This window comes from Leptolyngbya sp. AN10 (genome assembly GCF_050565645.1).
Taxonomy (GTDB): Bacteria; Cyanobacteriota; Cyanobacteriia; order Leptolyngbyales; family Leptolyngbyaceae; genus Leptolyngbya.
The window spans coordinates 57672-113899 of record NZ_JBNXVP010000017.1 but is presented as its reverse complement, the minus strand read 5'-3'; the positions used below and the strand labels follow the sequence as shown (position 1 = coordinate 113899).

General features: G+C 46.8%; 57 protein-coding genes and 1 tRNA gene (2 of these 58 cut by a window edge). 27 read left to right on the top strand and 31 right to left on the bottom strand.

The window, feature by feature from the left end:
- The 5 genes from ACQ4M5_RS23180 to ACQ4M5_RS23160 form a co-directional block, all read left to right on the top strand.
- Positions 1–194, top strand: the end of a protein-coding gene (locus ACQ4M5_RS23180) for a hypothetical protein (protein ID WP_430678051.1). 250 nt of this gene lie to the left of the window's left edge; only the last 194 of its 444 coding nucleotides appear in the window; its start codon lies beyond the left edge, outside the window; its stop codon occupies positions 192–194.
- A gap of 110 nt (positions 195–304) precedes the next feature.
- Positions 305–1636 carry a protein kinase domain-containing protein gene (locus ACQ4M5_RS23175; protein WP_430678050.1) on the top strand — a complete coding sequence of 444 codons (1332 nt, stop codon included), beginning with the start codon at positions 305–307 and terminating at the stop codon, positions 1634–1636.
- 27 nt (positions 1637–1663) lie between these two features.
- Positions 1664–3328: a phosphate/phosphite/phosphonate ABC transporter substrate-binding protein gene (locus ACQ4M5_RS23170; RefSeq protein WP_430678049.1), complete on the top strand. Its 1665-nt coding sequence runs from the start codon at positions 1664–1666 to the stop codon at positions 3326–3328.
- 77 nt (positions 3329–3405) lie between these two features.
- Entirely contained in the window at positions 3406–4983 is a 1578-nt protein-coding gene (locus ACQ4M5_RS23165) for a protein kinase domain-containing protein (protein WP_430678048.1), read from the top strand.
- 8 nt (positions 4984–4991) lie between these two features.
- On the top strand, positions 4992–6140 hold the full coding sequence (locus tag ACQ4M5_RS23160) for a PP2C family serine/threonine-protein phosphatase (protein ID WP_430678047.1): 1149 nt from the start codon (positions 4992–4994) through the stop codon (positions 6138–6140).
- On the opposite strand, the gene ACQ4M5_RS23155 is transcribed toward ACQ4M5_RS23160, so the two are convergent.
- The 4 genes from ACQ4M5_RS23155 to ACQ4M5_RS23140 are packed head-to-tail and all read right to left on the bottom strand — an operon-like array spanning position 6141 to position 9692.
- Complete coding sequence (locus tag ACQ4M5_RS23155; RefSeq protein WP_430678046.1) at positions 6141–8096, bottom strand: S9 family peptidase; 1956 nt, start codon at positions 8094–8096, stop codon at positions 6141–6143.
- Positions 8093–8392: a hypothetical protein gene (locus ACQ4M5_RS23150; RefSeq protein ID WP_430678045.1), complete on the bottom strand. Its 300-nt coding sequence runs from the start codon at positions 8390–8392 to the stop codon at positions 8093–8095. Before ACQ4M5_RS23150 ends, ACQ4M5_RS23155 begins: the two co-directional genes overlap by 4 nt.
- Before the next feature lie 29 nt (positions 8393–8421).
- Positions 8422–9327, bottom strand: a complete 906-nt coding sequence (locus ACQ4M5_RS23145; protein WP_430678044.1) for an RluA family pseudouridine synthase — start codon at positions 9325–9327, stop codon at positions 8422–8424.
- Positions 9324–9692, bottom strand: a complete 369-nt coding sequence (locus tag ACQ4M5_RS23140) for a Lin0512 family protein (protein WP_430678043.1) — start codon at positions 9690–9692, stop codon at positions 9324–9326. The genes ACQ4M5_RS23145 and ACQ4M5_RS23140 overlap by 4 nt, the downstream gene beginning before the upstream one ends.
- Positions 9693–9865: 173 nt before the next feature.
- On the opposite strand from ACQ4M5_RS23140, the gene ACQ4M5_RS23135 reads away from it, so the two are divergent.
- The 3 genes from ACQ4M5_RS23135 (at position 9866) to ACQ4M5_RS23125 (ending at position 14338) form a co-directional block, all read left to right on the top strand.
- Positions 9866–11056 (top strand): RNA-guided endonuclease InsQ/TnpB family protein, encoded by a 1191-nt coding sequence (locus tag ACQ4M5_RS23135; protein WP_430678042.1) that lies wholly within the window; start codon positions 9866–9868, stop codon positions 11054–11056.
- A gap of 82 nt (positions 11057–11138) precedes the next feature.
- Positions 11139–11960, top strand: coding sequence for an alpha/beta fold hydrolase (locus tag ACQ4M5_RS23130; protein ID WP_430678041.1), 822 nt, complete (start codon positions 11139–11141; stop codon positions 11958–11960).
- A 176-nt stretch (positions 11961–12136) separates the two neighbouring features.
- Positions 12137–14338, top strand: a complete 2202-nt coding sequence (locus tag ACQ4M5_RS23125; RefSeq protein ID WP_430678040.1) for an EAL domain-containing protein — start codon at positions 12137–12139, stop codon at positions 14336–14338.
- A 240-nt stretch (positions 14339–14578) separates the two neighbouring features.
- Here the strand turns inward: ACQ4M5_RS23125 and ACQ4M5_RS23120 are convergent, their stop codons facing one another.
- Positions 14579–15859 (bottom strand): dihydrolipoamide acetyltransferase family protein, encoded by a 1281-nt coding sequence (locus tag ACQ4M5_RS23120; protein WP_430678039.1) that lies wholly within the window; start codon positions 15857–15859, stop codon positions 14579–14581.
- A 181-nt stretch (positions 15860–16040) separates the two neighbouring features.
- On the opposite strand from ACQ4M5_RS23120, the gene ACQ4M5_RS23115 reads away from it, so the two are divergent.
- Together ACQ4M5_RS23115 and ACQ4M5_RS23110 are read left to right on the top strand one after the other, a co-directional pair.
- The gene (locus ACQ4M5_RS23115) at positions 16041–16286 is read left to right on the top strand and encodes a hypothetical protein (protein ID WP_430678038.1); all 246 of its coding nucleotides are present in this window, start codon (positions 16041–16043) and stop codon (positions 16284–16286) included.
- Positions 16283–16681 carry a type II toxin-antitoxin system VapC family toxin gene (locus tag ACQ4M5_RS23110; protein ID WP_430678104.1) on the top strand — a complete coding sequence of 133 codons (399 nt, stop codon included), beginning with the start codon at positions 16283–16285 and terminating at the stop codon, positions 16679–16681. Before ACQ4M5_RS23115 ends, ACQ4M5_RS23110 begins: the two co-directional genes overlap by 4 nt.
- A gap of 5 nt (positions 16682–16686) precedes the next feature.
- Here the strand turns inward: ACQ4M5_RS23110 and ACQ4M5_RS23105 are convergent, their stop codons facing one another.
- A complete protein-coding gene (locus tag ACQ4M5_RS23105; protein WP_430678037.1) occupies positions 16687–18747 on the bottom strand; it encodes a hybrid sensor histidine kinase/response regulator in 2061 nt (686 codons plus the stop codon).
- Between the two features lie 71 nt (positions 18748–18818).
- The gene (locus ACQ4M5_RS23100) at positions 18819–20081 is read right to left on the bottom strand and encodes a bifunctional folylpolyglutamate synthase/dihydrofolate synthase (protein WP_430678036.1); all 1263 of its coding nucleotides are present in this window, start codon (positions 20079–20081) and stop codon (positions 18819–18821) included.
- Positions 20082–20353: 272 nt separating this feature from the next.
- Between ACQ4M5_RS23100 and thrB the strand changes: the two genes are divergently transcribed.
- Positions 20354–21262, top strand: a complete 909-nt coding sequence (gene thrB / locus ACQ4M5_RS23095) for a homoserine kinase (protein ID WP_430678035.1) — start codon at positions 20354–20356, stop codon at positions 21260–21262.
- Here thrB and ACQ4M5_RS23090 read toward each other — a convergent pair.
- Entirely contained in the window at positions 21256–21903 is a 648-nt protein-coding gene (locus ACQ4M5_RS23090) for a Uma2 family endonuclease (RefSeq protein ID WP_430678033.1), read from the bottom strand. The two genes, thrB and ACQ4M5_RS23090, sit on opposite strands and share 7 nt — an antisense overlap.
- Before the next feature lie 81 nt (positions 21904–21984).
- On the opposite strand from ACQ4M5_RS23090, the gene ACQ4M5_RS23085 reads away from it, so the two are divergent.
- Positions 21985–22512, top strand: coding sequence for a DUF1499 domain-containing protein (locus ACQ4M5_RS23085; protein WP_430678032.1), 528 nt, complete (start codon positions 21985–21987; stop codon positions 22510–22512).
- Here ACQ4M5_RS23085 and leuC read toward each other — a convergent pair.
- Together leuC and ACQ4M5_RS23075 are read right to left on the bottom strand one after the other, a co-directional pair.
- Entirely contained in the window at positions 22475–23878 is a 1404-nt protein-coding gene (gene leuC, locus ACQ4M5_RS23080) for a 3-isopropylmalate dehydratase large subunit (protein ID WP_430678031.1), read from the bottom strand. The genes ACQ4M5_RS23085 and leuC overlap by 38 nt on opposite strands.
- 40 nt (positions 23879–23918) lie before the next feature.
- Complete coding sequence (locus ACQ4M5_RS23075; RefSeq protein WP_430678030.1) at positions 23919–25115, bottom strand: glycosyltransferase family 4 protein; 1197 nt, start codon at positions 25113–25115, stop codon at positions 23919–23921.
- A 44-nt stretch (positions 25116–25159) separates the two neighbouring features.
- Between ACQ4M5_RS23075 and ACQ4M5_RS23070 the strand changes: the two genes are divergently transcribed.
- From ACQ4M5_RS23070 to ACQ4M5_RS23045, 6 genes are all read left to right on the top strand, one after another.
- Positions 25160–26104 carry a glycosyltransferase family 2 protein gene (locus tag ACQ4M5_RS23070; RefSeq protein ID WP_430678029.1) on the top strand — a complete coding sequence of 315 codons (945 nt, stop codon included), beginning with the start codon at positions 25160–25162 and terminating at the stop codon, positions 26102–26104.
- Between the two features lie 51 nt (positions 26105–26155).
- Positions 26156–26497, top strand: a complete 342-nt coding sequence (locus ACQ4M5_RS23065; protein WP_430678028.1) for a type II toxin-antitoxin system HicB family antitoxin — start codon at positions 26156–26158, stop codon at positions 26495–26497.
- A gap of 10 nt (positions 26498–26507) precedes the next feature.
- The gene (locus ACQ4M5_RS23060; RefSeq protein WP_430678027.1) at positions 26508–26930 is read left to right on the top strand and encodes a type II toxin-antitoxin system VapC family toxin; all 423 of its coding nucleotides are present in this window, start codon (positions 26508–26510) and stop codon (positions 26928–26930) included.
- A gap of 132 nt (positions 26931–27062) precedes the next feature.
- Positions 27063–28382, top strand: coding sequence for an APC family permease (locus ACQ4M5_RS23055; RefSeq protein WP_430678026.1), 1320 nt, complete (start codon positions 27063–27065; stop codon positions 28380–28382).
- 79 nt (positions 28383–28461) lie between these two features.
- Positions 28462–28851: a 6-pyruvoyl trahydropterin synthase family protein gene (locus ACQ4M5_RS23050; protein ID WP_430678025.1), complete on the top strand. Its 390-nt coding sequence runs from the start codon at positions 28462–28464 to the stop codon at positions 28849–28851.
- Complete coding sequence (locus tag ACQ4M5_RS23045; RefSeq protein ID WP_430678024.1) at positions 28844–29446, top strand: 7-carboxy-7-deazaguanine synthase QueE; 603 nt, start codon at positions 28844–28846, stop codon at positions 29444–29446. Before ACQ4M5_RS23050 ends, ACQ4M5_RS23045 begins: the two co-directional genes overlap by 8 nt.
- A gap of 329 nt (positions 29447–29775) precedes the next feature.
- On the opposite strand, the gene ACQ4M5_RS23040 is transcribed toward ACQ4M5_RS23045, so the two are convergent.
- The 3 genes from ACQ4M5_RS23040 to ACQ4M5_RS23030 all read right to left on the bottom strand — a co-directional run bounded on the left by ACQ4M5_RS23040 (position 29776) and on the right by ACQ4M5_RS23030 (position 32374).
- On the bottom strand, positions 29776–30099 hold the full coding sequence (locus ACQ4M5_RS23040) for a hypothetical protein (protein ID WP_430678023.1): 324 nt from the start codon (positions 30097–30099) through the stop codon (positions 29776–29778).
- Between the two features lie 218 nt (positions 30100–30317).
- Entirely contained in the window at positions 30318–30524 is a 207-nt protein-coding gene (locus ACQ4M5_RS23035; RefSeq protein ID WP_059000457.1) for a chlorophyll a/b-binding protein, read from the bottom strand.
- Positions 30525–30676: 152 nt separating this feature from the next.
- Positions 30677–32374, bottom strand: a complete 1698-nt coding sequence (locus ACQ4M5_RS23030) for a peptidoglycan DD-metalloendopeptidase family protein (RefSeq protein WP_430678022.1) — start codon at positions 32372–32374, stop codon at positions 30677–30679.
- 361 nt (positions 32375–32735) lie between these two features.
- Here ACQ4M5_RS23030 and ACQ4M5_RS23025 point away from each other — a divergent pair, with 361 nt between their 5' ends.
- On the top strand, positions 32736–33131 hold the full coding sequence (locus ACQ4M5_RS23025; protein WP_430678021.1) for a response regulator: 396 nt from the start codon (positions 32736–32738) through the stop codon (positions 33129–33131).
- Between the two features lie 191 nt (positions 33132–33322).
- Here ACQ4M5_RS23025 and ACQ4M5_RS23020 read toward each other — a convergent pair whose 3' ends face one another.
- Positions 33323–34024, bottom strand: a complete 702-nt coding sequence (locus tag ACQ4M5_RS23020; protein ID WP_430678020.1) for an HAD family hydrolase — start codon at positions 34022–34024, stop codon at positions 33323–33325.
- 238 nt (positions 34025–34262) lie between these two features.
- Positions 34263–35315, bottom strand: a complete 1053-nt coding sequence (locus tag ACQ4M5_RS23015) for a 30S ribosomal protein S1 (RefSeq protein WP_430678019.1) — start codon at positions 35313–35315, stop codon at positions 34263–34265.
- Between the two features lie 242 nt (positions 35316–35557).
- On the opposite strand from ACQ4M5_RS23015, the gene ACQ4M5_RS23010 reads away from it, so the two are divergent.
- Both ACQ4M5_RS23010 and ACQ4M5_RS23005 read left to right on the top strand, forming a co-directional pair.
- Positions 35558–36358: a DUF6671 family protein gene (locus ACQ4M5_RS23010; protein WP_430678018.1), complete on the top strand. Its 801-nt coding sequence runs from the start codon at positions 35558–35560 to the stop codon at positions 36356–36358.
- A gap of 119 nt (positions 36359–36477) precedes the next feature.
- Positions 36478–36879: a ChaB family protein gene (locus ACQ4M5_RS23005; protein WP_430678017.1), complete on the top strand. Its 402-nt coding sequence runs from the start codon at positions 36478–36480 to the stop codon at positions 36877–36879.
- 249 nt (positions 36880–37128) lie between these two features.
- On the opposite strand, the gene ACQ4M5_RS23000 is transcribed toward ACQ4M5_RS23005, so the two are convergent.
- The 5 genes from ACQ4M5_RS23000 to ACQ4M5_RS22980 all read right to left on the bottom strand — a co-directional run bounded on the left by ACQ4M5_RS23000 (position 37129) and on the right by ACQ4M5_RS22980 (position 39531).
- Positions 37129–37554, bottom strand: coding sequence for a hypothetical protein (locus tag ACQ4M5_RS23000; RefSeq protein ID WP_430678016.1), 426 nt, complete (start codon positions 37552–37554; stop codon positions 37129–37131).
- Between the two features lie 128 nt (positions 37555–37682).
- Positions 37683–38003: a hypothetical protein gene (locus ACQ4M5_RS22995; protein ID WP_430678015.1), complete on the bottom strand. Its 321-nt coding sequence runs from the start codon at positions 38001–38003 to the stop codon at positions 37683–37685.
- Entirely contained in the window at positions 37978–38181 is a 204-nt protein-coding gene (locus tag ACQ4M5_RS22990; RefSeq protein ID WP_430678014.1) for a DUF433 domain-containing protein, read from the bottom strand. The genes ACQ4M5_RS22995 and ACQ4M5_RS22990 overlap by 26 nt, the downstream gene beginning before the upstream one ends.
- Before the next feature lie 147 nt (positions 38182–38328).
- On the bottom strand, positions 38329–39282 hold the full coding sequence (locus ACQ4M5_RS22985; protein ID WP_430678013.1) for a hypothetical protein: 954 nt from the start codon (positions 39280–39282) through the stop codon (positions 38329–38331).
- A 27-nt stretch (positions 39283–39309) separates the two neighbouring features.
- A complete protein-coding gene (locus tag ACQ4M5_RS22980) occupies positions 39310–39531 on the bottom strand; it encodes a hypothetical protein (protein WP_430678012.1) in 222 nt (73 codons plus the stop codon).
- 147 nt (positions 39532–39678) lie between these two features.
- On the opposite strand from ACQ4M5_RS22980, the gene fabI reads away from it, so the two are divergent.
- A complete protein-coding gene (gene fabI, locus ACQ4M5_RS22975) occupies positions 39679–40476 on the top strand; it encodes an enoyl-ACP reductase FabI (RefSeq protein ID WP_430678011.1) in 798 nt (265 codons plus the stop codon).
- A 201-nt stretch (positions 40477–40677) separates the two neighbouring features.
- On the opposite strand, the gene ACQ4M5_RS22970 is transcribed toward fabI, so the two are convergent.
- From ACQ4M5_RS22970 to ACQ4M5_RS22940, 7 genes are all read right to left on the bottom strand, one after another.
- Positions 40678–41319: an HAD-IA family hydrolase gene (locus tag ACQ4M5_RS22970; protein WP_430678010.1), complete on the bottom strand. Its 642-nt coding sequence runs from the start codon at positions 41317–41319 to the stop codon at positions 40678–40680.
- 44 nt (positions 41320–41363) lie between these two features.
- On the bottom strand, positions 41364–42566 hold the full coding sequence (locus tag ACQ4M5_RS22965) for an NAD(P)/FAD-dependent oxidoreductase (RefSeq protein WP_430678009.1): 1203 nt from the start codon (positions 42564–42566) through the stop codon (positions 41364–41366).
- Positions 42567–42599: 33 nt separating this feature from the next.
- Positions 42600–43058 (bottom strand): tRNA (adenosine(37)-N6)-threonylcarbamoyltransferase complex ATPase subunit type 1 TsaE, encoded by a 459-nt coding sequence (tsaE, locus tag ACQ4M5_RS22960; RefSeq protein WP_430678008.1) that lies wholly within the window; start codon positions 43056–43058, stop codon positions 42600–42602.
- Positions 43055–44443: a gluconeogenesis factor YvcK family protein gene (locus ACQ4M5_RS22955; protein ID WP_430678007.1), complete on the bottom strand. Its 1389-nt coding sequence runs from the start codon at positions 44441–44443 to the stop codon at positions 43055–43057. The genes tsaE and ACQ4M5_RS22955 overlap by 4 nt, the downstream gene beginning before the upstream one ends.
- A 194-nt stretch (positions 44444–44637) precedes the next feature.
- Positions 44638–45156 carry a signal peptidase II gene (gene lspA / locus ACQ4M5_RS22950; protein WP_430678006.1) on the bottom strand — a complete coding sequence of 173 codons (519 nt, stop codon included), beginning with the start codon at positions 45154–45156 and terminating at the stop codon, positions 44638–44640.
- A gap of 141 nt (positions 45157–45297) precedes the next feature.
- Positions 45298–46029: an SDR family oxidoreductase gene (locus tag ACQ4M5_RS22945; protein ID WP_430678005.1), complete on the bottom strand. Its 732-nt coding sequence runs from the start codon at positions 46027–46029 to the stop codon at positions 45298–45300.
- Positions 46030–46069: 40 nt separating this feature from the next.
- Complete coding sequence (locus tag ACQ4M5_RS22940) at positions 46070–47104, bottom strand: NmrA/HSCARG family protein (protein WP_430678004.1); 1035 nt, start codon at positions 47102–47104, stop codon at positions 46070–46072.
- A 143-nt stretch (positions 47105–47247) separates the two neighbouring features.
- On the opposite strand from ACQ4M5_RS22940, the gene ACQ4M5_RS22935 reads away from it, so the two are divergent.
- Positions 47248–47607 (top strand): winged helix-turn-helix transcriptional regulator, encoded by a 360-nt coding sequence (locus tag ACQ4M5_RS22935; protein ID WP_430678003.1) that lies wholly within the window; start codon positions 47248–47250, stop codon positions 47605–47607.
- An 11-nt stretch (positions 47608–47618) separates the two neighbouring features.
- Here the strand turns inward: ACQ4M5_RS22935 and ACQ4M5_RS22930 are convergent, their stop codons facing one another.
- On the bottom strand, positions 47619–48242 hold the full coding sequence (locus ACQ4M5_RS22930; protein WP_430678002.1) for a biotin transporter BioY: 624 nt from the start codon (positions 48240–48242) through the stop codon (positions 47619–47621).
- Between the two features lie 549 nt (positions 48243–48791).
- Here ACQ4M5_RS22930 and bioB point away from each other — a divergent pair.
- Together bioB and ACQ4M5_RS22920 are read left to right on the top strand one after the other, a co-directional pair.
- Complete coding sequence (gene bioB / locus ACQ4M5_RS22925; protein WP_430678001.1) at positions 48792–49745, top strand: biotin synthase BioB; 954 nt, start codon at positions 48792–48794, stop codon at positions 49743–49745.
- A 71-nt stretch (positions 49746–49816) separates the two neighbouring features.
- Positions 49817–51565: a tetratricopeptide repeat protein gene (locus ACQ4M5_RS22920; RefSeq protein ID WP_430678000.1), complete on the top strand. Its 1749-nt coding sequence runs from the start codon at positions 49817–49819 to the stop codon at positions 51563–51565.
- On the opposite strand, the gene ACQ4M5_RS22915 is transcribed toward ACQ4M5_RS22920, so the two are convergent.
- On the bottom strand, positions 51555–52721 hold the full coding sequence (locus ACQ4M5_RS22915) for a hypothetical protein (RefSeq protein WP_430677999.1): 1167 nt from the start codon (positions 52719–52721) through the stop codon (positions 51555–51557). The two genes, ACQ4M5_RS22920 and ACQ4M5_RS22915, sit on opposite strands and share 11 nt — an antisense overlap.
- A 42-nt stretch (positions 52722–52763) precedes the next feature.
- Here ACQ4M5_RS22915 and ACQ4M5_RS22910 point away from each other — a divergent pair, with 42 nt between their 5' ends.
- On the top strand, positions 52764–53531 hold the full coding sequence (locus tag ACQ4M5_RS22910; protein WP_430677998.1) for a PFE-CTERM domain-containing protein: 768 nt from the start codon (positions 52764–52766) through the stop codon (positions 53529–53531).
- A 258-nt stretch (positions 53532–53789) separates the two neighbouring features.
- Positions 53790–55142, top strand: a complete 1353-nt coding sequence (miaB, locus tag ACQ4M5_RS22905; protein ID WP_430677997.1) for a tRNA (N6-isopentenyl adenosine(37)-C2)-methylthiotransferase MiaB — start codon at positions 53790–53792, stop codon at positions 55140–55142.
- Positions 55143–55145: 3 nt separating this feature from the next.
- Here miaB and ACQ4M5_RS22900 read toward each other — a convergent pair.
- Positions 55146–55230, bottom strand: a tRNA-Ser gene (locus tag ACQ4M5_RS22900).
- A 70-nt stretch (positions 55231–55300) separates the two neighbouring features.
- A protein-coding gene (locus ACQ4M5_RS22895; RefSeq protein ID WP_430677996.1) for a PPC domain-containing protein crosses the window boundary here: on the bottom strand, positions 55301–56228 show its 3' portion. It continues 44 nt past the right edge of the window; 928 of the gene's 972 nt are visible here — the last part of the coding sequence; its start codon lies beyond the right edge, outside the window; the stop codon is at positions 55301–55303.

The following is a 56228-nucleotide window of genomic DNA, read 5'->3' as shown; positions in this document are numbered from 1 at the left end:
TGTTTCTCGCTGGAGCAATACGTTGGATCGGATTGCCCGGAACAGAAGCAGCAGCGGCACATCTCGATCTATTTGCCTTGCACTATAGTTTGGTATGGATCGCAGATTATTTCTCCTCTTGGGTCGTGATGCGGCTTCTATTTCCGCGCTGGCGCTTTCGGGGTGGAGAATGGCTCGGTCGCTGGTCAGTGTAATTGCTTTAGTGTAGTTGCTTTTGTTTCCCGCACTGAGAACTACATAAAAGTGCAATCTACACAGATTGGATTCGATCCAGAATTGAACTGTGAGCTTGGACGAGGGAACAATGAGCCAGCTTTTATCACCACAACAGTCTATTCAAACCACAACGGGTCTACCCTGTCAGGTTGAAGAACTTCTTGGCAGTGGGTCACAGGGCGAAGTCTATCGAGCACGATTGAGCGATCGAGCAGTCGCGCTGAAATGGTTTCATTCTTACTACATTCATGAAGATGCTGGATTGTTGGAGCGGTTAACTGACCTTGTACACTTAGATGCTCCAACCGATCAGTTTCTTTGGCCCTTTGCGATCGTCACTTCTCCAGAAACTTCCGGTTTTGGCTATGTGATGCAACTTCGAGAGGCAGGGTATCTCAGTACCGTGGATTTAGTGAAGCGGAAAGTGAAACTGGGCTTTCGAGTGTTATCGACGATCGGATTAGAGTTAGCCGATAGCTTTTTACAATTGCATAGTCGGGGATTGTGTTACCGCGATATTTCGCTGAATAACGTTTACTTCCATCCTCAATCGGGTCATGTTCTGATTGGCGATAACGATAATGTGACGATCGATGGTTCTACAAGCGGTGGAGTCCTGGGAACCCCGGATTTTATGGCTCCAGAAGTTGTGCGTCGAGAAGCATTACCCAGTAAGCAAACGGATCGGTATTCGCTGGCAGTGCTACTGTTCTGCTTGCTTCACAATCATCATCCGCTTTATGGCAAAAAGGTATTAGATATTTCTTGCTTAGATTTACCTGCTCGGATGCGGTTGTGTGGAACTGATCCAGTTTTTATCTTTGATCCGCACAATCTATCGAACGTTGCATTACCAAAGTCACATCCAATCGAAGCAGGAGCGAACGCGATCGAGTTTTGGTCGATTTATCCGCAGTTCTTGAAAAATTTATTCGTACAGTCTTTTACAGATGGACTGCGTGATCCGCAACAAGGACGAGTGCTCGAAAGTGTGTGGCGATCGGAAATGGTGAAACTGCGAGATTCGATCTTTCACTGTCCGCAGTGCGAGGCTGAGAATTTTTATGATATTCAGGCGTTTAAAGCTGCGATCGACCCTGTAAAATCCTGCTGGCGTTGTGATCAACCTTTAGAAGCACCGCCTAGAATGCGATTAGATTCGGGACTGATGGTGATGTTGAACATGGATACGCTGTTGTATCCGCATCATCTCGATCGCAATTGTCCCTACGATTTTTCTCAACCTGCGGCGCGAATTATTCCCCGCTTCGATCTCAATCAACTGATTCTACAAAATCTATCTGACCAACCTTGGAAAGTGATCGGAACACTGCAAGACATTCAACCGCTTCAAATGTTGCCGCTCGAATCTGGGATGAAGATTCACTTCGGTAACATGCTAGGAGAGATTCGACTATAGCAACGCTATTCAATGAGGAACCAAACAATGAGAAGCCAAACGATGAACAGTGCAGCGCGAGATATCTTAAGAAAGCTAGTCGAAGAGCTTGGTAGTAATGTTGCAGATAATCCTCAACAATGGCGAGGTTATCTCAACGATCGACTTGCACATTATCAACTAGAGCGCAAAGCCTTGACCACAGCACTGAATGAGCGTGTTCCGGAAGAATTACTCTCTTCTCAAGTGTCGATCGCGCCTGAAGTTCAGATCGATCGATTGTCCTCGCGTTTAGTTGAACAGCTTGGATTGCAACCAGATGTCGCACGTTGGGCGGTTGAATCTTGGGCAGTGGCATTAGGCATTGCAAAAGGTAAAACTTCAAGAGGAAAAAGCACAAAAATCGATTCAGTTTTACCTGGCAATAAGAACAATCCTACTAAGCAGCGATTAGCAATGGGACTGTTAGCATTGGGCGCGATCGCTGGAATTGGATTCGCAGGTTCACAACTGTCGCAAACTATCAACATTGCTGGAGATGGCGGCGCTCCAACTGAACCAAGACCAGCGCCACTCACTCGTTTAACGGTGGGCGTGTATATTTCAGTCATTCCAAATCAGGGCGGAGGTCAGCCAAATCAACCTGCCTTTAATCCCAAAGACGGCTATCAGAAATTTGCAGACTACTTGAAAGCTGAACTCCCGAAGCGGTTTAATCGGAACATTGAAGTCAATGTCGAGTTTATTGATGCAACTGGGAGAGCAGCATTTGATCAAGTGCAATCGAAGCTCAAGAACAAAGAATGGGATTTGGCTTTCACTGCGAATCCGCTCCTTTCTGCTACTGCAATTCAAAATAACTATACGTTTGCAGCCCGAATGCAGCCCTCGAACAATGAGAGCTTTCATATTGCATTAGTGACGCGAAATGATAGTCCGATCAAGTCTCTAGAAGACCTCAATCGCAATCCTAACTATACGATCGCGCTTGGAAATTCAGATAGTCCTTTCTTTTATGTTCCCGTGTACGATTCTTATGGTCGAACCTTGCGTGTTGATCCAAACAATCCGACCCCGGTTGCTGCGGGCATCAGTGTGTTAGAAGGTCGTGCAGATGTGGGTGTGCTGCCCGCTGAATGGGTGACAGAAGAACCTTCTAGAGACTTGCCAGAGCGGTTTAGAGCAATTCGGCAACGGTTGCGGAGTGGACTGAGATTGATCAGTGCGAGTCGATCGATTCCAACCGCAGGGGTGTATTTTTCACCACAGATTAGCCAAGCAGATCAAGAAACGCTGCGGAAAGCATTGCTCGAAGCTCCAGAAGAAACGCGCAGAGCCGCACGATATCGGGAAGGAGCATCGGGAGACTATGCTGAACTGGTGAAGATTGCAGAGCGAGTCGATCAGTTTCTTGCTTGTACTGATCCGACTAAGTGGAAATCGGGCGATCGTATTCAATTTAGCTGCTCGAATGCGATTACGGGTCGGGTGAATGGATTTGGATTTGCAGATGAGAATACAGACTATTTCACGCTTCAAGTTGATGGCGGGAAACTACATCGAGTGCTTGTTCCAAAGCAGATTTTAGTAGATGCGGGAGTGCCTGATGTTAGTAAGGTGAAGCGTTTAGCAGTTACGGGGGTAACTCCGAATGAACAAGGAGAACTTCGAATTACAGCCGCAAATCAGATTAAATCGCTACCTGCACAGTAAGTTTGATTTTTGCGATCGACAGTCCACTGTTCAATCGGCATTGTTTTCCTAATTGTTTTCCTATCGGCATCACACCCATGAAATCAGAAATTCCTCCTAACACGATTATTCACAAACGCTATCAAATCTACGATGTTCTCGGACAAGGTGGATTAGGACGAACTTATCTTGCCTTTGACAAAGAACGCTTTGATGAGCGCTGTGTTCTCAAAGAATTTGTTCCAAACGGCATTAGTGAACAAAGCCTGCCTAAAGCACGAGAGTTATTTAATCGAGAAGCTAAGATTCTTCATCAGATCAAGCATCCTCAGATTCCCGAATTTTCTGCATTTTTTGAAGAAGATGAACGATTGTTCTTGGTGCAGCAATTCATTGAAGGTGAAACTTATGCAAAATTGCTCTATCGGCGGTTAGCCCACGATCAAGTGTTCTCTGAAGCAGAAGTCGTTCAATTGCTCAAGGCATTGCTTCCGGTTCTAAGCACTGTGCATGATCAAGGGATTTTGCATCGGGATCTCTCGATCGATAATATGATGCTTTCCAACGGCGTTCCTGTGTTGATTGATTTTGGAGTTGGAACTCAATTTAATCTGAATCAACCTCCCTCATCGTTTGTTGGAAAACCTGGCTATTCCCCATTTGAGCAATTGAGCGAAGGAAGATGCTTGCCGAGTAGTGATCTGTATGCGTTAGCTGTCTGTGCGATCGTGCTTTTAAGCGGACGACAACCGAACCATTTATTAGCTGCAAGGAATGGTAGTGCAGCTTGGCGATCGTGCATTACGGTGACGGATATTTTTGCTCAGATTCTCACGCGGATGTTGGCTTTTTCGCCTGAAGAGCGTTATCAATCTGCGGATGAAGTTCTCGATGCACTGCAAGCGATCAAAGTACCATCGACGAATCTTTCTGTTAGTTCTCAGTTCTCGATCGCGTCTGATGTGTTGACCTCAATGCCTGATCTTCCAGGTGGAGCAATGGCAACACGACCGCTGCATTTCATCTGGATTTGTGATTGCTCTAAGTCAATGGAGATCGATGGCAAAATTCAAGCGCTGAATACTGCGATCGAGGAAGTCATCCCGCACATGAAAGCTGCTGCTGGAGACAATCCGAATGCTCAAGTCTTACTCCGGGCAATTCGATTTTCAAAGGGTGCAGAGTGGGTCATTCCAGAGCCAACCCCGATCGAATCCTTCCGCTGGAATCCGCTCACCGCCGATGGAGATACCGATTTAGCTGCTGCTTTACACCAAGTTGCAGAACAATTAAAAGCACCTCCGATGAACACTCGTGCGCTACCTCCTGTGTTAGTTCTGATCTCAGATGGATATCCAACCGATAACTATATCGAAGGATTGAATGCTTTATTTGAGCAATTCTGGGGACGCAAAGCGATTCGAGTCGCGATCGCAATTGGTCGAGATGCGGATTACGATGTGCTTCAGCAATTTATTGGTCATTCCAGCTTGAAACCGCTTCGAGCGAACAATCCTGAAGCATTAGTCAGACAGATTAAATGGGCTTCGACTGCTGTACTTAAAGCGGCTTCTGCACCTGCGAGCTTTGCAAAAGATGGGTCGCTTAATAGTCTTCCAATTCCGTTATCTACTCCGTCTCCAGTGTCGGGTGGAACGTATGACGATCGTTGGTAATCACAGTCATGAACTATTTATCTTGGCGCTGCGATGGTCGATCGATTCAAGGAGCATCGCATCAAAGAACTGGATTGGTCAATCAAGATGCGATTCATTGTGAAACGCTAAAGATCGGACAGCAGCAAGCTTTAATCATGGTGGTTTCGGATGGACATGGGGGAGAGAGTTACTTTCGCAGTCACATTGGAGCGAACTATGCAGTTAAGGTCGCTGCAAACATAGTAAAAGGAACGATTCTAAAACAAGATAGTTCTCGATCGCTAAAACAGATACAACATCAGTTACCGCAGCAAATCGTAGAACAATGGCGAAGGAGTGTAATCACTCATGTTAAACGGTATCCGATTACTGAGGCGGAATGGGAAAAACTTCAAGTGCAGGAACCTTGGCAGGGAGATGTTTCGCGATCGCAGATTGAACAAGATTTAGCGATCGCTTATGGTGCAACTTTATTAATGGTAGTGATTACAGACAAATTTGCTATCTATTTCCAAATTGGTGATGGCGACATTCTCTGTGTTCAATCGGATGGTACGATTCAGCATCCTTTACCACCTGATCCGCGACTGGTAGCGAATCGAACGATTTCACTTTGTACACCGCAAGTTTGGCAAGAATCACGGTTTAAGATTGTCTATACTGCTTTGCCTGCGATGATACTTGCCTCAACGGATGGATATGCGAACTCTTATGCAACCGATGAGGACTTTCAGCAAATTGGTGCAGACTATTTGAGGAAGATTCGACAGGAGGGATTCGATCGAGTGATTGCAAACTTACCGATTATTCTCCAAGAAACTTCACGACGTGGGAGCGGTGATGATGTCACACTTGGCATCATGTACTTAGAAGGAGCAAATCCCGCTGTCTCTTTGATACCGGAGAATCCGCCTCTTTCAACTGTGATCGAACCCGTTAGAATTAGTGCGACTCAACCGGGAAAGCGATCGTGGTTTTGGGTCATGCCAATTCCAATTTTGGTCGCTGGAATTGGCTATTTTGTCTTTTTGCAACAGCGATCGATGACGAATACGGTTCCACCTGCGATCGTTTCGCCATCTGCGCCAGTTCAAGTTAGTCCGTCACCGAAACAATCTCCGAGACCGAAGCCAAAAAAGACTCAGGAAAAAGTAAGCGACGATCTCGGATTTTGATTATTTCAGCAGGGTTTCTCTAATGAACATAATTGTGGAATAGAATTGAAAATCCACATTTCTCTTTTTAGAGAATCCGTGTCCTTCATCTTTTGCCATCAAATACCAGACTGGAACGCCGTTGTTTCTCACTGTTTTAACAATTTGTTCTGCCTCATTTAGAGGCACACGTGGATCGTTTTGACCGTGAATCACAAATAGCGGCTTTCTGATTTTTTCAGCATTATTCAATGGCGAAATTCTTAACAGAAACTCTCGCATTTTTGGATCGCGTTCATCTCCGTATTCAACACGGCGCAAATCTCGACGATAGCTTTCAGTTCGTTCTAGAAAACTGACAAAGTTCGAGATTCCGACAATATTGATCGCGGCACGAATACGATCGCTATAATTCGTCGCGACTGCCAGAGACATATAGCCACCGTAACTGCCTCCGGTCACTAGAATTCGATCTTTATCTAAGGTTGGCTGAGTCGCAATCCAATCGAGTAATGCACCAATGTCTTTAACCGAATCTTCGCGCAGAAAGCCATTATCAAGCTGCAAAAATGTTTTTCCGTAGCCTGTGGAGCCACGTACATTCGGGAAAAGAATCGCAACACCCAATTCATTCAAGTAATAGTTATTGCGTCCCAAGAAACTCGGTCGAAATTGTGCTTCAGGTCCACCGTGGATGTTGATAATAACCGGACGTTTGCCTGTGAATTTTGCAGATGGGCGGTAGAGAAATCCTGAAATTGTTCTACCGTCAAAACTCTTCCAGCGAACTAATTCAGGTTCAGAAAAGTTCGAGGTGTTTAATCCGCCTGTTTCGCTTTCTGTCCAGCGATCGATTTTATTCGTCGTCACATTCAGCGAGTAAGCATCCGCTGTCGATCGCGCTGAAACTAAAGTGAATCCTAGATCCTGGTTGTTTCGATGCCAACTAATCCCGCTGACTTGCCCGATCGGTAATTTTGGCAGCGACTTTTCTTGATTTGTTGCAGTATCGATCAAATGCAAGACACTGATTCCATCTTCATTTGAAACATACGCCAACAATTTCCCATCTTCAGAAAGATCGAATTCTTCGACATCCCAAGGAATTTGTGTGGTCAGATAAGTATGTTTCAGAGTTGCCAGATCGATATAGGCTAATCGCTGAAATTCCGATTCCCGATCGGTCACAACATATAGCCCTTTTCCGTCTTTACTAAACACACCACCTTGATAAGAAACCTTCTCTTTTCCGCCTTTCGGAGTAATCAGTTTCTTCTCACCAGAATTCGTATCTAAAGTCCAGAGATAACTCTCATTCACTGATACAAATTCCATCATTAACAATTGTCGATCGTCAGGCGACCAATTCATGCCACCCCAACCACCACCTTCAACTTGAGCGAGTAAGCGATCGCTTTTCGGACTTGCTGGATCAATCAGATAAAAATCGTTATCTTTTCCTGTCCGACGAGTCGAATTGTAAATCATGCGATCGCCTTTATTTGACCACACTCCCCCGCTATTTCTCGACTTACCATCGGTGAGTAATGTGACATCTCCGGACGCAAAATCATAGCGGTAGAGTTGATTGAACTCATTGCCACCAGTGTCCTTACTGAAGACAAAATAATCGCCTTTTGTCGGTTGATATCCTGCCCGAAAAACTGGCTCTGCAAAGAAGGTCATTTGCTGCCGACTTCCCAACGGAGCGGAGACGCGATGAATTTGAGGTACATCTCCGAATCGTGTCGTAATCAACAATTCGCGCCGTTGAGGATGCCAACTGAGCAGTCCTGCCGATCGGAATTGTGTGTATCGATCGACCGTTTGCGCGAGCGATGCGGGAATCGGTGGAATCCCTTCAACGACAAGGTTATCGCCAGGGGTAATCGTGTCTGCTGCTTGTGCGACTGTCATAAACCCAGAAATTAGAAAAACCGCTAAAACTGCGGCGATAAAGCGAGTAAAAAATTTCATTTCGTCAGTGTAGTCCGATTCAGCGACCTCGGAACTTGATTCTCCGGGTAGCGAGTTGCTGGATCAATTTTTAGCAGATTTTCCTGCTGTCGTTGCGATCGCTGATTCAACAGTTCGATTTCTCGCTCTAATTGTGCGCGTCCTTGATTGAAGAAATCTTGCGAATTGAAAGGAGTCAGATCGCGAACGATGCGTTGTCGATCGAAGCTCGATAAATTCGGAATGGCTTGAGCAAATCCTGGAGAACTTGCAATCAGAGTGACGGCTGGAACAATCAGGAACAAAGGTTTAAACATGGTGAACCTTAGAAAGTGATGCTCTCAATCTAGCGAATCTTTGAGGGAGATAATAGTTCCGGCGGCTGGGATTGAACTGTGACCGATTTTGCTTGGGTCGGATGATTTAGATAGACTTCATAGCTATGCAGCAAATATCCACAATCGCTCGGAATTGAACTGTGATCAATCGCAGTTCCACCAATTCCATAAAGCGGATCTCCTAAGAGTGGATAGCCTGCAAATGCAAGGTGAATGCGGATTTGATGCGGTCTACCTGTGGGAATTGTGACTTCTAACAACGTTGCATTTGGAAGTCGATTTCGCTCTAGAACGATACAGTTACTAATCGCTTCTTTTCCGCTGTCTGTCGCTGCGTAGAGATAGCCTAATTGAGGATAAGCAACTTTGCCGATTCGAGTGTCGATCGTGAATTCATCTCTCTCTGGAATTCCCACTGCAAGCGCACGATAGCGTTTTTGAATTTTGCGATCGCGCAACTGTTTCGATAGGTTCGATCGTGCCTCTTCAGTCTTTGCTAAAACAATCACTCCTGATGTTCCTCGCCCCAATCGATGAATCGGAACGGGAGGCGTTTTATACTCTCGTCTGAGCCATCCCCACAAGGTATTTTCAAGAAATCCTCCGCCCGGTAATACAGGCAATCCAGAAGGCTTATCTAGAATTAATAGTTGATCATCTTCGTACAGTGTTGCAATCTCAAAAGAAACCTCTAGCTCAATCCACGGAGCGCGATGATACTTCAATACTTGTCCACGTTGCAGCAATGTATCTGGATCAGTGTTCGGAATGTTGTTGATCGAAATTGCACCAGATTGAATCCGATCGAGCCATTCTGCTCTAGTCGAGTGCTGATAGCGTTGAGCATAGTACTCTAACAGCGTCATTCCTGATTGATTAACTCGATCCTGATAAATCCAACCTTGATTGATCATTCCGGTTGTTCAACAAACACAGTAACGGATGCAACTGCGACATACATATCATCATTTTTGTCGTTGAATTCCTCGATCGCTCTTCCCTTCACAATCATTCCACCGGATTCCACCTTGAGTGTTTTTTGCCCAAAGGGTAAGACTTGCAGCACTTCTTCGGCTCGAACTTGCTCAGGATACGGAACTGCGATTTGAACTTCGATCACCATCTCATTCGGATGACCCAGCTTTGCCACTTCCCAAATTCCTGGTAAAGCATTATGAGCGATCGCATTTCTCACCGCTCTTGATGCTGCGACTGTTGGATCTTGTCCATGTTGATCCACACCCATGCCCATCTCAATCACAAACCGTTTTAATACCATTACACGTTCCAAATATTGCTTATCTCTCTTCGGGGAATATCCCATCCGCCATGCGGTGGGGATGGATAGCGACGGCGCGGTAGCGCCAATCTCTAGGATATCAATGCAGAAAGACTCTCAACGCATCTTATGATGAATATGCTATCATAAGACTATCGTGATTAGGTCGAATCATGCTTGTTTTAGAGTTCAGAAGCTACGGTAAGGCATCGCAGTTCAACGCCATTGATGAGGCGATTCGGACAACTCAGTTCATCCGAAATAAGTCGATTCGGTTGTGGATGGATGGCGGCGCTAAATCTTGCTTTGATCTCAATAAATACTGTGCTGTATTGGCAAAAGAGTTTGACTTTGCGAACAAGCTCAACTCACAAGCGCGTCAATCTGCATCAGAACGAGCATGGTCAGCCATCACGCGATTCTATGACAACTGCAAGAAGCAGATTCCCGGCAAGAAAGGCTTTCCGCAATTCCAGAAAGATTGTCGCTCGGTTGAGTACAAGACCTCTGGATGGAAATTAGCAGATGACCGGAAATCCATCACTTTTACCGACAAGTGCGGCATTGGTCGATTGAAGCTGAAAGGTACACGCGATTTGCATTTCTACCAACCTGCTCAAATCAAACGGGTGAGATTGGTGAAACGTGCAGACGGTTACTATGTTCAGTTCTGCGTTTCAGTTGACCGTACTGAATCGGTAGATCCATCGGGAAGCGCTATCGGGTTAGATGTCGGGCTAAATGATTTCTACACCGATAGCAACAATCAGACCGTTGATAATCCGCGCTTTCTCGGTGAAGGTGAAAGACGGCTGAAGAAGGCTCAACGTCGCGTTTCTAAGCGCGTCAGAAGCTCGAACAACAGACGGAAAGCAAGACAGGTTTTAGGTAAGCGCCATCTCAAGATAAGTAGGCAGCGTAAAGACCATGCGGTGAAACTCGCAAGGTGCGTCATCACATCAAACGATGTAGTCGCCTATGAAGACTTGAGAATCAAAAATATGGTGCGGAATCATTGTCTTGCCAAGTCAATCAACGACGCATCTTGGTATCAATTCCGTGTTTGGTTGGAATATTTTGGCAAAGTGTTCGGGAAGATCACGATTGCTGTCATTCCAAACGGAACGAGTCAAGAATGCTCTCAATGCGGCACTGTGGTCAAAAAAGCACTATCGACACGAACACATATCTGTCAGTGTGGATGTGTGTTAGACCGTGACCACAATGCAGCGAGAAACATCCTCAGTCGGGGATTAAGTACGGTAGGGCATACCGGAACTTCCATGCTAGACATGGGAATCGCTTGGGGAGAAGACACCTCTACTCATGTTGGCTTGCGCCTGCATGAGCAAGTGACTTCGTAGAGCCAAGAATCTCCATCCGCCTATGCGGTGGGGAGTGTCAATGATAGTACGTTAAATTAGAGGCTGAAGTGGCTCGATCGATATGAAAAAAATCATCCAAATTCAGCTTAATTTCGATAGCTTAAACACAGTTCCCGCTGCTTATCTCGAAGTCGGAGAAGGAACGCCAATCTTAATGCTGCATGGCTTTATGGGAGAAGCCTCTTGCTGGTTGCCTTTGAGCAATCACCTGAAATCGAACTTTCGCTGCATTGGATTAGACCTATTCGGATTCGGACAGTCTGCCCGCCCCATGATTCAATATGACATTGCCAAAGAAGTGGCTTTTTTACGGCAAGTCGTTGAAACATTAAACCTAAATTCGTTTTATCTATTGGGACATTCATTTGGTGGTTGGGTGTCTGCTGCCTATTCGCTTCAGTATCCCGATTCTGTAAAGGGTTTGATTCTGGCGGCTCCTGCGGGAATTCGAGATGATAGCTTTGCTGGACGGTATGATCATCTGCGCCCAATTCTGTGGGAAACTCCAGCGATCGATTGGGGCTTGGAATTGATTAAACCGATCGCAGGACTATTCGGACAAGAAAAACTAATCGGGCAAATTTCCTGGATGCGACGTGAACTGACTACACAACCTGCGGCACGATCGTTTCTCGTCGATCGACTTAGACCCGAAGATGCGATCGACACTGTAGAAAAAGAAATTCATCGCCTTACAGTGCCAACTTTAGTGATCACAGGCGATCAAGATGAAACGATTCCACTTTGGCATAGTGAAACCTACGCGAATGAAATACCGAATGCTAAATTAGTCATCTTGCCAAACGCAGATCACAGCCTACCCCAAAAATTTGCACCAGAACTTGCAACCCAAATCACACAGTGGTCTTTGACGTATCAGTAGCGTTCTTAGAAGCGCGATCGTGGGCAAACTGAAGCCAGTCACACCGCACTTCCTCGTTGTGAGAGAGTTGCGATCGTTCTTTACTGATTCCGCGTGAACTACTTCATTCACCCACCTCAGAGAGTCATCGTTTCTCAGATGTCTTTCTATTGCGTCATTTTCCCAAGGTAGCAGGCATGGCAAAGTCGATCGATCTGGAGACCTCCAATCAGCCAAACTCGGCAGTAGATCCCAATCCTGCATCCGCTCTGATGAAAGAACCCGAATGGCTACTGCAAACCGTTGTTGAAAACCTCAATGATGGTGTTGTAATCACCGATTCACAAGATCAAGTCCTATACGTCAACTCACGGCTTGCTAAATTAGTAGGCTGTTCAGTAGGCGAAATGGTTGGGAAGCCCGCGCATCACTTTTTCCACGCGATCGAAGGCTGGTTCGATTTCCAGGGCACATCCAAAGAGGCACAACCCTTTTACGGATGGAAAGAGGGACAACTCCGCCGCAAAGATGGACGAAAGTTTTGGGCAGAAGTAAACGTAACTCTGCTGTGTAATTCTGTTGGAGAAGCGACCGGAACCTTGATCACGGTTAAAGATATTACTGAGCGCAAATGGCTCGAAGAATACTTGCGCCTGCTCGAATCTGTAGTTGTGAACGCGAATGAGATTGTGATGATTTCGCAGACCGAAGAAGCGATCGACGATCCACTAAGTCTCAGAATTATTTACGTGAACGATGCGTTTTCGCGCACGACTGGGTATTCATCCGGTGAAGCGATCGGCAAATCTGCGCTCGTGTTACTCGGTGAAAAAACTTCGAGGATGGAAGTCGATCGAATTCGTGACACATTGAAAGCGTTTGAACCTGTTCGGGCGGAAGTGATTCTTTATCGCAAGAACGGGTCGCATTTCTGGGTCGATGTCAATATGGTTCCGATTCGTAATGAACAGGGACAGGTCACTCATTTTGTCTCTGTGATGCGAGAAGTCACCGAGCGAAAAATCGTTGAAGAACAACTGCGTCGGAATGCGTTCCACGATTCGCTGACGGGCTTACCAAACCGCTTACTATTCATGGAACGGCTAAGTCAAACTGTGGAACGTGCGAACGATAATCCTGCTTATCGATTTGCATTATTGTTCCTCGATCTCGATCGCTTCAAAGTGATCAACGATAGTTTGGGGCACATGATCGGGGATCAATTATTGATTGCGATCGCACGTCGATTAGAGGCGTGTCTCAGTAAAAACGACACGGTGGCAAGACTCGGTGGCGATGAATTTACGATTTTGCTCGAAAATATTCAGAGCGACAACGATGCGACAAAAATAGCAGAACGAGTTCAGCAAGCCCTTTCCACACCGTTTAATTTGAATGGGCATGAAGTGTTTACTTCTGCGAGTATCGGGATCACGCTTTCCTCAACAGATTTCGATCGACCGGAAGACTTGCTGCGGGGTGCAGATATCGCCATGTATCGCGCTAAAGCTCAAGGAAAAGCTTGCCACGAGGTGTTTGACACCGATATGCACACGCACGTAGTCGCGTTAATGCAGTTGGAAAACGACTTGCGAAAAGCAGTGGAGCGGCAAGACTTTGAACTGTACTATCAACCGATCGTCGCACTGGCAACCGGACGAATTATGGGCTTTGAAGCTTTAATTCGATGGCAGCATCCCGAACAAGGCATCATTTCACCTGGAAAATTTGTGCCGATCGCGGAAGAAACCGGATTGATTATTCCGCTCGGACAGTGGGTTTTGCGCGAAGCTTGCCGCCAGTTGAAACGTTGGCAAGATGAATTTGCGCCAGAACCGCCCTTAACAATTAGCGTTAATCTCTCCAGTCGGCAATTCTCACAGCCCAGTTTGATCAATCAAATCCGGCAAATTCTGACGGAGACTGGAGTGGATGCCCACTGTATCAAGCTCGAAATCACCGAAAGCGCGATCATGGAGAACACCGAATCCGCGATGGATATGTTGCTCCAACTCAAGGCGATGGGAATCCAGCTTTCCGTTGATGATTTTGGTACAGGCTACTCGTCGTTAGGATATCTCTACCGCTTCCCGATGGATGTGTTGAAAATCGATCGCTCTTTTGTCAGCCGCGTCGATATTGATGGCGAAAAGTTAGAACTCGTTCGCACGATCATTACGCTGGCATGGAATCTCGGCATGGATGTGGTCGCGGAAGGAGTCGAAACGAACAAGCAACTCGCACAGTTAAAAGCGCTGAAATGCGAATATGCTCAAGGCTATCTTTTCTCGAAGCCACTGACCCGAATTGATGCGGCAAAACTAATTCCGAAATCCCACCCATTTCTACATCTAACGCAGATCTCGCCGTCCAATGGCAGACTTGCAGAGGATATTTAATTCGCCGATTTTCACGGAAGAGGTTATATTGATTTGCCCACGCATTAGTACGCTGATACCAAATCAATCTATTCATGCCACAGATCCTTCGCTCCCTAAAATCCCCCAATTCTGGGGGACTTTGATTCTTATTCCCCCAAACTTGGGGGTTAGGGGGCAACGCGAATCTGTAGCACTCAAAAATCAATTTGGTATGAGAGTGTGAACTCATTGATTGAATCGTTTTAGAATTGCCGTTTTCTACAGCGTCAGAGATTGAGCATTCGTTTCAATCAGTTTCGCCAAATCTCGCAAGAACGCAGCCGCATCCGCTCCATAAATAATCCGGTGATCGCAAGTAATATTCACCTGCATTTGGCGACGAACGCCCAACATTCCGTCATCATTCGCAACGACATTGGCACGAGAAGCCCCGATCGCTAAAATCGATCCCTGTCCGGGTGGCAAAATTGCGTCAAACGTATCGACTCCGAACATTCCCAAGTTTGAAAGCGTGAAAGTTCCAGAACTATATTCGTCGGGTTGAAGTTGTTTCGATCGTGCTCGATCGACTAAATCTTTCCAATTCCGAGACAGAGAATAAAGATCCTGCTGATCTGCATTTTTCAATACAGGCGTGATCAATCCCCCATCTTCCATCGCAACCGCAACTGCAATGTTGATTCCTGCATTAAAGTGAATGCCATTCTCAACATAACTCGAATACAGCAATGGATGTTTTTGTAATGTCACTGCGACCGCTTTCGCAAGTAGCGCCGTCATTGTTACACCTTTGGATTTCACTTGCTTGTAGAGCTTATCTAGTGAATCAGTCGTGATCGTGTAGCCCACTCGGAACACAGGAACGTCCAAGCTCGCCATCATGTTCCGTACGACCGCAGTTTGAAGCGTGGTCATCGGTTGAATTTGACCGGGTTGGCTTGGAGCAGGGGCAGCAGGTCTAGGAGCAGCAGCGGCAACCGGAGCAGGAGTAGCAGGTTTGGCGGGAGCAGCGGGAGCAGTCGGTTTGGAGACTGTTTTGCCAGCAGCAGCTTCCACATCTTCCGCCACAATCCGACCGTGAGGACCACTACCCGCCAGCGTGGAGAGTTCAACTTTCAGATCCTTCGCCAGTTTACGGGCGCGAGGAGAAGCCACAATTCGACCATTCTTCGGAGCCGCACTGGTTCCATTTGCCGAAGCAGCAACGGCAACGGGTTCGGGAGCGGCAACAGGCGCAGCAGGAGTATCCGTAGGAACTGAAGTGGAAGCGGCTTGTTGTTTGGCGAGTTCGATTTCGGCTTCAGTTTCAGCTAAAAGCGCGATCGCACTTCCGACGGGAGCCGATTCGCCCGCTTGAGTGACGATCGTGGCGAGGTAGCCTTCATAGAATGATTCCACATCCATATCGGCTTTATCCGATTCCACCACCACGACGGTTTCGCCTTTTTCAACTTTGTCGCCCGGTGATTTGACCCAGGACACGATTTTTCCTTCGGTCATCGTGGAACTGAGAGCGGGCATGAAAATTTCGTGGATCATGGCGGTTATTCAGAATGGGATCTATACACAAGCAGTGCAGATCAGATTGTATCGAATATTGGTCTGAAAACCGCTACGAGTGAACTGTTGTGGCGAATGGAATTTGCGGCATCTTGAATCCGATTAAAGCTCGATCGTACTAGAATGCCTCGTACAATAGAGGCAAACGAGAATCACTCCTATGACTACTAAAGAGTTAATTATTGAAAAAATTGATCAACTTGACCCAGAGCAACAGCAGCAAGTCTGGGAATTTATCAACACGCTACCCAAACCAACAGAGAAACCTGAAATCAGTCCACTTGGCAGAAAACTCCGTGAGCTTCGTGCCCAAATTGTTGCCTCTGGGGAGCCGCTCTTGAGTCGGGAAGACCTCGATCGAGAACTTGCAGAACGACGTGGGGGTGTAAGCAATTGGAACGAGTGATCCGAACATTTGTAGATGCTGGAGTGCTAATCCTTGCAGCACGCGGAAATCCTGATGATTCAGATCTTGCAATCAATATCTTGAGCGATGCAAATCGAGAGTTTGTTTCCAGTCCTTTTATTGAGTTAGAAGTCATTCCAAAAGCGACTTTTCACAAAAAACAACAAGAACTTGAATTTTACAAGGCATTTTTTCAGACGGTTGTGGGCTGGACGATCGACCTTGAAAAATTACTTCAAGATGCCCGCCAGATTGCTTCTACTTATGGTTTAGCCAGTTTAGATGCTTTGCACATCGCCGCCGCGCTTTCTTGCGATGCGGATGAATTTGCCACAACTGAGAAACCCACAAAACCGATGTATCGAGTGCCTAATCTTAAGTTCGTTTCGATTTAATGTAGTCAATTGGATCGAACCGTCGATCGAATGGCTTTAAAGAGTTCGGTGGGTTCGATCGGTTTGGTAACGTGTGCTTTGAATCCGGCTGAAAGGGCGGCTTGTCGGTCTTCTTCACGAGCGTAGGCAGTCACTGCGATCGCTGGAATCTTCCAACCTTCTGAATGCAATTGCTGAATCAGTTGAAAACCGTCTTCTCCAGGCATTCCAAGATCGCTAATTAATAAATCATGACTGTTCGTGAGCTTCGATCGAGCATCTTTGGCAGAATGAGCGATCGTAATGGTGGCTCCTTGTTGTTCGAGGAGAAACGCTAGAAGGTCTCGCGCATCCGCCTCATCATCAACGATCAGAATGGAAAGTCCGGTCAGTTGATCGTCTGGAATGCGATCGACAGCGGTAGTTCTCGGTTGCACTGGAGTTGTGAGTAACGGTAACTCTACTGTGAATGTTGCGCCTAGATTTTCGCCAGGACTATCGACGCTGATTTTGCCGTGATGACGTTCGACAATGTGACGCACGATCGCAAGTCCGAGTCCGAGTCCTCCGAATTGTCGGGTGATGCTACTGTCGGCTTGGCGGAATTGTTCAAAGACGTGCGGTAAGAATTCGGGAGCGATGCCTTTTCCGGTATCTGTAACGGTGAGCGCAATCATTGAACCGCGATCGGAAAGTTCGATCGTGATTCTGCCGTTCTCTGGAGTGAATTTCACGGCATTCGATACCAGATTCCAGACGATTTGTTGAAGTCGGTTGAAGTCACCGGAAACACTGGTGAATGGAGAATTTAACCGGGTTTGGACTTGAATATTTTTGGCTTGGATGGAGAGGCGAACGGTTTCGATCGCAGCTTCCACAACGGTGATCATGTTCACAGGTGCAAAAACCAGTGGCAATTTACCGCGCAGAATTCTCGATACATCTAGAAGATCTTCGATGAGTTGGGATTGTAGTTTGGCGTTGCGCTCGATCGTTTCTAGTGCCTGTTCGGTTTGGGTGTCGCTCATCTTGCGAGTTCTGAGCAGTCGAATCCAGCCGAGAATTGGATTGAGCGGAGAGCGTAATTCGTGTGAGACAACTGCGAGAAATTCGTCTTTAATTCGATTCGCTTTTTCTTGTTCTAGTCGGGCTGCCCGTTCTCGGTCTAGAGCGTTTGCGCGGTCTTCGATCGACATTTTCTGATCGTGAATGTCGGTACAAGAACCATACCATCGAATAATTTCGCCGTCTGAATCGCGCAGAGGAAGGGCTTTTCCCAGATGCCAGCGATACTCTCCGGTTTTCGCATTTCGTAAGCGATATTCAACCGTGTAGGGTTCTCCAGTTTTTAGGCAATGTTGCCAAACGATCGCGGCTTTCTCGGCATCTTCACGATGGAAACAATTTTGCCAACCTTCGCCATCAGTTTGACCTGGCTTGGTTCCCGTGTAATCGTACCAGCGTTGATTAAAGTATTCATGATAGCCATCCGGTCGCGTGATCCAAAACATTTGCGGCATGGTATCTGCCAGTGTTTTATAGATCAGTTGACTTTCTTCTAACGCATCCTCTGTTCGTTTTAGTTTCGTAATATCTGTTTGTGATCCGGTCACTCGAATTGCGCGTTCACTGTCAGACCAAATGGCTTGACCTCGATCGAGCACCCAAACAATCGTTCCATCCCGACGCAAAATTCGGTATTCGTCGCTGTACTGTCCTGATCCTTGAGTGAGATAGCGCTGAAACTCGTGAAGAACTCGATCGCGATCTTCTGGATGAATCGTTTCGCACCAGACTTCTACCGAATCAGAAATTGGCTCATCGGCTGGAAGTCCGCGCAGTTCTTTCCAGCGATCGGACACGTACCACTGATCCGCAATCACGTCCCAATCCCAAAACCCGTCTTGACTGCCTTGAACAAATCGCTCCAATCGAGCTTCGGTGTTTCTAAGGGCGGCTTCTGTTTGCTGGAGTCGTTCCAAAACTTGCGAATAGGTCAACTTCGCCTCAGAGAACTCTGTGCTGGACTGCCCCTCTGAGTAAGGATGTAGATAGATTTCATACGAATCGCTTGATCGTTCTGGCATGACCCATTTCAAGAAGAACTCCCGCCCGGAGGCATTCTAACCAGACTAGCTCTATCGATAGGCAGTCACTTCTATCCAAAGGTAGAGCCGCGATCGCGCTTAAAGAAATCGCCAATCAAATACAGCGATCCACAAAAAACGGTGAGATCCGATCGCTGAGTCGAAACTTCCAAGGCAGTTGGAACATCGGAATAAATTTGACAAGATTTCAGATCTGGACAGATTCCTTTTGCAAGCGTGGCAAGTTCTAACGGATCAGCCGAACTGTGATCGGGAACGGGAACTAATAAGAGAGAATCTTGCGATCGCAAAAGTGCCTTAAAAATATCTGCATGATCTTTAGTCGATAGCATTCCCATGACCCACTGAACCGGAGTTTTTCCAATTTGATCAATGTATTGTCGTAATGCTTCTGCGCTTGCTGGATTGTGTGCGCCATCAATCAAAATTCGATTTCCTTTCCAGTCATACCACTGCATTCTTCCTGCCCAGGTTGTGTTCTGGATACCATTGATAATTGCATTATCAGAAATATTCCAGTTCTGTTGTCTGAGACATTGAATTGCAGCGATCGCTAATGCAGAATTGTGTAATTGGATTTCACCTTGCAGCGGTAATCGATATTTGAAAGAATCGTATTGCGCTAGACCGTCGATCAGTTGTGCAGATTCAGGATAAACAACGGGGCAGTTTACATCGGCAATTCGTCGATCGATAACCGCTTTCGCTTCCGGTGGCAATTGTCCAATCACTGCGGGACAGCCTGACTTTAAAATCCCAGCTTTTTCACCCGCAATACTCGACAACGTAAATCCTAATCTTTGCCAATGCTCTCGACTAATCGAAACAATCACACTCACTAACGGATGTTCGATTACATTTGTTGCATCTAATCGTCCTCCTAACCCAACCTCAATCACAGCAATATCAACCTTTTGTTCTGCGAAGTACAACCACATTGCAGCAGTTAGCACTTCAAACTGAGTCGGAGAACAAGTTGGATCAACTTTAGATTGAACTTTGAGCAGAGATTCGTAGAGTCCTTCAGGCTCGATCGAACAATTATTAATACAAATCCGCTCCGTCCAATCGATCAAATGTGGCGAAGTATAGCGTCCAGTTTTATAGCCTGCTTCAGTCAAAATCGTTGATAAATACGCGCAAACAGAACCTTTTCCATTACTGCCTGCCACATGAATCACGGGGACTTGTTCCTGCGGATTGCCCAAGTCTGCCAATAGCTTCAAACTCGCCTCTAAACCGAGATGTACTCCGAAACGCTCGTAAGAGTAAAGCAGCGCTTCTATCTTTTGAATCGTGTCCAAATTTGCCATGTCCGAAAATTGCGATCGTCTAAGAGGATGTTTGAGAAGGATAAAAAGCGGCTTTGCTTCGCTGGGAGTCCGCCCGGAAATGAATCTCCGGGCTAATGGAGGAAACCCCGCTGAAGCGGGCTAAGAGAGTCATACGGGGTTCTTAGCCCAGTTTAGTGGGCTTCCCGCGATTAGCCCGGAGATTCATTTCCGGGCGAGTGAATGCGATGAACGATTGCTTTTCAAACACCTTCTAACTCTACAATAGAGGACGATTTATTGCGATCGCTGCTATGGCTACTGTGACTGTTCGCGTTCCTGCGACTACTGCAAATCTTGGGGCGGGTTTTGACTGTGTTGGAGCCGCTCTGACCCTGTATAACGACTTTCGATTTTCGGAGATTGAGACGGGCTTAAAGATCACGGCAACTGGAACAGAAGCCGATCGCGTTTCTTTGGGAACGAGCAATTTGGTGTATCAGGCATTTGTGAAATTGTTCGATCGAATTGGTCGAGCCGTTCCTGCGATTCAACTCGACATCAAAATGGATGTTCCACTGGCACGCGGTTTAGGCAGTTCTGCAACTGCGATCGTCGGTGGATTAGTCGGCGCAAATGAACTGGCTGGATCACCGCTGTCTCAGTCTGAAATTGCAGAGTTCGCTACGGAAATTGAAGGGCATCCAGACAATGTTGTGCCTGCTTTAATCGGGGGCTGTCGATTAGCAGCATCGGGTCTCGATCGAGCTTGGGAAATCTGTAATTTACCTTGGCATTCGAGCATTGTTCCGATTGTGGCAATTCCGAATTTTGAACTCTCAACTGCTGAAGCTCGAAGTGTTCTACCTGCCACTTATAGTCGTGCAGATGCGATCTTTAATGCCTCTCATCTAGGACTATTAATTCGAGGCTTGGAAAGTGGGAATGCAGACTGGTTAGAAGCAGCTTTGCAAGATCGAATTCATCAACCGTATCGGGAGAAGTTGATCAAAGGATATGAAACCGTAAGAACTGCTGCGATCGACTCTGGTGCTTTTGGTATGGTGATTAGTGGAGCCGGATCGACTGTATTAGCGTTAGCGCATCAAGACAAAGCAGAATCCGTTAATGCAGCAATGGAGCAGGCTTGGACGGAATTGGGAATCGGAGTGCAAGTGAAAAATTTAGCGATCGACACTCAGGGTACGAGCTTGATTTATTGATTTTGAAACTGTGTCATTAACCAAATGTTCATTGCTGACTGCTCTTCTTGATCGTTTAACTGTAAAGCTTGTTCTAAAATTTCTAGCTTTAATCCAGGAAGCGCGATCGATTCACGAATTCGCCGAATTGTTCCATCGGGCGCAAGCGAGAATGCGAGAATCTGCTTTGTTCGGACATTGATATTCCAATATTCAGGAATACCTAAATCTTCATATTGCAGACGCTTTTCACCCAAGTCATCGGAGAGCGAGGTATCTGAAATCTCAACAACTAAATCCGGTAAAGGGTAAATATTCAGGTCTACGACTCGTGTTCCGCGAGGAATTGTTTTTGCACGATCGCCAATGTAATAAGACAAATCTGGCTGAAATTCAGTTACACCAGTTTTCCGATACGAACACCCATCCCGACCTTTAATTCGGATGCCTTTAAGTGCTGCATATATTCCCACGCTCATGGAGATGGCAAGGTGATCGTCAGAGTGGTCAGCGCCAGTAGACATCGGTTCAAATCTCATTCTTTTCTCATAGTAATATCCTTTGAGCTTGGTTGAAGCAGGATCATCCGCGATTTTGACAAACTCTTCCCAAGCCGCAGGAATCCAAGTATTGAGCGAGATTTGAGTTTCTAATAAAGTCATCACATTGGCTCATGAGCGATCGTTCCCCTCTATTCTACCGCCGCTCCCTTACACTAAAAGTGAACTTTAATCTCTTCCCCTATGCTGAAACGGATTGTTCTCTCATGCTTGATGGGTTGCTTGTTTTGGTTGAGTACCATTCCAAATGCCGTTGCACTTCCAATCAATCCTACGATCGCAAGTTTGTTCTCTTTCTCAGGAACTCGTCCATCGAACTTAGGATTAAACAACGATCGATTTGCAGATTGTCCTAGCACTCCGAATTGTGTCAGCAGTTTTAGCACTGATCCGACTCATAGGATCGAACCAATTCAATTCTCGACTGAGCCTGACAAGGCATTCTCTGAATTGAAACAAACGATCGAATCTTTGCCTAGAACCAAGATTATTCAGGCTTCGGATCAATATATCTATGCTGAATTCACCAGCAAAATTATGGGCTTTGTGGATGATGTTGAGTTTTATCTCGATCGAGCAGCGAATGAGATTCAAGTGCGATCGGCATCTCGATTAGGAGAATCGGATTTAGGTGTAAATCGTCAGCGGATTGAATCGATTCGCACTCGATCGCTTACATCAGTTCCCGCACGTCAGTCACTCTCCCAGTAATTGCGGCGGCGGCGACCATTGCAGGACTCATCAGTAAAGTGCGTCCTGAAGCCGATCCTTGTCGTCCTTTGAAGTTCCGATTCGAGGACGACGCGCTAATTTGCCGACCTTGCAACTTATCAGGATTCATCGCCAAACACATTGAACAGCCGGGTTCGCGCCACTCAAAACCCGCTTCTGTGAAGATACGATCGAGTCCTTCTTGTTCTGCTTGATGTTTCACGCGCTCTGATCCCGGTACGACAAAAGCTTTTACCCCGTCTGCGACTCGTCGCCCTTGAGCCACTCGCGCTGCTTCTCTCAGGTCAGAAATTCGCCCATTCGTACAGCTTCCGATAAAGCACACATCGATCTTGGTTCCTTGCAACGGTTTTCCGGGTTGCAAATCCATGTATTGATATGCTTCAAGTGCGATCGCTTGTTCATCTTCGGGCATTACGTCCGGAGTTGGAACCATTTCTGTTACGCCAATTCCCTGTCCTGGAGTAATACCCCAAGTCACAGTTGGAGCAATATCAGCCGCATCGTAAACGATCACGTCATCGTAAACAGCATCGGCATCACTCCGAAGATCATTCCACCAAGCGATCGCTTTCTCCCATTCTTCGCCTTTCGGAGCATAATCGCGACCTTGCAAGTAATCGTAAGTGACTTGATCAGGATTAACGTATCCGCAACGTGCGCCACCTTCGATCGACATATTACAAACGGTCATGCGTTCTTCCATGCTCATTTGTTCAAAGGTCGTTCCAGCGAATTCGTAAGCGTATCCCACTCCACCTTTCACACCAAGTTTGCGAATGATGTGGAGAATGACATCTTTTGCGTATACGCCAGGGTTTAACTTGCCATTCACTTCGATTTTTCTGACCTTGAGTTTCGAGAGTGCCAAAGTCTGAGAAGCAAGCACATCACGGACTTGGCTCGTTCCGATTCCGAATGCGATCGCGCCGAATGCGCCATGTGTTGACGTGTGGCTATCTCCACAAGCGATCGTCATTCCAGGCTGAGTTAAGCCTTGTTCGGGGGCGATGACATGAACGATTCCTTGGCTTCCAGAACCGACTGGATAGAAGCGAATATTGTTCGATGCGGTGTTTTTCTCAAGTTCTTGGAGCATTTCTTCTGCCATTGAGTCGAGAAAAGGACGAGCGAGATTGTCAGTCGGAATGATGTGATCGACTGTGGCAACCGTTCTTTCTGGAAACAAAACTTTCAATCCGCGTTCTCGTAACATCGAAAACGCTTGTGGGCTGGTCACTTCGTGGATGAGATGTAGCCCGATGAAAAGTTGAGTTTGTCCCGATGGCAAAATCCCGACGGTATGCAAATCCCAGACTTTATCGAACAATGTCCCGGTACTCATGGCAATTTACTGTGGTGGCGTATACAAGCAAAGATTTATCTTACCGTGTCAAATCTCGACTTGAAGAAGTTCGATCCAAAACTTGTAAATATTGCCGTCCTGCCCGTTCCCAGGTGTATTCGGTTTCGATTAGCGATCGAGCATTTTGCGAAAGTTGCGATCGCAGTTCCACATCTTCAAACAATCGAGAAATTGCTGCAACATATTCACTAATTGAATTTGCTCTAAGTGCCCGTTGCTCGGATTGCAACCCTTCTAAACCTCGATCGCTCGATACGATTGGCGTTCCTGCTGCCATTGCTTCAAGTGTTTTATTTTTGATTCCGTATCCGGTTCGCATGGGAATCACACAAACCGTTGCCTGATGCAAATAATCCGCGATCGATTCAACTCGTCCAGTCACAGTGATATTTTCGCGTTCTCCAAGTTGTTGAATTTCTGCGGTCGGACGTGCGCCAACCAGCGATAAAGTGACATCTGGATAAATGCTTTGAAGTTGCGGCAAGATTTCTAGGCTTAAAAATTTTGCTGCATCAATGTTCGCTAGGTTATCCATTGCACCGATGAAGATCAAATGCTGTCCACCCGGATCTTTCGATCGGTAAGGAAATGCGGTGAAATCAACTCCATTGGGAATCACATCAATTTCAGCAGTGGAATTGAAGCTTTGTAATTGAATGCGATCGTCGTCTGTTGTAACTACGATATTCGTAAATTTCTGGCAAAACCGTTTCTCGTAGCGTTTTAGAAGTGGGAGATTAATGCGATCGCGTAATTGATTTTCAGATGTTCCGGTCTGTAATTGATTCTTGCAAGATCCATAAACGGAACTATGCACATTCACGATCTTTTTCTGTTGAAACTCTGGACGCACATAGATTTCATTTACAGAATGTTCGCACGTGATGACATCGAATTTTTCAATGTGTTGATCAATCCAAGCTTGCATTGCGAGGGAATAGTTCGATCGAACACTCGGCGGCGTTCCTTCGATCAGAAATTCTGCAAATCGTTGAATCTTGTTGGAAGCTTGAGGTGATTTTTCAAATACAACTAATTCGCCCGTAAATTCCCGTAACGCTTCAATCTCATCATCACCTACATCTTCACTTCGTTGCGTGAGAACCGTAACAGAATGCGCCTGATTCAGATACTTAAGCAGATGGAATGTCCGAACCTGAGTTCCGCCTTTGGTTGGGGGATAGGGGAACGTTGTAGACAACATGAGGATATTCATGGGGCGATCGTGTCGATATTGAGGGAAACTAAACCTTTCTCGGTATGCCCAAAATTAGTGTCTGTATCCCTACGTATAATCGCGTTCACTTGTTGCCGTTCGCGATCGACAGTGTTTTCGCCCAAACCATTTCAGATTGGGAATTGATCGTCTGTGATGATGGCTCTCAAGATGGAACTCCGGAGCTAATGGAACGCTACACTGATCCGCGTGTTCGATACGTTCGTCATCCTCGTAATGTTGGTAAAAGTAACAATATGAGATCGGGCTATGAAGCCGCGACTGGAACGTATTTCATCAAATTCGATGATGACGATCGCCTAACGCCAGAATTCTTAGAAAAGACCAGTGAAATTCTCGATCGTGATTTATCGATCGACTTCGTTGGAACGGATCACTGGATTATCAATTCTGACAATCAGCGAGATCTTGAATTCACCGAAAAGAACTCCCAAAACTGGGGCAGAACCGCGCTTAGAGAAGGCATTCCTCCAGCATTATTAGAAACAGTATTTGTAAAACAAAGTTTTCAAATTGGTGCAACGCTGTTTAGAATGCAAGCGTTACAAGATGTAGATTATATGCGTCCAAATATTCAGAACTGCGAAGACAATGATTTATTTGTACGATTAGTACTTGCTGGAAAACAGGGATATTACTTGCCACAACGATTGATGGAATATCGAGTACATCCAGAACAACAAGGACTCGATCGAGCAATTCCCTATTTGAAAGACAAGCTGAGTTACTTGGAAAATTTCCGGTTTGCGGGAGAGTTGGAAGAAATTCGTCGATCGCGTCTTACTGAAACTCAATTGTTGCTTGGATTGAGATTGATCGAAATCGGAGACACAGAGCGCGGGCGGGAATTAGTACGATCGGGCAAATCTGCTTCATCCTCCAAAGCTTATGTGGGACTCACGCTTTCCCTATTTCCTAAGCCATTGAGGCAAACACTGTTTCAAACGTTGCGGAAAGTGAAACTCTAACTCGCATTTTTTCTAACCTTGAGCGATGATTGAAACAACGCAATGCCTAGAATGATGAATCTAACACTGCCCTCTCAATTGAAAGTTACCTTGCTCGTCGAGAGACTTGAAATCGGAAGATTCGTCGCCTCAATTTACGAATTTCCAGGCTGTCGAGTCGAAGCAGACACGCGAGAAACTGCGATCGAGCAAGTTCAATCTGCATTTCTCGATCGCTTAAAACACATCGAAACGATTCCTTGGAATGTTCCACTTGAGACTGTCCAACCTGCTTGGATGAAATACGCAGGCATCTTTGAGAATGACCCTGATTTTGCCGAAATCATGGACTCAATTCGAGCAGAGCGAACTTCTGAAGATGACTCTGAAGTTGATCCTTCTTATTATTCGTGAGATAGCTTCAGTGAATCGATACATTTTGGATACAGACCACGTCTCGCTGATTCTTGGCAATCATCCGAAAGTAACTGCGATCGCTGCTCAGCATCAAGTCTCAGTCACAATTATTACAGTACAAGAGCTTTTCAACGGTTGGGTTGGCAAGCTGAACGATCCTGCTTCGATCAAATCTCTTCCCTCGTTCTATTCAAAGCTTTGTGCAACGATGAAGTATCTGCAAACTGTTGAGATATTGGATTTTACTCCTGAATCTGATATCCGACTTAAAGAATTGCTCAAAACAAATCCACCACTTCGGAAAAATCGAATTCAAAAAGATATGCGAATCGCTGCCGTTGCGCTGTCTTTGAATGCCACAGTCGTAACTCGTAACGAACGCGATTTTGGATTAGTTCCTGAATTATCGATCGCAGATTGGTCGAGATGAATCAATGGGGGGTTTTCCAAGTTCTGTTTCATTAGCCTTGCATATCTTCACCGGACAGCTTTGTAAGTAATTCAACTGGAGGGAATAGTCAGACCCTCTATACTGACGAAAAGTGTAGAGACAAACAGGCTTATGGAACCGAATGCAGAAGCGGATTCGCTCAAGCGCGTCTTTGGATTACCGACGCTCGTAATCTATGGCGTGGGTGACATTCTAGGGGCTGGAATTTATGCAGTTGTGGGTCGGATTGCGGGATTATCAGGACATTTAGTTTGGGCTTCGTTTGTTGTGGCGATGGTCGTCGCGGCATTTACAGCACTGAGCTATGCCGAAATGGGCAGTCGATTTCCTAAAAGTGGTGGAGTCGCTTACTTTGTGCATCGCGCATTTAGAACAGATTGGCTCTCGACGCTCGTGGGCTGGTTGATGTTTTGCACCTGTGTGATTTCGATGGCGACGATCTCTAGAGCCTTCGCAGGATATGTAATTGCGGTGGCTCCTCAACTTCCCGATTGGTTGATTGTTCTCACACTGTTTGCTGGGCTGACGTTTGTGAACTTTCGGGGAATGAAGGAATCTTCAGCGTTAAACATTTTTTGTACGACGCTCGAAGTTTCGGGGCTGATCATCGTGATTTTGGTGACTTCTGCCTTTCTTTTGGGCGGGAATACAGCAACGGTTCCTGCAACTCCAACACCCCAAGAAGTGGGCTGGGTTGCAGTGATTCAAGGAGCGGCACTTGCGTTTTATGCGTTTATTGGATTTGAGGATTTGGTGAATGTGGCTGAAGAAGTCAGAGATCCAGAGCGTAATGTTCCAAGAGCGATCGTACTTGCACTCTCGATCGCAGGAGTGATTTACATTCTCGTATCCTGGCTCTCGGTTCAAGTCCTCGATCCAGTGACACTCGCAGCTTCAAAAGCTCCATTGCTCGATGTGGTTCGTCGTGCTCAACCTGCGATTCCACCGATTGTTTTTACGATCATTGCTGCATTCGCTGTATTGAACACCGCGTTATTAAACTTTGTCACGGCATCGCGATTGATCTATGGAATGTCGCGGGAAGGACTATTGCCTGCTTGGTTTAGTCGATTGCATCCAGAACGATCGACACCGTATCGGACGTTCTTTGTGATTGTTCCACTCGCGATCGCGCTTGCAGTTTCCGGTACGATCCAACTTTTAGCAGGCGCAACCGCAACATTGATCTTAGTCATGTTCTGTCTGGTGAATATTTCCTTGCTCGTGATCAAACGGCAGGCTCCTCAAGCTCCTGGATTTCGAGTTCCGACGGTTGTACCAATTTTGGCATTGTTACTAAATATTGGTCTGATTACGTTTGCCTCGGATGAGAGCCGACGGTTGGGATTGGCATTTATGGTGGTCGGAATTTTGTTGATTGTGCTGCGGAATGCCTTTTTGAAAGGGACACTCACGCGCTCTGAGGAATAAATTCAGCGATCGTGGTTTAATAGGTCTTCCATCAATGCGATCTTCTAGCATAGATGAAGCAATGATTTGACTTAGCCTTATGCCAAAGTGGACTTTATCAACCGAATTCAACTTCAGTGCGGCTCATTGGATTCGCGATTATAACGGTCCGTGTGGTCGGATGCACGGACATACCTACACTGTGAAAATTAGCGCGATCGCATCTCAGCTTCATTCGTCTGAATATTGTCCGCATCCGGTGATGGTCGCGGATTTCAGAACCTTGCGCTGGGCTAAAAAAGACGTGTTCAAGGGCGGACTCGATCACTGTGTGTTAAATGAAGTGCTGCCAGAAGGCTACGAAACCACAGCGGAAATGATTGCAAAGTACATCTACGACAAAACCAAGAAAGAGCTTCCTGCTGATATCAAACTGAAAGTTGCGGTTTCAGAAACTCCAAATTCTTGGGCGGAGTACGAAGATGATTGAGCAATTGTTTCCGATCGTTGAAACTTTCCATTCCGTTCAAGGTGAAGGCGCTTGGACGGGTACAAGTGCATTTTTCATCCGCCTTGCTCTATGTGATGTTGGGTGCTGGTTCTGTGATACTAAGGAATCTTGGAGCGCGAAACGGCATCCACAAAAGTCGATCGACGAATTAGTTCAAAGCGCGATCGGGGCAAATTCAGCGATCGTCGTCATCACTGGAGGTGAACCCTTGATGCACGATTTAACTGAATTGACTAAAGCACTTCATCAGGCTGAATTGCGCTTGCACTTAGAAACATCTGGCGCACATCCTTATAGTGGCGAATTTGATTGGGTGACGCTTTCTCCGAAACTCTCAAAACCGCCACACGAGAGCGTTTATGCTCATGCGGATGAGTTGAAGATCGTTATTTCTGAAGAATCCGATCTTGAATGGGCGGAGCGAGAATCTGAGAAAGTTAGCGATCGAGTTCTGCGTTATTTACAGCCTGAATGGAGTCGTAAGGAAAGCTTGGATTTGATTTTTGAGTATGTCAAGCAGCATCCGGAGTGGCGAATTAGTTTACAAACTCACAAACTTTTAGGTGTTCAATAACCTTGTGTTGCTTCGAGTCTGTCGCTGCGATTGAGTCCGCCCGGAAATGAATCTCCGGGCTAATAGGAGAAAGGAGGCTGAAGCCCCCTAAGACCACAATTTCAGCCCACTTCAGTGGGGTTCCCTCGATTAGCCCGGAGATTCATTTCCGGGCGGGATAGCAGATGAACAAATACCCTAAGACCACAGTTTCAGCCCACTTCAGTGGGGTTCCCTCAATCAGCCCGGAGATTCATTTCCGGGCGGGATAGCGGATGGACAAACATCCTAAAATTTACAAGCCTGTTCATAAAAAGACCACAGTTTGATGATTCCTGTGGTCTTGCTCGTTATTCTTCACTCTCTGATTCGGATTTACTCCGTCGGGTGCGTCTTCGTCGAGGGCGACCCGAATCTTTCTGGCTCAGGGCTAAATAGCGTTTTAACGTTGAAGGACTTATTTCTATTCCTTGTTCTGCCAGTACCCCTGCAAGCTCCTCGTACCCGTAGCCTTTATCGAGCGAACTTCTGAGATCATCTTGTAAAAGTTCGATCGCTTGTCGAAGTGAAACCGTTGCTTCTGGTTTTTCAGGCAGATCATCTAACAGTGATGCCGCTTGATCCAGCATCGTTGTTTTCACCTTGACTGCCGCATTGGATTTTCTGTTCACCATTTGCGTTCTCAGACTTGTTAAGCCAACAATTCACTAATATTGTACGTGCTGAGTCTCTTTTTTATCCTCAAAATGGAACAAGTTGTATGAATTCTTGTAGATGAAAGTTAATTGCAATCCCATGTTTCAATTCGTGTATCTCTATCTTTAGAGTGATGACAGCAAAAAGCTTCCGATGCAGCTAACATCGGAAGCTTTTAAAGTATCAAACTAGAGAGTTATCGATAGCTGATCAAGTGTAGGACATCGCGCAAGACGCTGAATCCAGCCAAATCCCACAGCAGATACGCCAGGAAGCCGATCATCGCTAGACGACCATTCCAAAGTTCTGCTTGAGGATTCCAACCGAAAAGGAAAGCGTTACGGTCTTTGCCGTTGTACTCAGTAGCGACGGGAGGTAGATCAGTGCTGTTTCGAGTTTGCATGGTATGACTCCAGAGAAGTAGTAGCTTTAAGATGAATTTCGTAACTTGATTTCATCTTAGGTGCTGTACTCAGAGTTTCCATATCTCTATGGGGTTAAGATTTCGATCCTGCTATTGACATAGAGTAGACTGCCCTGTTTACAGATGCGATGCTACCCGCCTTGACTGGAACGAGTCGATCGCTCTTCTTGTTGTCGAGCTTGCACCAGCCGCGATCGTGCCGCTTCAAGTTGCGACCCCGGATTCACGGCAGTCCAACCAGAATTGGTCATTTGTCGCGCTTCATAGTGCAAGTGCGGTCCAGTTGAAAGCCCAGTACTGCCTACGCGCCCAATGATTGTTCCTGGCTGAATCGTTTCGCCCGGACGCACATAGATTTGGGACAAGTGAGCATAGAGCGTATCTTGCTTTCCATTGGGTTGTTGAGTGACGATCGTTAAACCATATCCGCCCATGCGATCGGCAACGGTGACTTTCCCACCCCGTGAAGCAATCACAGGCGTTCCCTGTGCGGCTCCTAAATCGACTCCTGCATGGAATCGCCGCGCACCTGTGACCGGGTGCCGCCGCCAACCAAATCCAGAGGTGACAGGAACAGGTTCAGGCAAGGGATAAACGATCTGACCCTTTGCGGTGGTTTGTGGCAGGTTGCGGTTGAACGCTTGTAGATTGCTCGGTGGTTTGACGAGTTGATCAATGTATTCGCCTCCAGCATCAGACGCGCTTGGAGCGGTTGAATTTGCTGCGATCGGCGATCGACGTTGAATCGGCAGAGATTGAATCGCTCTTGGAACCTGGATCGTAATCGCTTGCTGTCGGGTTGCTTGAGGTGCTCTTGGAACCTGAATCATAATCGCTTGCTGTCGAATTGCTTGGGGCGCTCTTGCTACAGGCTTCGTAGAGGTTGAAGGCTTTTTCGCGGTGACAGCGGCACGAGCAGGTTTAATCACAGGTTCTTTAATCGGAGTCACCCCAACGGTGCGACTAGCAGATTCTAGCGAATTGATATTGCTCAAAATCTGATCCCGCACATCGGCTGAAATGCTGGGGTCTTGCAATTGTTTTCTCGCTTGGGCAAATCGTCGCTGAGTGGCAAGACTGTAAGCACGAGCGATCAAGGTATCCCGCTGCTGAATCTGTTTGGCTTCTCGATCTTTCGCCACAATTTCGGCAAGACGTTGTTCTAGCCGTTGTTTCTGTTCCTGAGTGGGATTTTGAGGAGTTGCTTGAATTGTGGGTTTTGGAACTGGAATTTCGATGCCTGTTTCGGCTTTGGGGACTGATGGCGTTTCAGTGGCAACGGGAGTGCGCGTTACAGCAGGCGTTGGCAGTGGAATTGATCGTTCTGTGCGTTGACTTGCCGTAACAGGCTGAGATTTTGCAGTCGATCGCTCTGTGCGCTGGCTGGGAACGGTTGCCGTAGAAGGCTGAGTCGATCGTTCTGTGCGTTGAACGGTAGCCGCTGGAGGGACTGTCTGAGATTTGGGATCGGTTGCGGCAGGCTTGCGATTTGAATCTGCTACAACGGGTGGATTCTGCGGTTCTACCGATCGTGAATTTACGAGTCGAGATTCTACGGGTTTTGTGGGTAGAGAAGCTTTCTGAGGAACTTGGGGCAGTGAAAGATTTGAGGTAATCGGGGTTAGGGTTTGGGGACTGGGGATTGCAACAGGAACAGGGGTTGCAGGAATAGAAACAGACGAGGATTCCGGAACAGCGATCGCAGAAGCTGGAGTTACAACCGGAGCAGGGGATTGAGTTGGGGTTGCAGATTGCTCGATCGGTTGTACCGGGACGACTGCTTGCTTGACTTGTTGTTGAGCAAACAGTGTGGGGATGAGTTCTAACATGAAGAATTCAGCCGATGGAGGGACATCTAGCCTGTACGCATTTTCTCGGAGATTTCAGGAAAAATCGAACAATCTGAAGCCAGTGTACGGGGATCTTCATCTGTTCTTCATAGAAGTTTCTGTAAATTAGCGCAGTCTAAAGATTCGATCGATGATTCCGGAGCGATGCTTTTAGGGAAATTTCGATGTTTCCTGAGCAAATTACTGAGGAAAACCCGATCGGTTCATGGCTTAATCACTACAAGCGAATCAATAACAATCTATCCATAGTTAGAGCGATCGCTTCTGTACGGCGAGTATCCTGATAGACTAAGCACCTCTAACCGTGTCTGCCAAAACCCGTTTTCATTAACCCTTGATCATGCTGTTGAATAACCATCGAGTTCTTGTCGTAGATGATATTGCAGACAATCTAGTTCTGCTCCAGACGATTCTGGAATCTGAGGGGTATATTGTCGAAACTGCTTTAAGTGGGAAGGCTGCTTTGGATAAGCTTGAGGCGGTTGAACCCGATCTCGTATTGCTCGACATTATGATGCCGGGGCTGAATGGGTATGAGGTGACGCGCCAAGTTCGGCAGAATGAACGATTTGCGTCGGTTCCGATCGTGTTGTTGACCGCGCATGATGAATTTTTCCAAAAGCCTTATCGCGAAGTAGGTGCGGACGATCTGATTCGCAAGCCGATCGACTTTGATGAATTGTTGGATAAGGTGGCGAACTACACGAATTTGTCATCACGATCGCACGTGGCTTAGGAATGTAGTCTGTTGCTGCGATTGAGTTCGCCCGTGATTGGAAATCACGGTCTATCGAAACAAAGTCCACTAAAGGGGACTGAAGACAGGTTGTACAATTCTCAGTCTGTTTTCAACAGACTTTGTTCCGATAGCCCCGAATTCCATTCGAGGGGCGATTTAGGCGATCGACGATTACCTTTAGCATCCTCTTACTCTGATACGGAAATTAGGTGAATTTCAGAAGGATGATGTGCGATCGCTCCCGCTCCAACCAACTGAGCGATCGTACTTCCTCCCCAAGTCACGCCAATCGATCGCGGGGTCAGTTTCGTATCTGCGATCGTATCTCCAATCACTAACGCCTTCTTCGGCTCAACATTCAATTTTTCGCAAATCAAAAACAATAATTTCGGGTTCGGCTTACTGATCCCCGATTGCGCTCCAATGATGGCGTGAAAATAATTTGAAAGCTGATATTCCTCAACAAAATCTCTAATATTCGGCTCGATATCGCTAGAAAGAATTCCAAGCTTCAAAGATTTCAAGGATTGCAGTAATTCAACAATTCCAGGATAAAGCGGTGTTAATGTTGCTTTTCTGGGCAATTGTCGATCGGCATCTTCAAAAATTGATTGCACGATCGATGTCGCGTTCTTGTCTTCAATCAAAGATGCGATCGCATTAATATTCTCTTCGCGTGTTCCGACTGCCATTAATCCTGCTGGATCATGACATCCAAATGCAGCGAGAACTTTAGATTTTAGACCAGGCACAATCTCGTCAATTAACTCTGCCCGTTTCGCTCCCAAATGCCAGAGATACTGATGAGAATTTGCTAGAGTTCCATCTTTATCGAAAATTACCGCTTCGATATTTTCAAATTCAACGCCATTACAAATAATCGTTTTCATAAGGCAATCCTAAGTGAGTCGTAAATTGCAAAGTTGATCGTGCCCCCTAAATCCCCCAAATTTGGGGGACTTTGAAATCTGAAGTCTGCTTAGAATTAGAGAATTTTTTCTAGCTCAAAGTCCCCCACTCGTGGGGGATTTAGGGGGCTTCCCAGAGTTCACAACTCAAATTAGATTGCCATCTCAATAAAAAAGAGGGATTGCTCCCTCTCTAAATTGTGTTAATCGTGAATCGAAATTATTCAGCTTCGATCGCGACCGGAATTTCTTCCACTTGTTCCACTGCTTCAACTTCTTCCGTTGCGGCTGGAACTTCCTCGATCTCAACAGGGGCTTCCTCGATCGCGGCTGGAACTTCCTCGATCGTGATCGCAGGAGCCGCATTCCCTTGAGCTTGCTGCTTCATGTTCTCGCGATATTTCGCCGCCATTTCTTCAGCCTTGTCGTAAACCACTTGTGGGTTTTTCACCATATCACCGGGTTCCGGCTCAAGCTGCTTGGTCGAAAGCGAAATCCGTCCGCGTTCCGCATCGAGATCAATAATCATGACTTTTACTTCGTCATTTACATTGAACACACTGTGAGGCGTATCGATGTGATCGTGCGAAATCTCGGAAATGTGGAGCAGACCGCTCACACCACCGATATCGATAAACGCACCGTAAGGTTTGATGCCGCGAACGGTTCCGATCACGACTTCGCCCACTTCCAGACGGTTCATCTTACGTTCAACCAGCGCACGACGATGGCTGAGTACGAGACGGTTGCGCTCTTCGTCCACTTCGAGGAACTTCAGAGGCAACTCTTCGCCTACTAATTCTTCCTTGGGTTTGCGAGTGCTGATGTGAGAACCGGGAATAAATCCACGTAAGCCCTCAATCCGAACCAGCGCACCGCCGCGATTGGTTGCAAACACCAGCGATCGCACCGTTGCATCTTCCGCCTGGAGTTGACGAACCCGTTCCCAAGCTCGCATATACTCTATGCGGCGAATCGAGAGGGTCAACTGACCATCTTCGTTCTCATCAGCCAGGATGAAGAATTCGCGTGTTTCGTTCGACTGCAACACCTCTTCGGGGGCATCAATGCGATTGATCGACATTTCCTGGATGGGAATATATGCCGCAGTTTTCGCACCAATGTCGATCAAAGCGCCTCTTGGCTCTAGGCTAAACACGGTTCCGGCGACGACATCTCCGGGACTGAAGTGATAGTCGTACTTATCCAGTAGAGCCGCGAAATCCTCGTGGGTAAAACCAACATCCATAGCTAAAGTGTTCTGATTGGTCATGCTAAACGTTTCCCAGTTGTCTCCGTTAAAATTTGCCTCCTGTCGATGCAACGCACATATTGGAAATGTGCTGCCTACACCTTAATCGCTGCGATTTTCGTTCACAACGATCTATTTAGACGCATTAAGTATTCAGAAGCATCATCATAACCCAATTTGCGATGAAGAGGATCTGTGATTCTTAAGTTCTTTCGTCCGGTTTGGCAGGAAAATTGAAATGGTTGGATTAGGGGTTTTTGAGGATGTTCAAAGATCGAGTGGCGGTTCTGGCAACAATGCACCGAAAGGAGGAAGCGATCGCGCCTGTTCTTGAGTCTGAACTAGGTTTGAAAGTTCAGGTTCCGATCGAGTTTGATACCGATCGCTTTGGCACATTCACACGGGAAATCGCTCGATCGGGTGATCAATTAGAGGCGGCGAGAAGGAAAGCATTCGCAGCACTGGAATTGATCGGGGGAGATTTAGCGATCGCGTCTGAGGGAAGTTTCGCCCCGCATCCTTCTTTTCCAATGCTGCCTTGCAATCGTGAAATTGTGATTCTGATCGATACTTTGAACGATTTAGAAATGATTGGAGAATCGATTTCAACCGAAACAAATTTCAATCATCGCACTGTTTCTAATTACGATGAAGCTTATGAATTTGCGCTGAAAGTTGGATTTCCAGAGCATAAGTTAGTCGTGATTGATCAAGATAAGATCCTGAAGGGAATTGGGGATTTTGATCAATTAAGAGAAGTAGTTTCGAGTGGAAAAGTTCACGTCGAAACTGATATGAGAGCGATGAACAATCCGACTCGAATGAACGCGATCGCGAAAGCAACTCGTGATTTAGCCCAGAAATTAAAACAGTGCTGTCCGAAGTGTTCAACGCCTGGATTTACAGTGGCAGAGATTAAACGAGGATTGCCTTGTGGCTGGTGTGGCAGTCCAACGGATTTGATCTTGGCGGAAGTCGATCGATGTTCAAAATGCGGTTTTGAGCAAGAAAGATTTTCTGAACAAAAAGCAGATCCAATGTATTGCCCCTATTGCAATCCGTAGAAACCAACTCCCCATTCGGATAGAGATCATCATTGAGACAAACTTTCTTTTGAAAGATGTGTGAGAAAGCTGATCCCCATAGGATGATTCCAGATTTAATATTCTAGGAGTTATTCATTATGCCAACTGGAAGCGAAAGAACCCAAGCAAACCCCCAAATTAGCGCTGAAGATAAACAGTTTGAAGCCGTTAATAGTGTTGAAACCACTGAAGATCAAGCAAACTTAGCCACCTCTAAATCGACTCCTGATAAGCTTGCCGAGAAGCGAGATGATGTAGACGAACAGAATGAGAAGCTGCCTGCTGAAGTGACCGATCAGCTTTTGGATGGTTCGGATCAAGTCTTCTTAACTGCATTCAAGAATTCTCAGAAAGATGGTTTGAGCCGCGAAACTGCGATTAAAGTCGCGTGGAACAGCGTCAAGCAAGGATTTCAGCGGAGTCAGGATGGAAGCTGGCATCGTAAGAGTGAGCCAGGCGATCGAACAATTGGATCAGGTGTTGGGGGTAGCGCGAGCTAATTGAGCGAAATCTAAGAATTGAAAGAGCAAAACTCCGACCTCACTCAAGAAGTCGGAGTTTTTGTGTATGCGAATTGATCTGTGACTGCGATCATTCTTCGCCCCCTAAATCCCCCATTCTGGGGAATTTTGAGACTAGAAGAAATTCCGAATTCCAGAACTTTTTCATCTTTCAAAGTCCCCCAAATTTGGGGGATTTAGGGGGCATTAGCCGACTGAAACGCAGAGAATTACTCGATCGACGTTTTTTTAGTTTGCGATCGAGGCTTTCGATCGACCATTTCCAGTTTGGGCAGTCTGAGGCGCGATCGTTGCGGGAACTTCTGCGGTTTCGGTGGATGGCGTAGAAGCATTGCTGCCTTTGCGAACAGTTCCCCCAGCTTGGCTGTATTCTTTGCTGTTGCTGCCGTATTTGATTTTGACAGCACTGAGCATTCGACTCGACATCGCTGCCATTGTGCGATCGAGTTCGTCGATTGTTTTGCGCGAGGCATCGAGGTCAGACACAATTTGATTGTGTTTTGCGAGGGCTTCCTGGAGGGATTCGATCATTTCGGTGTAAGTGTCGATCGTCAATCCGTAGCCTAAGTCTAAAGTGGGGTCGATCGATTTGAGTCCGGCAAGACGACGCTGTGCTTTGTCGAGTTCGGTAGATCCCCGTGTTTGTAATGCCATCGAATTTTTCCTTAATTTAAGTTGGGTCAATGTGTTTACGATAGAAATTTTCTAATTGCTTTGAGAGGAGTGGATTTATTGATCTCAATTTGAAGTTGTGCTGAAGCTGTGTGAGGATTTGCGAAAACTCAAGGGCTTTTACTGAGATGTTTTTGGGTTACTCTGACTCGATCGCGCTTTCCGGTGACAACGGCATCGCTCAATCTGTCTTCCAATTCAGTTTTTGTAAACTCCTGAAGACTGCTTGTAAACTCCTGAAGAGCATTTGCGAATTCAAGAAGCGAATTTGAGACTTTCTGAAGATAGTTTGTAAATTCCTGAAGAGTATTTGTGAACTCAAAGAGCGAAGTTGTGAAGGCGCGATCGCTGAATGAGACGGGAAAGAGCGATCGGGGAGTTGGCTTGATTGTACTTAAAAGGGAATTAATCGATCGCGACTTCAGCCGCATATCGTAGGGCTTCTTGAAGATCTTCTAACTCTAAATCTGGATGGGCTTCTAGAATTTCATCCCCTCGCATTCCATCTGCGAACATTCCAACCACAGTCGCAACTGGAATTCGCAAACCTCGAAGGCAAGGAACTCCGCCCATCTGATTCGGGTTGACGGTAATTCTGGTGAATGGCATCCTTAGCTCTTCTGAGTTGTATAGAAATTCTACTTGTCTTTTTAGTGCGATCGTAGGCTGATTCAATGAAAGCACAATCGTAGCGGAAGCTTTCAAGTTCTCTGTGTTAGCGGTTCATAAACCTTGAACTCAAGCTTGCAAGGTGTTTCACACTATGTCTCTCTTATCAGCAAGCTGAAGGACGAACCGGATAAATGTAGCCGTGAGGTAAATCATGAACTCAACCTCGTCTACTGAAAATGCCTCATTATGCTTAACAGCGTCATTTTGATACGGACTATATCCTCCAAACAGTAAAGAGTGATACATATTCACAGTCTGCGGATGTATTTTCTTACTTTTTAGCCAGGGTAAAAGAACATCTTTCTGGTTTTCCAAGGACTTAGCATTTCCGAGAACCTGCTTCAAAAGTTGCTCTATTGCAAATCGAAGATTATCGAGTAAGTTGCGATAGGAACTGATATCGCCGCTTTGGTAAAAAGCCAGAGCTTTCTCAAAGTGTCTCGCTACGTTTGGGTATTTCTCTAGCCCAGAAATTACATAATCGATTACACCTTGATCAAGAAGCTTCTCCCCAACAGGATATAAGATGACTGTCTTGCCTTTTACAGCAAAATTAAATCTCATCAAAGGTGTTAGGTGAGCAGAATCTCTTAGCTTCTTGGCAAAATTGCGCTGATGTTCTACATCAACTTCCCCTTCTAGTATCCAGAAAAGAATCTGTAGAATAGTGACGAGATCGTTGAAGCTACTTGAGCTTTTGATGGCTTTATACACATGAGTGTCACCAAAGCCTCTCTCAGTTAGTTCATATATGTACATTGAGTCTGCTAGTTTTTGTGCCTCCTTTGCTGCTATTAATATTGGTGAGTTTGGTTTTGGAATCAGCCGTGAGCTTTTAACAGTTGGCTCTTCAGCACTGTGTTGTCGAAAAAGCTGCTGAAATTTACTATCAATTTCTGGCTGTTCGATAAGTAGCTGCTCCAGAGTGTCATTACTGATTGAGATTACTCCGTTTCTGAAGGTAGTGAACTGCTCTTCTTCAGAAGTTTTAAGATTCCAACGTGTGTAATGATTAGCCAATCGTCTTTGAATGTCCATTAGGTGAACCTGGAAAGTTCCTGAAAATTATAGTGTAGGTAATGAATGATCTAGTCGGCGTGATATTGCTCTAAGTTGAAACAGCATCTTTGCCGGATCAGTTTCCGTCTCATGAGTTCGATCGGCAGCCTCCAACGAGATCGAGAGCGCTTTTTCCAGTCCGGTCTGATTCAGCCAACTCTTCACCTGTTCCGCCAACGGCTTCGCCACCAGTGGCACGACTATTTTCAGAATGACAATCCACTCCATACCGAACTCCGACGATCGATGAGTTCAATTATGGCGTGTCGTATTCGTCACCTCAGCCAAACTTCCAATTTTTTGAAGGCACAGTGCCACACTCAAACCGTGATCCCTTTCTGCTATCCTCATAAATGCTTTACACGGTAGAAGACCATGCTAGACCTGACTGGAAAGAACGCACTTGTAACGGGAATTGCGAACAATAAATCGATCGCATGGGGCATCGCTCAACAGCTACACAAAGCAGGCGCAAACATTGGTATTACGTATCTACCCGACGAGAAAGGCAAAGCAGAAAAGAAAGTCGCAGAACTCACCGAGCCATTGAATCCGAGCTTGTTTCTGCCGCTGAATGTGCAAGACGATGCTCAGATTGAGAGCGCATTTAATACAGTGCGGGACAAGTGGGGCAAGATTGATATCCTGATTCACTGCTTGGCGTTTGCAAATAGAGAAGATTTGACGGGTGACTTCTCGAACACTTCACGCAAAGGATTTGAAACAGCGCTAGATATCAGTGCCTATTCGCTGATTCAACTGGCTGGAGCCGCGAAACCGTTGATGACCGAAGGCGGAAGTATCGTGACTTTGACCTATTTGGGTGGCGTGAAAGTGATTCCAAACTACAACGTCATGGGAATCGCGAAAGCAGCATTAGAAATGAATGTGCGCTATCTGGCTTCGGAACTTGGTCAGAACAATGTTCGAGTGAATGCAATTTCAGCAGGTCCGATTCGGACGTTGGCTTCTTCTGCGGTGGGCGGCATTCTCGATATGATTCACCACGTCGAAGCGGTGGCTCCACTGCGTCGAACGGTGACGCAGATTGAAGTGGGAAATACGGCGGCATTTTTGTGCAGTGATTTGTCGAGCGGGATTACCGGACAGGTGATTTACGTCGATGCGGGTTACGAAATTATGGGAATGACGGGAACCAAATCGGTGGAATAAATTTAGCGTTAGATCCACAGAACGCTTTACTCCGTTTGAATCGGCTAGTGCCCCCTAAATTCCCCAAATTTGGGGGACTTTGAAGGTTGAACGCACTCTGGAATTCTAGAGCTTTGCTCTAGCTCAAAGTCCCCCAGAATGGGGGATTTAGGGGGCGATTCCCACAGTCGTTTACAATTCAGAAAATCCATTAAATTGGATTTATCGATCGAGCAATATTCCCCTCAATCCCGCCGCCTTCGCCGCCTGATAATCTTCCTGCATACTATCGCCAATGTGCCACGCATTCTCAGGCTCACAGTGATGTTTCGCCAACGCAATCTCAAAGATCTTCGGGTCAGGTTTCGCGACTCCCGCCTCAGTCGAAATCGTTACCGAATCAAAATAATCTGCTAAATCTAACGCTCTCAGAACCCTATACAATCGGGAATCAAAATTCGAGAGAACACCCAGCGGAATATTGAGACTCCGCAGTTTTTGTAAGGTCGGAAGCGTATCCGGATAAATGATCCACGGCTTCGCGGTTTCAAAATGGATGTACAAATCTGAGAAAAAGCTGGAAAAATCGTCAAACTTGTTCAGCACTCCAGCCCGATCGAAGGTTTGTTGCGCGATCGTATTCCACCACTCTTGTTCAAGCTGTGGAATTTCCACTACATCAACATCTGGAAACGTACAAGGTGGCGAGGCTTTGAACGCTTCGTAAAATGACTGATCGATCACACTTGCATCGACTTCTACGCCATGCTTGCGGGCAATCTCTCGATAGACCTGACCGACACTTCCTCGCACACCAAACAACGTACCAACTGCATCAAAAAAGACGACCTGGGGACGCTTCATCTCTTTACAATCCCGAACTCAACAAGGAATAAACACAAGGTTCATTATTCATTGTTTTGAGTTAATGCGGTCACGATCGGGCGAGTGATCCAGTTAAATCCCACTCGAAGCTGGTGTCTGAGCGTAGGCATCCGATTCAAATAAGCTAAACGGCGAACCAGATGAGCGACAGTCCCATCCAATTGAATGCCAAGTCCGGTTAAGGTCGCTTCGTTGATTCCCAACGTCATCATTTCACCGAGATATTGATAGCGGAAGGGCAAAAGGGGTCGATCGCTCAACGATGCCCAAATATTCCATCCGGTGTAATCGGCTTGCTGGAATGCAGCTTGAGCAGTCGAGGGAACTTGCTGATTGTCCGCGTCTTTGCAGTCGGCTAAATCCCCGATCGCGAAAATTTCAGGATGATCCACCACTTGCAAAGTCGGAGTCACAACGATCTGACCGCGCTGGTTTTGTTTGAGGGGTAAGTTTTTCACCACTTCATTGATGCGAGTGCCGATCGTCCAAAGTACGAGATCGACCGGAATCGTATCAACCACGCCTTTATAGAGCAGCGAAATACTATCCGCAGTGATTTCTTCGACAGAAGTTTCTAAATCTGTCCAGATTCCACGGGCTTCGAGTGCTTTTGTCGCTGCTTCTCGATTATGCGGAGAAGACATTCGCAAAATCTGATCCGATAGTTCAACTAATCGAATTCGACCGCGATCGCCCAATTTATCCGCTAACTTACAAGCCAGTTCAACGCCGCTATAGCCTGCACCGACGATCGCGATCCGAAGCTTATCCGCATCTGAGTTTTCCAACTGTCTCAGGCAATCTTGTAAGCGATACGCATCTTGAATCGTTCGGAAGGGAATCGCGAACTCGGCTGCACCCGGAACCATATCCGTTGGGGTTTCGCCACCCATTGCAACAACTAAGCGATCGTAATCGAGCAGATCCCCCTCCTGAATCCGCACCTGTTTCGTTTCGAGATTAATTTCCGTGACCGCAGACTGACGGAATCGGATTGACGTGCCTTCGAGCAATTCCTCATACGGGGGCGCGACTTCCCAGGATTGTAGTTCGCCTGTGACCAATTCATAGAGCAGCGGCGAAAAGACAAAGCGATCCCTCGAATCGACTAAGGTAATTTCCGGTTTCTCGGTCTTTGTCCAAGGCAGATTATGAAGTCGGAGTGCAGTGTAGAGACCTCCGAAACCACCACCAAGAATACAGATTTTTGCAGGAGTGTGAGACATAAGACGGCGCGAGAAAGGGCAACTCTCTTAATTCTAGGTGCGGATCTCTAAATTCGGAATCACCGCCGAGCCGATCGACCGAATTTCTGCCTTCCGTCCGGTATCTTGATAGCTCAAGGAAATTTCAAGATACGAATCTGGTCGATAGGCGAGTCGTTCTGCCCACTCGATCGCACAAATTCCTGGCTCGACTTCAATCCCTTCCCAATAGATTTCGGGATAAAGCGATGCGGTTTGGTTTGGTTCTAATCGGTACAGGTCGAAGTGATAGAGCGGCACTCGTCCATTGAGATATTCGTTAATTAGGGTAAATGTTGGGCTTTCGATCGAGTCTGGAATTCCCAGTCCTTCTCCCAACGCCTGAACGAATGAAGTCTTGCCGCTGCCTAAATCACCTTGAAGTAACAGAACCGTTCCAGCGGGTAACTGTTGTCCAAATTGGCGACCGAGCGATCGCGTTTCGTTGGCGGATTTTAGGTCGATCGTTTTCATTGTCTTGCGCGTTCATACCACCGGAAAATTACCCGCGCCAATTTCCGCGAATCGTGCCGCACATAGCCCGTTTCCTCATCCTCGATCATTATGTTGGCGCGAATCATCTGCCGTCCCAATTGTGCGATCGCATCCGCATCCAAATCAACCGGGTGAGATTGTTCCTGTGCATATCGCAAGAGTGCTCTGTCTGAAGGAGACGTTTTCTGCACCAAAACCGAATCGAATAATCTTCGTCCACAGGCTCGATCGATAGCCCGAATATGATCTGCGACCGAATATCCGTCTGTTTCTCCCGGTTGCGTCATGATGTTGCACACATAAATACAGGGGACTTGTCGAGCCGCGATCGCATCTGCAATTTCGGGCACGAGTAAATTGGGAATCACGCTGGTGTAAAGGCTGCCAGGTCCAATCACGATATAGTCCGCTTCCTCGATCGCATCCAACGCTTTTGGAAGTGCAGGCGGATTCGCAGGCTTACAGCCCATTTTGACGATCTTGCCTCGCGCCTCGGTAATATTTGATTCGCCCTCAATGTAGCGACCGTCTGCCAGTTCTGCCCAGAGTTTCACATCGCTCAAAGTAGCAGGGAGAACTTGACCCCGAATCGCGAGAACTTTGGAACTTGCCGCGATCGCTCTTTCAAAATCTCCGGTGATGTCACTCAGCACCGTGAGAAATAAATTGCCAAAACTATGTCCGATCAAGCCATCGCCTGCTTTAAATCGGTATTGAAATAATTCTGTTAATAATTTTTCTTCGTCAGCCAGAGCCGCAATACAGTTCCGAATATCCCCAGGCGGCAACACGCCAATTTCACGCCGTAATCGTCCTGAAGAACCACCATCATCCGCCACCGTGACGATCGCAGTAATATTCGCGCTTAAAGTTTTCAAGCCTCTCAGCAGCGTCGATAGTCCGGTTCCGCCGCCGATCGTCACAATTTTTGCGCCTCGATTGAGTTTGCGGTGGCTAATCAGCACATCGACTAATTCTTCTGATCGATCGCTCATCAGCACTTCGGTAATCGATCCAAACGTGCGTTTTTGCCCCCAGAACACCAGTAACAGTCCAGCAATCAGCACTAAGGGACCGCTGATATAGTTTGGAATCAAGCGCGTGAGCAGTTCTATCAAATCGCCAAAAAACTGCATGATGTAGAACACCGGAGTTAAACGGCTCCAGATTGCCGCACCCAGAAGCACCATCAGAATGCCGCTGACGCTAATAAACATCCAGCGCTTGACCAGCAAGCCCGGAGAGAGCCACTTGAACCAGTGTCCCGCTCGGTGTGGCAAACGGCGAGATGCCGATCGCGAAACGCGCTGCGAGTACGATCGCGAAACGCGCATTGCTTGTTTGAGAAATCGATTGGTCGTCATGCTGGGATTCAACCTGGCGCGAGGTGGCGTTGATCTAGCTATGCAGCATACCCTAAGTTGTTGATTCCAACCGGGCAATCCTGCCAATCGGATTCGCCGTGATTATTGACAACTAACCTGTTTTCTCCGCGTTTGCCTCATGAACCGGGAAGAATTTACGGAAAGTTTATTAGAAGCCTGCGGAAATTACGGATTCAATTAGAATTTTTTTGCGGATCGGGTGTGCGATAGATTCCAATCAACAGACAGATAATCCCGATATTGATGAAGACATCTGCCAGATTGAAAATTGGAAACTGAATCCAGACAAAATTCGGAAACGGATTCGGGAAAGGGACGTAGACGAATGGAACTTTGATGAAGTCCACCACGTGACCTAAGACGAAGCGATCGATACCGTTCCCCAATGCCCCGCTGAGAATCAATCCATAGCCCCACTGTTCCCATCGTGGCATCCGTCGTCCAAACCACGCCCACGCCATCAGAGCCACACTTGCGATTAGAGAAAGCCATCTGAGCAACGGACTCCCCGACAGAATTCCAAAAGCCGCACCGTCATTCACTACGTACACCCAGTGCAACACCCCAGGAATCACTCGAATTTCTTGCGGTGGAATCGTCAATGCCATCGATTTCACCACGATCAGTTTGGTAACTCGATCGAGAATCAGTCCCGCGATCGCGGCAATCCAGAAAAAGCGGTTTTTAAACATGGGGTGACGGCGACCAGTAGCAAGATTCCAATTCTCACAGAAAATCGACGCGCTTAGAAACCTACCTTGAACAAAGCTGGCTGTTCGCCAAGCAAATAAAGTTTGCGGCAATCCCTCACAAGCGAATACATCGCTAGATGCTCACCATGGAATTTCTCCATCTTCATCGAGAAATTTACACGTTGGGGAGGCATTCATCGTTGCAAGCTTCACGATAATTGCCGCTCCTTGTTCAACAGTACGGGGCGCTGCGTCTGTCCCCATCTCTGTCTGCACCCAACCAGGGCAAATCGAGTTGACACTAATCTGCTCATCCGACAAATCTTTTGCTAAAGCGATCGTCAAAGCATTAAGCGCAGTTTTAGAGGCATTATAGGCAGCAGTATTGAGTTTATGGAAGATGCTATCTGGGTCACTGACCGAAGCAAGAGAACCGAGCGAAGATGAAACGTTAATCACTCGCGCTGCTTCAGCTTGCTTTAGCAATGGCAAAAAATGATGAATAACCGCGAATGTACCAAACACATTGGTTTGAAATGTATCTTTGAGAATATCTACACTTAGCAAAGCGGGTCGAGTTTTTGCAGAAAATTCGTAATTAACGCCTGCATTGTTGATTAATACATCTACCTTTTCCCAATGTTTGGCAATGGTTTCGGCAGCTTGTTTAATCGACTGGTCATTGGTCACGTCAATGTGAACAAAGTGAACGTCAGAGCCATCCTTTCGGAGTGTTTCTACGGCTACCTGCCCACGCTGTAGGTCACGCGCTCCCAGTAAAACAGTAAAGCCCTGGGATAAGAGTTGTCGAGCAACCTCGTTCCCGATTCCTTTATTTGCGCCTGTGATAAGCACAATTTTCTTGATTGTCATAGTCTTGCTGCCTTTCGCATCTGAGTTGAATTTTTCATATTTAGGTCATGCTGTTTGTTTTGCTTTGATCTTCAATTGACTTTTGAACTGCTATAGGCTCTCCTTTCCAACGAGTTCGATGCAGCCATTCCTTAAAGCTGGTGAGGTGAGGATGAATTTTGCGAAGCCAATCAAAATCGCGATCGCAGCCGTAGGTTTGAAGGAACTCAAACATATTGCTTAGATCCGTAGTGCCGGGATACCCAAATGAACGAAATTGATCAACGGTAAAGGGGTCATAAACTGCCTGAATCCCCGTAATCTCTGTGAACGTTTCAACCACTTCCTGCATCGTTATACTTTGTGAAGCAACCGCTAGAGTGGTTCCTACAGTTTGTTCTGGATGTCCAAAGATGTATCGAGCGAAAACTCCGATATCATCGAGTGCAATCATTGTCCACGGTTTATTTGCCATTGGCAGTGTAAAGACTAGGGTTGGATCGTCGAGAGAGCGAGGCTGAGGCGCGAAGTAAGACTGCAAATTTTCAAAGTAGGATGTGGTTTGTAAGACAGTGGTGTGGTGGCGATACCAATCGTCCAACGTCCATTTATTCTCAATCTCCTCTTGTACAATTGCCTTCGCATCCGAGTGAGGAACAGAAAATTTGCCGCCTGATAGACGAGACATATGATCGAGGGAGCTATACACGAAATGCTGCACATTTGCTGCTTTGGCGATTTCTAATATCTGGTTGCCTTGAGCAATTTCTGCATCGCGACTTGCTTCGAGATACGAGAGTTCATTCGGAAAATCGCTTGGGCTGAATAATCCCCACATATCCGTATTGCAGTAGATTCCATAAACCTCGTGTGTGGCTGCTTGGAGATCTTCTACGTTCCTGGAATTGCCTTGAAACAGTTCGATTCGATCGCTGAGATTTGTAAGTGCAAAAGCGCGATCGCTGTGAATATCACGAGTCAGTGCTCGAATAAACCACTGTTTGTCAGTGTCTTGCAAAAGATGCTCAATCACTTTGCGTCCCATTGCGCCTGTAGCACCAATCACAAGGATTGCTTGTCTCTTCTGCATTTCCATGTATTGTTTCCGCTAGATTTCGTGTGAGTCATTGGCAGACAGTCCAAAACTCACATCAAGATTATTTGCATTAGCTTGTTTTTTACAAGTACGCAGAATAATCTGACTTAGTATGAAATCGAGACTAAGGGAGCCAATTCACGATGGCGATGAAGACCACCCAAAAATTCGTATGTCCGTTAAATGCAGCGATCGAGATTGTGGGTGGGAAATGGAAGCTGAAAATCCTGTACCATCTGCTTGACAGCCCAAAACGATTTGGAGAACTCCGTAAATTACTCCCTAGCGTGACACAGCAGATGCTCACGACCCAATTACGTGAATTAGAGCAAGATGGTGTTATTCATCGAGAAATTTACAAAGAGATCCCGCCCAAGGTGGAATATTCAATGACGGAGTTCGGTAGGAGTTTAGCTCCTGTTTTGAATGCTTTGACTGAATGGGGTACAGCGAACTTCAGCAGAATTGAACAACTTAGAGAAAACGGCTCTTCAACTTCATAATCTACCTGAAGCTAGTAGAACATGATGCGGCGTAGCACAAAAGCTAGAACTGCGATCGCACAAGTAACCGCTAATTGCCCCGGCAGTAAATTAATCGAATACGTCAGAAACGCCTGCCAGATCGAGCCTTCGAGTTTTATCCACTGAAAAAGCGAACCGAAAATTAAATACAGAACGCCGATCGTATGAATTACAAATAATCCACAAAATCCACTAAACGCCAGCGATTCCAACCGAGGAGGCGCTTTGAATGCCAAAAATCCACACACCCAAGCGCCCGGAACAAATCCGAGTAAATATCCGAAACTCGGTGCGCTTAAATACTGAATTCCGCCCCCTTGAGAAAACACCGGAAATCCTGCCAATCCCAAGGCTAGATAAGCGATTTGTGACATGACTGCCGCATTCTTTCCACCCAAACAGCCGATCAGCAAGACTGCCCCAATCTGGTAACTCACACCGAGAAAATGAAGCGGTACAGAAGGCGAATTCCAGGGTACACCCGCGATCGAAGCTCTCAGCAACGTTCCCCCGATCGTTAACATCAGCCCAATCAGTGCCCACAACAAATCGGTGAGCGTAATCCGAAATCGACGCGATCGAGCAGGTGAGCGGCGTAGAGGGGTACGAGTCATAGTCATGGAATTGTACATGGGAAACGATCGCCACTTCATAGAATTCAGGCTTGGAGATTGTATCTCAGGTCAGAATCGATGATGATAAAGAATCGTGCTTTGGCTGACTTATCGTCAACAACCCAGCACTGAAGTGACTGGGCTTCCAGCCTAGAAACTTAAGTTTCAGTTGACCAGACTTAGCCCTTTGGGGCTACGTTTTCTCAGTCACGACACCCAAGAATGCGTCGCTAGTTCTTGGCTCTGTCGCTTGTCGTTAAACACTTTATTTGGGTTAAGGACGTGCTGCAAGCCGAACAAGCTGAGAAAACATTGTCGAAGCGCACATTACCCCGCAAGGGAGTTTCGTCGCGATGCGTACAGGACAAACGATTTGAGGCGGTAACTGTCCCGCTGAAAGTGCAACACAAAAGCACACCGAATCCAGTCGTTCCAAGGCGGTCGCGACACAACCCAAATACTGACGGATGTAGGCGGTTAAAACCGCTCGTTGTTTTTTCCTCTCAGGTCTGAAGACGCTGAGTTTCCACAACTACCACGTATTTTCTTATGATTGCTGCTGTTTCTTCTCGCGATCGCATCGCCCAAATTTATCATCAGCCGTTCCCAGATCTTCTATTTGAGGCGCAACGAGTTCATCGCGAACACCACGATCCGCGACAGGTACAGTTTTGTACGTTGGGAAATATTAAGAGCGGGGCTTGTCCTGAAGATTGCGGCTATTGCGCTCAAAGTGTCCATCACAATACGGGACTGAAACCGGAACCGCTGATGAATTTGGATGCGGTGTTGGAAGACGCGAAGGCGGCGAAAGCAGGCGGATCGACGCGGTTCTGTATGGGAGCAGCTTGGCGGGAAGTGCGAGACGGGGCACAGTTCGATCGAGTTTTAGAAATGGTGCGTCAAGTGGCGGCTTTGGAACTCGAAGTCTGTTGCACTCTGGGAATGCTCAAACCGCATCAGGCACAGCAATTGAAAGAAGCGGGATTGACTGCATACAATCACAATCTCGATACTTCAGAAGAGTATTACAGCAAAGTGATTACGACTCGGACGTATCAAGATCGACTAGAAACGATTCGAGCCGTAAGCGATGCGGGGATTTCTGTCTGCTGCGGTGGAATTTTGGGATTAGGGGAATCGATCGACGATCGCATCTCTCTCCTCGAAACTTTGACCACATTGAATCCGCCACCCGAATCGATTCCGATTAATGCACTGATTCCAATTGAAGGAACGCCGCTAGAGAGTTCGACCCCGATCGATGGAATTGCCCTCGTTCGCATGATTGCTACCACTCGAGTCCTATTTCCAAAAGCAATGGTGCGATTGTCCGCAGGTAGAACTCAGATGAGCGACGAACTGCAAGCGATGTGCTTTTTCGCAGGTGCGAACTCGATTTTTACCGGGGCAAAACTGTTAACAGCACCAAACCCAGAACGATCGCACGACGAGGAATTAATCATCGATCGATTAGGAATGCAGCCGAAACCACTTGTTTAATCGGCTTGAAAAGTTCAGAATGTTTGCACATAATTGCTGTGAATTTGCAGTTAAATCGGGAAAGCAGATACATGACAGAAGCACTACTCATTGGCTTGGGACAATTTGATGATTCCAGCATTCCTGCGCTGTCTGCTGCCACAAATGATGTTGAAGCTCTGAAAGAGTTACTGCGTCGTCCGGATATTGGGGCAAGTCGTAGCGATGATGTCATGGTGCTATCCAATCCACCGCTGAGACAACTTCGAGAAACGATCGAGACGTTTTGCACTCTGCGCGACCCGGACGAAACGACGCTGATTTACATTTCAGGTCACGCGATTCTGAACGACCAAGGACAAATTCTTTTCCCCTGTCGCGACACGATTCGAGCCAATTTAGAACTAACCGCGTATTCCCTTGAAGAACTGAAAGCAGAACTCGAAGCTTGTCGATCGAATCAAGAAGTCGTCATCCTCGACTGTTGCTTCACGGGAACCTTTGCCAAGGGCATGATTTCCAAGCAAGATTTTGAAGCGATCGCGCAAGAATTCAGCAGCAATCGTCGAGCGTTACTCACTTCTCCAACCTCGATCGACTACTCGATCGAACACAAATCTAAACAGCTTTCGACCTACAGCCGATTTTTACTCGATGCCTTGGAAACCGGAATGGCAGACGGAATCGCGAATCAGCCCCTAGATGGCACAGTCAACGTCAGCGAACTTCACGCCTATCTTGATAAACATTTTGAATATACGCAACCTGCGCTTTCTCCCACACTTCACAGTCAAGCAGACGGCTACACGATGGTGATTGTGTATGCACCTCATACGGAATTTCGTAGACAAGCGATGAGTCTCGCAAGTCAGGGCGAAATCTCGATCGTTGGTCACAACATTCTGCAAGCCCGACAAGTCAAAGAAGGAATTTCTCCCGCTGTTGCCAGTGCGATTCGAGAAGATGCGATGATGCCGCACCGATTAATGCAGGAAAAGCAACGACAGTTCGATCGAGTTCGTGAAGAAGTCAGCCAGCGAGAATCGCCGCTCAGTGACAATACTCAAGCCGAATTGTTACAGCTTCGTCAAGAATACGAACTTCCTCCAAATCCTTTTGCTACAGAGCCAATTCCTGCTGCCACATTTGTGAGCGAACCAATCACAGAAGCACCTTTAGCAGTCCCAGTCGAGGCAACGGTCGAAAGTGATACTCCGCTCGAAAGTTCGGGTGGCAATCGTCTCACTCAATTTCTCAGAGAACGTCGATTGCTGCGATCGCCCGATGAAGAGGTCGAACCCGCAAATGATCCGGCTTCTCGATTCCTTCAAGAGCGCAATATTTCCCCAGAACTCGTTCGATTAGGACTGGCAAGTTTAGCGGTTCTAGGCTTATTCGGTGCGGTGCTCTGGGCATTGTTCCAACCGTTTCCTGGATCGCGTCCTCAGATTGCCAGTGCCCAAGGTTGGTTTGATGAAGGAACTCGCAGAGCACAAGCGGGAAATAGCAACGCCGCGATCGAAGCATTCACGGAAGCTCTGAACCTAAGTCCCACTCCCGCCAATCGTGCCGCCAATCTCTATTACAATCGCGGCGTTGAATATGCAAACAATGGCAATGTGGATGCCGCGATCGCAGATTACAACGAAGCGATTCGACTCGATCCCGCTCTCGCAGATGCCTACTTTAACCGAGCCAATCTCGCTGCAAGACGAGGCGATCGTTCCGCAGCTTTAAAGGATTACCGCGCCGCAGAACGGCTCTATCAGCAGCAAAACAATCCACAAGCACGGCAACAGGCAGCAGACGCAATTCGATCGCTGCAACAAACTAACCCATAAGATTCGCTTGCAAAATCAGTAGGAGATTGGCGATCGCGAATGAAATGCTAAAGAGCGGCATACAAATTTGTCGATCGAACCGAATCGCACGATCTGCACATTTGTGTTCTACCAACCAGCGAGAATAAATTGCGATCGCGACTGCGACAAAAATATACGCCAAAGTTGTAATGTGAATCTTATCGACTAGCGTTAATTGCTCAGTTCGACCCAAAATATTTTCGATGCCTCGCATATTCACGAGCGTTGCAAATAGCGCCGTACTGAGTAGACTTAACCGTGAAGTTGTAAAGCCACTTTCTGCGGTATTGAAAAAGAACGACAACAAGGTAATTAACGCAGCCGCATATACGCCCGCAGTCACTTTTAGGAACGTCATGACTTTGTAGCGCTGAACCTTGATCTCGATTTCCATGCCAGAATATTCGCTCTTTCCGGTCGTTAATTCTGGATCACCAAAGGTGGACTCATAGACGGTGTTTTTTGGAGCGATCTGAAAGTCCGTGATGCGCCAACCTTCAATTCGCATTTTGCTGCGGTAACTAGAGTTCTTTGTATCGGGCGTGTAGACGAAAGCAGACGTATCAAGCGTCGATTCTTCGAGATGGATTTTTAACGTATGTCGATCGAACGGATAGTTTCGGACATCCCACGGATGCGACAGCGTTGCTTTGATCTTTTCTTGTGTCCAATACACTTTGTCTTGTGCCTGGAAATTCCCGGTTTTGTCTTTGCGCTCGGTTACGCTGTTATACATTCTTTCGATTTTGGTCGCATTGACAAATTCAATGTTTTTGATCGGATCTAAGTCTTTCGAGGGGCAAACGCTCCAGATCCAGAAGTCCGCTCCAAACGCTTTCGTAGTCGGTTCTAAGTCGCGGAGTGTCGTAATGTAAGTTCCGATTCGACAAGTTTTGGGTTCAGCCAAGGCATCCGTAATTTGACTGAACCAAAATGTGAGGATGAGCAGAAAAACGATCGAGTATTGTTTTAATCTCAGCATGAAATTTGGGGCAAACATCGATTCAGAGAGGGTTCTGCTATGAATGCCCAGAATGGCTCCTAAATTCTGCGAATCGATGTTCGTAATTCTACGAGGAGCGGAGTGAATTTCTCGATCGAGTTCCGCATTTTTTCGAGCTACCGCCCCAAGCATGAACAGTACGATTCAGGCAAACTCTCTGAGAGATTGAATCCCATGATGAAGAGTAAAACAAGTCTCCTGCCCCTAGGTGCGGCGGGAGCAGCGATCGTGTCACTGGGTTGGGCAACTCCCACTCATGCACTTAGCGTGATCGGGAATAATTTATTTCCAATCTCTAACACGAATACCTCTAGCATTAACGATAGCAATATCGACCCTGCAACGAGTCTGCCTGCTCCACAGCGAAAAGCGGTGGGATTTACCACAGATAGCCGGACTTGGGCGTTCAATTTTGCTGATCTGGGTCTGGTCGGTCTGGACGCTAGTGATGCTCCGATCGTTGAATTGCGCGAAGACAGCCTGAGTAACCCTGGAAATCCTGGTACTGCGGTTGTCGCAACGCTTGGAAACTTTAATCCAACTCCAACAGGTGGAGGACGAAACGTTTTTCGAGTGACATCAACGAGCGGTTCGGTTGTGTTAGCTCCCAATACCACCTACTGGTTATATCTTGCAGGTGGGGCATACAACTGGTACGAGAATGGACCGACCGATCCCGTAACCGGACTGCCAACAGGTCCTGGAGATTTACCGACCGCGCTGAACAGCTCCGGATGGGCGTTTGTTAACTACAGATTTACGGGAAATGGTTCTCTAGATTGGGGTGCTGGAAACGGTATCAGAAATGCGTTTCAAATTGATGCAGATGAAATTACACCGATTCCATTCGCATTCACGCCGATTCCTGGATTGATTGTTTCGGGCATCATTGGCGGTCTGAGACGTGCAAGAAAGAAGGCGATCGAGACTGTCGAAGCATAAAAGACAGATTGAGGAGTTGAGGAGAGCGATCGAATAGCAGTACCTACTTCAGTTAGGACACTTCTAAGAAGCCCCCCAGCCCCCAAGCTTGGGGAAGCAAGAGTCTTAAGCCCCCAGAATTGGGGGTTTGGGGGCAACTCCGAGGATGTCCTAATCTAAACTTCTACCGCTATATCTATTCGATCGCTCTTTTTTCGATCTCAGCAAATCAAACGAAATCAATCTAGAATGAGGTTCTGAGTTTATTTCTTGTCGCCCATGACTGCTTCTCGTCGCTATCACATCACCACGTTTGGCTGCCAAATGAACAAGGCAGACTCCGAACGTATGGCTGGAATTCTGGAAACAATGGGCTTTGAATGGTCAGAAGAGCCAAATGAAGCGGATTTGATTCTCTACAATACCTGCACGATCCGCGATAACGCTGAACAGAAAGTCTATTCATATCTAGGACGGCAGGCACAACGGAAACAAGAAAACCCTGATATTACGATCGTGATTGCGGGATGTGTGGCGCAACAAGAAGGAGAATCCCTTTTACGTCGCGTTCCCGAACTCGATCTGGTGATGGGTCCGCAGTACGCGAATCAACTCGAAGATTTGCTCGAACAAGTGTTTAACGGAAACCAAGTCGTTGCGACTGATCCGATTCATATTGTCGAAGATATTACGAAACCGAGACGAGATAGCCAAGTTACAGCTTGGGTGAATGTGATTTACGGCTGTAATGAGCGCTGTACTTACTGTGTGGTTCCGAGTGTGCGCGGTGTGGAACAATCTCGGACCCCAGAAGCAATTCGGGCTGAAATTGAATCCTTAGCGGCTCAGGGTTACAAGGAAGTGACGCTGCTCGGTCAGAACATTGATGCGTATGGGCGCGATCTTCCCGGAACAACTCCAGAAGGGCGAAATCTGCACACCTTCACAGATTTGCTTTACTTTGTGCATGATGTGGAAGGTATCGATCGTATTCGTTTCGCGACCAGTCATCCGCGCTATTTCACCGAGCGATTGATCCGCGCCTGTGCGGAACTTCCCAAGGTCTGTGAGCATTTTCATATTCCATTCCAGTCTGGAGATAACGAAGTCCTCAAGGCAATGGCGCGAGGATACACTCATGAGCGCTATCGTCGAATTATCAATACGATTCGCGAATATATGCCCGATGCCTCGATTAGTGCAGATGCGATCGTTGGTTTTCCTGGCGAAACTGAAGAACAATTCCAAAACACGCTCAAACTCGTTGAGGATATTGGCTTTGATTTGATCAACACAGCCGCTTATTCTCCACGTCCGGGCACTCCTGCGGCAGTTTGGGAAACTCAGTTATCCGAAGAAGTGAAAGCCGATCGATTACAGCGGATGAATCGATTAGTGTCGCAAACCGCAGCCGATCGCTCTCAAAGATATGCAGGACGAATTGAGGAAGTCTTAGTCGAAGCGCAAAATCCGAAAGATCCGACTCAAGTAATGGGACGGACACGCGGCAATCGATTGACATTCTTTGCAGGCTCGATCGACGAACTGCGCGGAAAATTAGTCAAAGTCAAAATCACCGAAGTTCGCCCGTTCAGTTTGACCGGACAGGCGTTAATTGAAGTTCAAGTGTAAAAACGGAGAGGGTGGGATTCGAACCCACGGAACCTTTCGGTTCATTCGATTTCAAGTCGAACGCGATCGACCACTCTGCCACCTCTCCAGGCACTTGGATGATTTTAACTCAGTTCGGGTCAAATGAGATCGTCGGTTTTGACGATCTCATTTTGCAATTAATACACACTGACTCGAAACCGTCCCCGTCGATCTGAGGTGGAAGAGTTCACCATGATGTAATACTTATCGTCTGAGGGCAGCTGAGTTCGCTCGATCATGGCACGAAATAGATAATTGACATCTCGACTAGTTGTAATCACATCGCCCTTCGAGTTTAGTAAGAACACAGTCGGGAAAAATTCTGCACGCACACTATCTACGCGGATATTTATGAACTGATCGCGCCTACCTTGAAACTCAAACAACTCATATGGACTATTGTCTTTTGTTAATTTCGGACTGTTAGCCGTTAAGTCCGATACTTTATCGAGCAGATACGTCGCTCGATCGTCCCTCATCATCAAGCTATATCGTCCTGTCGCATTCTCTTTCACACTGGTCACGATAATCCGATACGTTCCATCTTCAGGTAAGCGCAGATAAACAAACGCATTTCGCCCTGTTTTGTCCCCAGCGTATCTTCTGGCAATGATCTCCTTACTATTCGGGGCATACACAAACAAGGCAGGCGTTAATCCTAACCGTCCGTCACTGCTGCCGACGAGCCGAATGGTAACAGGCTGGTTTTTCTTGCCTTCAAAGTAGTAGACGTGATAGTAGCGCTTGTCAGCAACAAGATCCCCCCTGGCAAGAACTCCGAAGTGAGGATCGACAAAATTAATTGGCTTAACCGTCGGTTTTCTAGATTCGGGCTGCGGCTGTGGGCGTGGAGTCCTGCGACCTGAACTGCCGCGTCGTACTGGAGGACTATAAACAGGTTCACTACTTCCACCGCCTGAATTGATCGGGGCGGGAGCGGGGGGATCAGGTTGTTGAATAGGAGCAGGTTCAGATGGTGCAGCGGGTTTACTGCGTCCCAAGCCTGCTGCTGCACCTTCGATCGACGCGATCGCTTGCAGTGCCATCGACAAAACAAGACCCAAA

Coding starts and splice junctions, on each gene's coding strand:
- ACQ4M5_RS23005 (WP_430678017.1), top strand. CDS start 36,478: ATGCCAACTGGAAGCGAAAGAACCCAAGCAAACCCCCAAATTAGCGCT.
- miaB (WP_430677997.1), top strand. CDS start 53,790: ATGACTGCTTCTCGTCGCTATCACATCACCACGTTTGGCTGCCAAATG.
- ACQ4M5_RS23100 (WP_430678036.1), bottom strand. CDS start 20,081: ATGGCAAATTTGGACACGATTCAAAAGATAGAAGCGCTGCTTTACTCT.
- ACQ4M5_RS23105 (WP_430678037.1), bottom strand. CDS start 18,747: ATGCCAGAACGATCAAGCGATTCGTATGAAATCTATCTACATCCTTAC.
- fabI (WP_430678011.1), top strand. CDS start 39,679: ATGCTAGACCTGACTGGAAAGAACGCACTTGTAACGGGAATTGCGAAC.
- tsaE (WP_430678008.1), bottom strand. CDS start 43,058: ATGAAAACGATCGACCTAAAATCCGCCAACGAAACGCGATCGCTCGGT.
- ACQ4M5_RS23010 (WP_430678018.1), top strand. CDS start 35,558: ATGTTCAAAGATCGAGTGGCGGTTCTGGCAACAATGCACCGAAAGGAG.
- lspA (WP_430678006.1), bottom strand. CDS start 45,156: ATGTTTAAAAACCGCTTTTTCTGGATTGCCGCGATCGCGGGACTGATT.
- ACQ4M5_RS22945 (WP_430678005.1), bottom strand. CDS start 46,029: ATGACAATCAAGAAAATTGTGCTTATCACAGGCGCAAATAAAGGAATC.
- ACQ4M5_RS22915 (WP_430677999.1), bottom strand. CDS start 52,721: ATGCTTGGGGCGGTAGCTCGAAAAAATGCGGAACTCGATCGAGAAATT.
- ACQ4M5_RS23130 (WP_430678041.1), top strand. CDS start 11,139: ATGAAAAAAATCATCCAAATTCAGCTTAATTTCGATAGCTTAAACACA.
- ACQ4M5_RS23050 (WP_430678025.1), top strand. CDS start 28,462: ATGCCAAAGTGGACTTTATCAACCGAATTCAACTTCAGTGCGGCTCAT.
- ACQ4M5_RS23070 (WP_430678029.1), top strand. CDS start 25,160: ATGCCCAAAATTAGTGTCTGTATCCCTACGTATAATCGCGTTCACTTG.
- ACQ4M5_RS23055 (WP_430678026.1), top strand. CDS start 27,063: ATGGAACCGAATGCAGAAGCGGATTCGCTCAAGCGCGTCTTTGGATTA.
- ACQ4M5_RS23065 (WP_430678028.1), top strand. CDS start 26,156: ATGATGAATCTAACACTGCCCTCTCAATTGAAAGTTACCTTGCTCGTC.
- ACQ4M5_RS23045 (WP_430678024.1), top strand. CDS start 28,844: ATGATTGAGCAATTGTTTCCGATCGTTGAAACTTTCCATTCCGTTCAA.
- ACQ4M5_RS23015 (WP_430678019.1), bottom strand. CDS start 35,315: ATGACCAATCAGAACACTTTAGCTATGGATGTTGGTTTTACCCACGAG.
- ACQ4M5_RS22985 (WP_430678013.1), bottom strand. CDS start 39,282: ATGGACATTCAAAGACGATTGGCTAATCATTACACACGTTGGAATCTT.
- ACQ4M5_RS22990 (WP_430678014.1), bottom strand. CDS start 38,181: ATGCCATTCACCAGAATTACCGTCAACCCGAATCAGATGGGCGGAGTT.
- ACQ4M5_RS23150 (WP_430678045.1), bottom strand. CDS start 8,392: ATGTTTAAACCTTTGTTCCTGATTGTTCCAGCCGTCACTCTGATTGCA.
- ACQ4M5_RS23120 (WP_430678039.1), bottom strand. CDS start 15,859: ATGATCCACGAAATTTTCATGCCCGCTCTCAGTTCCACGATGACCGAA.
- leuC (WP_430678031.1), bottom strand. CDS start 23,878: ATGAGTACCGGGACATTGTTCGATAAAGTCTGGGATTTGCATACCGTC.
- ACQ4M5_RS23170 (WP_430678049.1), top strand. CDS start 1,664: ATGAGAAGCCAAACGATGAACAGTGCAGCGCGAGATATCTTAAGAAAG.
- ACQ4M5_RS23000 (WP_430678016.1), bottom strand. CDS start 37,554: ATGGCATTACAAACACGGGGATCTACCGAACTCGACAAAGCACAGCGT.
- ACQ4M5_RS23145 (WP_430678044.1), bottom strand. CDS start 9,327: ATGATCAATCAAGGTTGGATTTATCAGGATCGAGTTAATCAATCAGGA.
- ACQ4M5_RS23140 (WP_430678043.1), bottom strand. CDS start 9,692: ATGGTATTAAAACGGTTTGTGATTGAGATGGGCATGGGTGTGGATCAA.
- ACQ4M5_RS23135 (WP_430678042.1), top strand. CDS start 9,866: ATGCTTGTTTTAGAGTTCAGAAGCTACGGTAAGGCATCGCAGTTCAAC.
- ACQ4M5_RS22995 (WP_430678015.1), bottom strand. CDS start 38,003: ATGCGGCTGAAGTCGCGATCGATTAATTCCCTTTTAAGTACAATCAAG.
- ACQ4M5_RS23040 (WP_430678023.1), bottom strand. CDS start 30,099: ATGGTGAACAGAAAATCCAATGCGGCAGTCAAGGTGAAAACAACGATG.
- ACQ4M5_RS22935 (WP_430678003.1), top strand. CDS start 47,248: ATGGCGATGAAGACCACCCAAAAATTCGTATGTCCGTTAAATGCAGCG.
- ACQ4M5_RS22965 (WP_430678009.1), bottom strand. CDS start 42,566: ATGTCTCACACTCCTGCAAAAATCTGTATTCTTGGTGGTGGTTTCGGA.
- thrB (WP_430678035.1), top strand. CDS start 20,354: ATGGCTACTGTGACTGTTCGCGTTCCTGCGACTACTGCAAATCTTGGG.
- ACQ4M5_RS23165 (WP_430678048.1), top strand. CDS start 3,406: ATGAAATCAGAAATTCCTCCTAACACGATTATTCACAAACGCTATCAA.
- ACQ4M5_RS23085 (WP_430678032.1), top strand. CDS start 21,985: ATGCTGAAACGGATTGTTCTCTCATGCTTGATGGGTTGCTTGTTTTGG.
- ACQ4M5_RS22955 (WP_430678007.1), bottom strand. CDS start 44,443: ATGACGACCAATCGATTTCTCAAACAAGCAATGCGCGTTTCGCGATCG.
- ACQ4M5_RS23025 (WP_430678021.1), top strand. CDS start 32,736: ATGCTGTTGAATAACCATCGAGTTCTTGTCGTAGATGATATTGCAGAC.
- ACQ4M5_RS23115 (WP_430678038.1), top strand. CDS start 16,041: ATGACTACTAAAGAGTTAATTATTGAAAAAATTGATCAACTTGACCCA.
- ACQ4M5_RS23020 (WP_430678020.1), bottom strand. CDS start 34,024: ATGAAAACGATTATTTGTAATGGCGTTGAATTTGAAAATATCGAAGCG.
- ACQ4M5_RS23030 (WP_430678022.1), bottom strand. CDS start 32,374: ATGTTAGAACTCATCCCCACACTGTTTGCTCAACAACAAGTCAAGCAA.
- ACQ4M5_RS23175 (WP_430678050.1), top strand. CDS start 305: ATGAGCCAGCTTTTATCACCACAACAGTCTATTCAAACCACAACGGGT.
- ACQ4M5_RS23075 (WP_430678030.1), bottom strand. CDS start 25,115: ATGAATATCCTCATGTTGTCTACAACGTTCCCCTATCCCCCAACCAAA.
- ACQ4M5_RS22920 (WP_430678000.1), top strand. CDS start 49,817: ATGACAGAAGCACTACTCATTGGCTTGGGACAATTTGATGATTCCAGC.
- ACQ4M5_RS23125 (WP_430678040.1), top strand. CDS start 12,137: ATGGCAAAGTCGATCGATCTGGAGACCTCCAATCAGCCAAACTCGGCA.
- ACQ4M5_RS23155 (WP_430678046.1), bottom strand. CDS start 8,096: ATGAAATTTTTTACTCGCTTTATCGCCGCAGTTTTAGCGGTTTTTCTA.
- ACQ4M5_RS23035 (WP_059000457.1), bottom strand. CDS start 30,524: ATGCAAACTCGAAACAGCACTGATCTACCTCCCGTCGCTACTGAGTAC.
- ACQ4M5_RS23090 (WP_430678033.1), bottom strand. CDS start 21,903: ATGACTTTATTAGAAACTCAAATCTCGCTCAATACTTGGATTCCTGCG.
- ACQ4M5_RS22940 (WP_430678004.1), bottom strand. CDS start 47,104: ATGGAAATGCAGAAGAGACAAGCAATCCTTGTGATTGGTGCTACAGGC.
- ACQ4M5_RS22980 (WP_430678012.1), bottom strand. CDS start 39,531: ATGGAGTGGATTGTCATTCTGAAAATAGTCGTGCCACTGGTGGCGAAG.
- bioB (WP_430678001.1), top strand. CDS start 48,792: ATGATTGCTGCTGTTTCTTCTCGCGATCGCATCGCCCAAATTTATCAT.
- ACQ4M5_RS23160 (WP_430678047.1), top strand. CDS start 4,992: ATGAACTATTTATCTTGGCGCTGCGATGGTCGATCGATTCAAGGAGCA.
- ACQ4M5_RS22970 (WP_430678010.1), bottom strand. CDS start 41,319: ATGAAGCGTCCCCAGGTCGTCTTTTTTGATGCAGTTGGTACGTTGTTT.
- ACQ4M5_RS22910 (WP_430677998.1), top strand. CDS start 52,764: ATGATGAAGAGTAAAACAAGTCTCCTGCCCCTAGGTGCGGCGGGAGCA.
- ACQ4M5_RS22930 (WP_430678002.1), bottom strand. CDS start 48,242: ATGACTCGTACCCCTCTACGCCGCTCACCTGCTCGATCGCGTCGATTT.